The organism is Amycolatopsis sp., assembly GCF_025464955.1.
Lineage (GTDB): Bacteria > Actinomycetota > Actinomycetes > Mycobacteriales > Pseudonocardiaceae > Amycolatopsis.
Genome location: NZ_JAODNM010000119.1, coordinates 1 through 55,768, shown reverse-complemented (window position 1 = coordinate 55,768; position 55,768 = coordinate 1). Strand labels below are relative to the sequence as shown.

The 55,768-nt window shown below is 68.5% G+C and carries 59 protein-coding genes and 1 pseudogene (1 of these 60 cut by a window edge); 45 read left to right on the top strand and 15 right to left on the bottom strand.

Features of this window, described 5'->3' with window-relative positions; translation table 11 throughout:
- From JWQ81_RS29500 to JWQ81_RS29480, 5 genes are all read left to right on the top strand, one after another.
- Positions 1-329: the end of a lipid-transfer protein gene (locus tag JWQ81_RS29500; protein ID WP_297546698.1), read on the top strand. 865 nt of this gene lie to the left of the window's left edge; 329 of the gene's 1,194 nt are visible here — the last part of the coding sequence; its start codon lies beyond the left edge, outside the window; its stop codon occupies positions 327-329.
- 15 nt (positions 330-344) lie between these two features.
- Complete coding sequence (locus JWQ81_RS29495; RefSeq protein WP_297546696.1) at positions 345-776, top strand: SRPBCC family protein; 432 nt, start codon at positions 345-347, stop codon at positions 774-776.
- Between the two features lie 3 nt (positions 777-779).
- Positions 780-1,625: a MaoC/PaaZ C-terminal domain-containing protein gene (locus JWQ81_RS29490; protein ID WP_297546695.1), complete on the top strand. Its 846-nt coding sequence runs from the start codon at positions 780-782 to the stop codon at positions 1,623-1,625.
- Positions 1,626-1,721: 96 nt separating this feature from the next.
- Positions 1,722-2,600, top strand: a complete 879-nt coding sequence (locus JWQ81_RS29485) for an SDR family oxidoreductase (protein ID WP_297546694.1) — start codon at positions 1,722-1,724, stop codon at positions 2,598-2,600.
- 2 nt (positions 2,601-2,602) lie between these two features.
- Positions 2,603-3,814, top strand: a complete 1,212-nt coding sequence (locus tag JWQ81_RS29480) for an acyl-CoA dehydrogenase family protein (protein ID WP_297546693.1) — start codon at positions 2,603-2,605, stop codon at positions 3,812-3,814.
- Between the two features lie 54 nt (positions 3,815-3,868).
- On the opposite strand, the gene JWQ81_RS29475 is transcribed toward JWQ81_RS29480, so the two are convergent.
- Positions 3,869-5,860, bottom strand: coding sequence for an SDR family oxidoreductase (locus JWQ81_RS29475; protein ID WP_297546692.1), 1,992 nt, complete (start codon positions 5,858-5,860; stop codon positions 3,869-3,871).
- Positions 5,861-5,906: 46 nt separating this feature from the next.
- Positions 5,907-6,110 carry a hypothetical protein gene (locus JWQ81_RS29470; RefSeq protein ID WP_297546691.1) on the bottom strand — a complete coding sequence of 68 codons (204 nt, stop codon included), beginning with the start codon at positions 6,108-6,110 and terminating at the stop codon, positions 5,907-5,909.
- Positions 6,111-6,324: 214 nt separating this feature from the next.
- Here JWQ81_RS29470 and JWQ81_RS29465 point away from each other — a divergent pair, with 214 nt between their 5' ends.
- The gene (locus JWQ81_RS29465; RefSeq protein ID WP_297546690.1) at positions 6,325-7,551 is read left to right on the top strand and encodes an FAD/NAD(P)-binding oxidoreductase; all 1,227 of its coding nucleotides are present in this window, start codon (positions 6,325-6,327) and stop codon (positions 7,549-7,551) included.
- A gap of 81 nt (positions 7,552-7,632) precedes the next feature.
- Here the strand turns inward: JWQ81_RS29465 and JWQ81_RS29460 are convergent, their stop codons facing one another.
- Positions 7,633-9,339 (bottom strand): bifunctional 3'-5' exonuclease/DNA polymerase, encoded by a 1,707-nt coding sequence (locus tag JWQ81_RS29460; protein WP_297546688.1) that lies wholly within the window; start codon positions 9,337-9,339, stop codon positions 7,633-7,635.
- A gap of 149 nt (positions 9,340-9,488) precedes the next feature.
- Between JWQ81_RS29460 and JWQ81_RS29455 the strand changes: the two genes are divergently transcribed.
- The 4 genes from JWQ81_RS29455 to JWQ81_RS29440 are packed head-to-tail and all read left to right on the top strand — an operon-like array spanning position 9,489 to position 14,837.
- Positions 9,489-11,123, top strand: coding sequence for an acyl-CoA synthetase (locus JWQ81_RS29455; protein ID WP_297546686.1), 1,635 nt, complete (start codon positions 9,489-9,491; stop codon positions 11,121-11,123).
- A gap of 39 nt (positions 11,124-11,162) precedes the next feature.
- Complete coding sequence (locus tag JWQ81_RS29450) at positions 11,163-11,912, top strand: SDR family oxidoreductase (RefSeq protein ID WP_297546685.1); 750 nt, start codon at positions 11,163-11,165, stop codon at positions 11,910-11,912.
- Positions 11,912-12,571, top strand: a complete 660-nt coding sequence (locus tag JWQ81_RS29445) for a histidine phosphatase family protein (RefSeq protein WP_297546683.1) — start codon at positions 11,912-11,914, stop codon at positions 12,569-12,571. Before JWQ81_RS29450 ends, JWQ81_RS29445 begins: the two co-directional genes overlap by 1 nt.
- A gap of 46 nt (positions 12,572-12,617) precedes the next feature.
- The gene (locus JWQ81_RS29440; RefSeq protein ID WP_297546681.1) at positions 12,618-14,837 is read left to right on the top strand and encodes a cation-translocating P-type ATPase; all 2,220 of its coding nucleotides are present in this window, start codon (positions 12,618-12,620) and stop codon (positions 14,835-14,837) included.
- A 408-nt stretch (positions 14,838-15,245) separates the two neighbouring features.
- Here JWQ81_RS29440 and JWQ81_RS29435 read toward each other — a convergent pair whose 3' ends face one another.
- The 4 genes from JWQ81_RS29435 to JWQ81_RS29420 are packed head-to-tail and all read right to left on the bottom strand — an operon-like array spanning position 15,246 to position 19,022.
- Complete coding sequence (locus JWQ81_RS29435; protein ID WP_297546678.1) at positions 15,246-16,073, bottom strand: enoyl-CoA hydratase family protein; 828 nt, start codon at positions 16,071-16,073, stop codon at positions 15,246-15,248.
- Positions 16,070-16,762 carry an SDR family oxidoreductase gene (locus JWQ81_RS29430; protein WP_297546716.1) on the bottom strand — a complete coding sequence of 231 codons (693 nt, stop codon included), beginning with the start codon at positions 16,760-16,762 and terminating at the stop codon, positions 16,070-16,072. Before JWQ81_RS29430 ends, JWQ81_RS29435 begins: the two co-directional genes overlap by 4 nt.
- A complete protein-coding gene (locus JWQ81_RS29425; protein WP_297546676.1) occupies positions 16,759-18,270 on the bottom strand; it encodes a benzoate-CoA ligase family protein in 1,512 nt (503 codons plus the stop codon). The genes JWQ81_RS29430 and JWQ81_RS29425 overlap by 4 nt, the downstream gene beginning before the upstream one ends.
- Entirely contained in the window at positions 18,267-19,022 is a 756-nt protein-coding gene (locus JWQ81_RS29420) for a creatininase family protein (protein ID WP_297546675.1), read from the bottom strand. Before JWQ81_RS29420 ends, JWQ81_RS29425 begins: the two co-directional genes overlap by 4 nt.
- Before the next feature lie 48 nt (positions 19,023-19,070).
- Here JWQ81_RS29420 and JWQ81_RS29415 point away from each other — a divergent pair, with 48 nt between their 5' ends.
- The 3 genes from JWQ81_RS29415 to JWQ81_RS29405 are packed head-to-tail and all read left to right on the top strand — an operon-like array spanning position 19,071 to position 21,846.
- Positions 19,071-19,883, top strand: a complete 813-nt coding sequence (locus JWQ81_RS29415; protein WP_297546673.1) for a PaaX family transcriptional regulator C-terminal domain-containing protein — start codon at positions 19,071-19,073, stop codon at positions 19,881-19,883.
- Entirely contained in the window at positions 19,883-20,671 is a 789-nt protein-coding gene (locus tag JWQ81_RS29410) for a tryptophan 2,3-dioxygenase family protein (protein ID WP_297546671.1), read from the top strand. Before JWQ81_RS29415 ends, JWQ81_RS29410 begins: the two co-directional genes overlap by 1 nt.
- Positions 20,668-21,846: a kynureninase gene (locus JWQ81_RS29405; RefSeq protein ID WP_297546669.1), complete on the top strand. Its 1,179-nt coding sequence runs from the start codon at positions 20,668-20,670 to the stop codon at positions 21,844-21,846. Before JWQ81_RS29410 ends, JWQ81_RS29405 begins: the two co-directional genes overlap by 4 nt.
- 77 nt (positions 21,847-21,923) lie before the next feature.
- On the opposite strand, the gene JWQ81_RS29400 is transcribed toward JWQ81_RS29405, so the two are convergent.
- On the bottom strand, positions 21,924-23,147 hold the full coding sequence (locus tag JWQ81_RS29400) for a Bcr/CflA family multidrug efflux MFS transporter (RefSeq protein WP_297546667.1): 1,224 nt from the start codon (positions 23,145-23,147) through the stop codon (positions 21,924-21,926).
- Positions 23,148-23,341: 194 nt separating this feature from the next.
- Between JWQ81_RS29400 and JWQ81_RS29395 the strand changes: the two genes are divergently transcribed.
- From JWQ81_RS29395 to JWQ81_RS29370, 6 genes are read left to right on the top strand one after another with little or no spacing between them, the layout of a single operon-like run.
- The gene (locus JWQ81_RS29395; RefSeq protein WP_297546665.1) at positions 23,342-24,199 is read left to right on the top strand and encodes a fumarylacetoacetate hydrolase family protein; all 858 of its coding nucleotides are present in this window, start codon (positions 23,342-23,344) and stop codon (positions 24,197-24,199) included.
- A 1-nt stretch (position 24,200) separates the two neighbouring features.
- Positions 24,201-25,502 carry an enolase C-terminal domain-like protein gene (locus tag JWQ81_RS29390; RefSeq protein WP_297546663.1) on the top strand — a complete coding sequence of 434 codons (1,302 nt, stop codon included), beginning with the start codon at positions 24,201-24,203 and terminating at the stop codon, positions 25,500-25,502.
- Positions 25,499-26,260 carry an SDR family oxidoreductase gene (locus JWQ81_RS29385; RefSeq protein ID WP_297546661.1) on the top strand — a complete coding sequence of 254 codons (762 nt, stop codon included), beginning with the start codon at positions 25,499-25,501 and terminating at the stop codon, positions 26,258-26,260. The genes JWQ81_RS29390 and JWQ81_RS29385 overlap by 4 nt, the downstream gene beginning before the upstream one ends.
- Before the next feature lie 60 nt (positions 26,261-26,320).
- A complete protein-coding gene (locus JWQ81_RS29380) occupies positions 26,321-27,328 on the top strand; it encodes a sugar ABC transporter substrate-binding protein (RefSeq protein ID WP_297546714.1) in 1,008 nt (335 codons plus the stop codon).
- Positions 27,325-28,866, top strand: coding sequence for a sugar ABC transporter ATP-binding protein (locus JWQ81_RS29375; protein WP_297546659.1), 1,542 nt, complete (start codon positions 27,325-27,327; stop codon positions 28,864-28,866). The genes JWQ81_RS29380 and JWQ81_RS29375 overlap by 4 nt, the downstream gene beginning before the upstream one ends.
- Positions 28,859-29,878 carry an ABC transporter permease gene (locus JWQ81_RS29370; protein WP_297546657.1) on the top strand — a complete coding sequence of 340 codons (1,020 nt, stop codon included), beginning with the start codon at positions 28,859-28,861 and terminating at the stop codon, positions 29,876-29,878. The genes JWQ81_RS29375 and JWQ81_RS29370 overlap by 8 nt, the downstream gene beginning before the upstream one ends.
- Before the next feature lie 5 nt (positions 29,879-29,883).
- On the opposite strand, the gene JWQ81_RS29365 is transcribed toward JWQ81_RS29370, so the two are convergent.
- Complete coding sequence (locus JWQ81_RS29365; RefSeq protein ID WP_297546655.1) at positions 29,884-30,585, bottom strand: FadR/GntR family transcriptional regulator; 702 nt, start codon at positions 30,583-30,585, stop codon at positions 29,884-29,886.
- 105 nt (positions 30,586-30,690) lie between these two features.
- On the opposite strand from JWQ81_RS29365, the gene JWQ81_RS29360 reads away from it, so the two are divergent.
- Positions 30,691-31,662: an aldo/keto reductase gene (locus JWQ81_RS29360; protein ID WP_297546653.1), complete on the top strand. Its 972-nt coding sequence runs from the start codon at positions 30,691-30,693 to the stop codon at positions 31,660-31,662.
- Entirely contained in the window at positions 31,659-32,489 is an 831-nt protein-coding gene (locus tag JWQ81_RS29355; protein ID WP_297546651.1) for an amidohydrolase family protein, read from the top strand. Before JWQ81_RS29360 ends, JWQ81_RS29355 begins: the two co-directional genes overlap by 4 nt.
- 68 nt (positions 32,490-32,557) lie before the next feature.
- Here JWQ81_RS29355 and shbA read toward each other — a convergent pair whose 3' ends face one another.
- The 3 genes from shbA to JWQ81_RS29340 all read right to left on the bottom strand — a co-directional run bounded on the left by shbA (position 32,558) and on the right by JWQ81_RS29340 (position 34,890).
- The gene (gene shbA / locus JWQ81_RS29350) at positions 32,558-33,208 is read right to left on the bottom strand and encodes an RNA polymerase sigma factor ShbA (RefSeq protein WP_297546649.1); all 651 of its coding nucleotides are present in this window, start codon (positions 33,206-33,208) and stop codon (positions 32,558-32,560) included.
- Positions 33,209-33,436: 228 nt separating this feature from the next.
- Positions 33,437-33,877, bottom strand: a complete 441-nt coding sequence (locus JWQ81_RS29345; protein WP_297546647.1) for a GtrA family protein — start codon at positions 33,875-33,877, stop codon at positions 33,437-33,439.
- A 221-nt stretch (positions 33,878-34,098) separates the two neighbouring features.
- The gene (locus JWQ81_RS29340) at positions 34,099-34,890 is read right to left on the bottom strand and encodes an ANTAR domain-containing protein (protein ID WP_297546645.1); all 792 of its coding nucleotides are present in this window, start codon (positions 34,888-34,890) and stop codon (positions 34,099-34,101) included.
- A gap of 174 nt (positions 34,891-35,064) precedes the next feature.
- Between JWQ81_RS29340 and JWQ81_RS29335 the strand changes: the two genes are divergently transcribed.
- Positions 35,065-35,373, top strand: coding sequence for an iron-sulfur cluster biosynthesis family protein (locus tag JWQ81_RS29335; protein ID WP_297546643.1), 309 nt, complete (start codon positions 35,065-35,067; stop codon positions 35,371-35,373).
- A 9-nt stretch (positions 35,374-35,382) separates the two neighbouring features.
- On the opposite strand, the gene JWQ81_RS29330 is transcribed toward JWQ81_RS29335, so the two are convergent.
- Together JWQ81_RS29330 and JWQ81_RS29325 are read right to left on the bottom strand one after the other, a co-directional pair.
- Positions 35,383-36,507 carry a glycerate kinase gene (locus tag JWQ81_RS29330; protein ID WP_297546641.1) on the bottom strand — a complete coding sequence of 375 codons (1,125 nt, stop codon included), beginning with the start codon at positions 36,505-36,507 and terminating at the stop codon, positions 35,383-35,385.
- Positions 36,504-37,475 (bottom strand): D-glycerate dehydrogenase, encoded by a 972-nt coding sequence (locus JWQ81_RS29325; protein WP_297546639.1) that lies wholly within the window; start codon positions 37,473-37,475, stop codon positions 36,504-36,506. Before JWQ81_RS29325 ends, JWQ81_RS29330 begins: the two co-directional genes overlap by 4 nt.
- A 226-nt stretch (positions 37,476-37,701) precedes the next feature.
- Between JWQ81_RS29325 and JWQ81_RS29320 the strand changes: the two genes are divergently transcribed.
- Genes JWQ81_RS29320 through JWQ81_RS29270 form a run of 11 tightly spaced genes read left to right on the top strand, consistent with a single transcriptional unit; the run spans position 37,702 to position 46,572 of the window.
- Positions 37,702-38,502: a CoA transferase subunit A gene (locus JWQ81_RS29320; protein WP_297546637.1), complete on the top strand. Its 801-nt coding sequence runs from the start codon at positions 37,702-37,704 to the stop codon at positions 38,500-38,502.
- A complete protein-coding gene (locus tag JWQ81_RS29315; RefSeq protein WP_297546635.1) occupies positions 38,499-39,266 on the top strand; it encodes a CoA-transferase subunit beta in 768 nt (255 codons plus the stop codon). Before JWQ81_RS29320 ends, JWQ81_RS29315 begins: the two co-directional genes overlap by 4 nt.
- Positions 39,263-40,438 carry a thiolase family protein gene (locus JWQ81_RS29310; protein ID WP_297546633.1) on the top strand — a complete coding sequence of 392 codons (1,176 nt, stop codon included), beginning with the start codon at positions 39,263-39,265 and terminating at the stop codon, positions 40,436-40,438. Before JWQ81_RS29315 ends, JWQ81_RS29310 begins: the two co-directional genes overlap by 4 nt.
- 10 nt (positions 40,439-40,448) lie before the next feature.
- Positions 40,449-41,171 carry a protocatechuate 3,4-dioxygenase subunit beta gene (pcaH, locus tag JWQ81_RS29305; protein ID WP_297546631.1) on the top strand — a complete coding sequence of 241 codons (723 nt, stop codon included), beginning with the start codon at positions 40,449-40,451 and terminating at the stop codon, positions 41,169-41,171.
- Positions 41,168-41,713: a protocatechuate 3,4-dioxygenase subunit alpha gene (gene pcaG / locus JWQ81_RS29300; protein ID WP_297546629.1), complete on the top strand. Its 546-nt coding sequence runs from the start codon at positions 41,168-41,170 to the stop codon at positions 41,711-41,713. Before pcaH ends, pcaG begins: the two co-directional genes overlap by 4 nt.
- A gap of 28 nt (positions 41,714-41,741) precedes the next feature.
- Positions 41,742-43,070 carry a 3-carboxy-cis,cis-muconate cycloisomerase gene (gene pcaB, locus JWQ81_RS29295; protein ID WP_297546627.1) on the top strand — a complete coding sequence of 443 codons (1,329 nt, stop codon included), beginning with the start codon at positions 41,742-41,744 and terminating at the stop codon, positions 43,068-43,070.
- A complete protein-coding gene (gene pcaD, locus JWQ81_RS29290; RefSeq protein WP_297546625.1) occupies positions 43,067-43,840 on the top strand; it encodes a 3-oxoadipate enol-lactonase in 774 nt (257 codons plus the stop codon). Before pcaB ends, pcaD begins: the two co-directional genes overlap by 4 nt.
- Positions 43,837-44,268: a 4-carboxymuconolactone decarboxylase gene (gene pcaC / locus JWQ81_RS29285; RefSeq protein WP_297546623.1), complete on the top strand. Its 432-nt coding sequence runs from the start codon at positions 43,837-43,839 to the stop codon at positions 44,266-44,268. The genes pcaD and pcaC overlap by 4 nt, the downstream gene beginning before the upstream one ends.
- 11 nt (positions 44,269-44,279) lie before the next feature.
- Positions 44,280-45,086 (top strand): IclR family transcriptional regulator C-terminal domain-containing protein, encoded by an 807-nt coding sequence (locus tag JWQ81_RS29280; RefSeq protein WP_297546621.1) that lies wholly within the window; start codon positions 44,280-44,282, stop codon positions 45,084-45,086.
- Positions 45,079-45,648, top strand: a complete 570-nt coding sequence (locus JWQ81_RS29275) for a nucleotidyltransferase family protein (protein ID WP_297546619.1) — start codon at positions 45,079-45,081, stop codon at positions 45,646-45,648. Before JWQ81_RS29280 ends, JWQ81_RS29275 begins: the two co-directional genes overlap by 8 nt.
- Positions 45,649-45,675: 27 nt before the next feature.
- Positions 45,676-46,572 carry a MoxR family ATPase gene (locus tag JWQ81_RS29270; RefSeq protein ID WP_297546617.1) on the top strand — a complete coding sequence of 299 codons (897 nt, stop codon included), beginning with the start codon at positions 45,676-45,678 and terminating at the stop codon, positions 46,570-46,572.
- A 1-nt stretch (position 46,573) separates the two neighbouring features.
- On the opposite strand, the gene JWQ81_RS29265 is transcribed toward JWQ81_RS29270, so the two are convergent.
- A complete protein-coding gene (locus JWQ81_RS29265; protein WP_297546615.1) occupies positions 46,574-47,200 on the bottom strand; it encodes a TetR/AcrR family transcriptional regulator in 627 nt (208 codons plus the stop codon).
- Between the two features lie 259 nt (positions 47,201-47,459).
- Here JWQ81_RS29265 and JWQ81_RS29260 point away from each other — a divergent pair, with 259 nt between their 5' ends.
- The 12 genes and pseudogenes from JWQ81_RS29260 (at position 47,460) to truA (ending at position 55,588) form a co-directional block, all read left to right on the top strand.
- On the top strand, positions 47,460-48,524 hold the full coding sequence (locus JWQ81_RS29260; protein WP_297546713.1) for a VWA domain-containing protein: 1,065 nt from the start codon (positions 47,460-47,462) through the stop codon (positions 48,522-48,524).
- Entirely contained in the window at positions 48,517-49,680 is a 1,164-nt protein-coding gene (locus JWQ81_RS29255; RefSeq protein ID WP_297546613.1) for an XdhC family protein, read from the top strand. The genes JWQ81_RS29260 and JWQ81_RS29255 overlap by 8 nt, the downstream gene beginning before the upstream one ends.
- 59 nt (positions 49,681-49,739) lie before the next feature.
- Positions 49,740-50,126: a RidA family protein gene (locus JWQ81_RS29250; RefSeq protein ID WP_297546611.1), complete on the top strand. Its 387-nt coding sequence runs from the start codon at positions 49,740-49,742 to the stop codon at positions 50,124-50,126.
- 177 nt (positions 50,127-50,303) lie between these two features.
- Positions 50,304-50,777: a DUF1707 domain-containing protein gene (locus JWQ81_RS29245; RefSeq protein ID WP_297546609.1), complete on the top strand. Its 474-nt coding sequence runs from the start codon at positions 50,304-50,306 to the stop codon at positions 50,775-50,777.
- Positions 50,778-51,008: 231 nt separating this feature from the next.
- Positions 51,009-51,230 (top strand): translation initiation factor IF-1, encoded by a 222-nt coding sequence (infA, locus tag JWQ81_RS29240; RefSeq protein WP_010228514.1) that lies wholly within the window; start codon positions 51,009-51,011, stop codon positions 51,228-51,230.
- A 47-nt stretch (positions 51,231-51,277) separates the two neighbouring features.
- Entirely contained in the window at positions 51,278-51,391 is a 114-nt protein-coding gene (rpmJ, locus tag JWQ81_RS29235) for a 50S ribosomal protein L36 (protein WP_297546604.1), read from the top strand.
- 177 nt (positions 51,392-51,568) lie between these two features.
- A complete protein-coding gene (gene rpsM, locus JWQ81_RS29230) occupies positions 51,569-51,949 on the top strand; it encodes a 30S ribosomal protein S13 (RefSeq protein WP_297546603.1) in 381 nt (126 codons plus the stop codon).
- 41 nt (positions 51,950-51,990) lie between these two features.
- Positions 51,991-52,398 carry a 30S ribosomal protein S11 gene (gene rpsK, locus JWQ81_RS29225; protein ID WP_297546602.1) on the top strand — a complete coding sequence of 136 codons (408 nt, stop codon included), beginning with the start codon at positions 51,991-51,993 and terminating at the stop codon, positions 52,396-52,398.
- 22 nt (positions 52,399-52,420) lie between these two features.
- A pseudogene (rpsD, locus tag JWQ81_RS29220) lies at positions 52,421-53,026 on the top strand (30S ribosomal protein S4).
- A 42-nt stretch (positions 53,027-53,068) separates the two neighbouring features.
- Positions 53,069-54,127: a DNA-directed RNA polymerase subunit alpha gene (locus JWQ81_RS29215; protein WP_297546600.1), complete on the top strand. Its 1,059-nt coding sequence runs from the start codon at positions 53,069-53,071 to the stop codon at positions 54,125-54,127.
- An 82-nt stretch (positions 54,128-54,209) separates the two neighbouring features.
- Positions 54,210-54,719 (top strand): 50S ribosomal protein L17, encoded by a 510-nt coding sequence (gene rplQ / locus JWQ81_RS29210; RefSeq protein WP_366942349.1) that lies wholly within the window; start codon positions 54,210-54,212, stop codon positions 54,717-54,719.
- Positions 54,720-54,778: 59 nt separating this feature from the next.
- Positions 54,779-55,588, top strand: coding sequence for a tRNA pseudouridine(38-40) synthase TruA (gene truA / locus JWQ81_RS29205; protein ID WP_297546711.1), 810 nt, complete (start codon positions 54,779-54,781; stop codon positions 55,586-55,588).
- Positions 55,589-55,768 lie beyond the last annotated feature (180 nt).

Here is a 55,768-nt window from a genome sequence, read left to right as displayed (position 1 = left end):
AGGTCATCGAGCTGCACGACTGCTTCTCCGCCAACGAACTGCTCACCTACGAGGCGCTCGGACTCTGCCCCGAGGGCGAGGGCGGCAAGCTCGTCGACGGAGGCGAGACGACCTATGGCGGACGCTGGGTCGTCAACCCGTCCGGCGGCCTGATCTCCAAGGGCCACCCGCTGGGCGCGACCGGGCTCGCGCAGTGTGCCGAGCTGACCTGGCAGCTGCGCGGGACCGCGGACAAGCGCCAGGTCCCGAAGGTCACCGCTGCCCTGCAGCACAACATCGGTCTCGGCGGCGCCGCCGTCGTGACCGCCTACCAACGCGCCGACCGTTAGAAAGCGAGCATTCCCATGGGCAAGATCACCGCGTCCGTAGACCTTCCCGCCGCGCCGGACAAGGTGTGGGCGGAGTTCTCCAACCCCAGCAACTTCGAGAAGTGGCTGACCATCCACACCAAGTGGAAGGGCGAGGTGCCCGCTGAGTTCGTGCAGGGCGCCAAGGTGTCCGAGGTCGTCACCATGCTGGGCATGCCGAACACCATCGAATGGACGGTCGACGAGCTCGACGCCCCGTCGAAGCTGGCGATCTCCGGCACCGGGATGGCCGGGGTCAAGGTCGGGTTCGCGTTGTCGGTCGAGGCGGCCGACGGCGGCTCGACAGCGACGATCGACGCCGAGTTCACCGGTCAGATGATCGTTGGCGCGCTCGGCAAAGCCGTCGAGAAGGACGGCAAGAAGAACCTGGACGAGTCGCTGGCGAAGTTCGCCGAGCTGGTCGGCTGACCGGTGTCGGACCTGAAGTTCGACCACGCTGGACTCGGCCGGTGGACCGGCGAGAGCCGCTTCGAGGTCACCAGGGAACGGATCGCGGAGTACGCGCGGGCGACCAACGACCCGATCGAGGAGCACCTCGCGGGGGACATCGCGCCGCCGGTGTTCGCGATCGTGCCGGTGTTCGACTCGCTGCTGGAGCCGGCGGTGGAGACGATGCCGGTCGAGCTGATCCCGCGGGTTGTCCACGGGGAACAGGACTTCGTCTTCCACCGACCGATCCGTCCCGGCGACAAATTGGTGTCACGCGCCAAGATGATCGGCTGGGAGGGACTGCCGAACGGCACCCGCTCGGCGACGTACATCGAGTGCCGCACCGAGGCCGGGGACCTGGTCAACGAGCAGTACGTGACGACGTTCGTCCGCAAGTTCGACGTCGGCGAGACCGTCGGCGAGCTCTCGCCGGGCCACAAGTTCGACGAGACACTGCGCACCGACGCGCCGGTCGCGAAGATCGTCCAGCACGTCGACGACGATCAGACGTTCCGGTACTCGCCCGCCGCCGGCGACCCGATGCCCATCCATCTCGATGCCGAGATCGCCAGGTCGACGGGTCTGCCGGGGATCATCGCGCACGGGCTGTGCACGTTGGCGTTCACGTCGTGGGCCGTGCTCACCGAGGTCGCCGACTCGAGGACCGAGCGGCTCAAACGGCTCGCCGTGCGGTTCTCGAAGCCCGTGCTGCCGGGGCAGGACATCAGCACGCGGATCTGGCGGGCGAGCGCTGGGACGTATGCCTACGAGACCAGCGTCGGTGACGCAGTCGTTGTCAAAGACGGGCTCGCCGTCATCGCGGCCTGAGTGCCTTCGACTGGACGTGAAGGCCACCTTCATTGCGTAATCGGTTGTGAAGGTGGCCTTCACGTCCCGCGGAATTCTGACTAGGAGACAGCAGATATGGGTGTTTTGGACGGGCGGGTCGCGGTGGTCACCGGCGCCGGGCGCGGGATCGGGCGCGAGCACGCGTTGCTGTTCGCGGCCGAAGGCGCCAGCGTGGTCGTCAACGACCTGGGCGGCGGCAACGACGGCAGCGGATCGGACGCCGGACCCGCGCAAGATGTCGTCGATGAGATCGTTTCCGCAGGTGGGAAGGCCGTGGCCAACACCGACAACGTCGCCGACTGGACGGGCGCCGCCGGGCTCATCGACCAGGCCGTGGGTGAGTTCGGCGGCCTGGACGTCCTGGTCAACAACGCCGGAATCCTGCGTGACGGGTTCATCGCGAGCCTCGAAGAGTCGCAATGGGACTCCGTGATCGCGGTACACCTCAAGGGGCACATGGCAACCATGCGGCATGCCGCCGGCTACTGGAAGTCCCGTGCCAAGGCAGGCCGTGAGGTACGCGGCGCGATTGTGAACACGGCATCGGCGTCGGGCACGTTCATGCCCAATGCCGGGCAGGTCAACTACGGCGCGGCCAAGGCGGGTATCGCCGCGATGACGCTGGTCGCGGCGCAGGAATTGGAGCGCTACGGCGTGCGGGCCAACGCGATCGCGCCGATCGCGCGTACCCGGCTCACTCTGGCGACCCCGGGCATGGGCGCGATTTTCGCCCAGGAGGTCGAAGAAGGCGAGTTCGACGCGTTCAGTCCGGCCAACATCTCGCCGCTCGTCGCCTACCTTGCGAGTGAGAAGTGTCCGCACACCGGCAAGTTGTTCGCCGTGCAAGGTGGCGCGATCTCGCTGCTGGAGGGCTGGCACGAGGTCAAGACGACCGAGACCGACGGACCGTGGACGCTGGAAAACGTGGGCGAACGCCTCGACGAGTGGGTGTAGGCATGTACGAATGGTCCGAGACCGAGCTGTTGATTCGCGACGCCGTCCGGGAGTTCATCGACAAGGAGGTCCGGCCCCACGTCGACGCGCTCGAAAGCGGTGAGCTGCCGCCGTACGACATCATCCGGAAGATGTTGTCCGCCTTCGGCGTAGACGTCATGGCGGCCGAGGCCGTCAAGAAGCTCCTGAAGCCGGGTAAGGGTTCCGGGAGCGGCGGTTTCGGACTTGGCGGCCAGGAAGGTATGGCGCTCATCGTGATCAGCGAGCTCGCCGGGGTGAGTCTTGGGCTGGTCGCGTCGATCGGGGTCAGCATCGGCCTGACGGCGTCGACGATCCTGTCCCGGGGCACACTCGCGCAGAAGGAACGCTGGCTGCCCGCGCTCGCGACGTTCGAGAAGGTCGGTGCGTGGGCGATCACCGAACCGGATTCGGGCTCGGACGCGTTCGGCGGGATGAAGACTTACGTGCGCCGCGACGGCGATGAGTACGTCCTCAATGGACAGAAGACGTTCATCACCAACGGCCCGTACGCCGACACGATCGTGGTCTACGCGAAGCTCGACGAAGGTGACGGCGCGGACAAGCGCGACCGCAAGGTACTCACGTTCGTCCTCGACGCGGATTTACCTGGTCTGACCAGGTCGAAGCCGTTCAAGAAGATGGGCATGAACTCGTCGCCGACCGGGGAGTTGTTCTTCGACGACGTCCGGCTCGGCGGTGACAGGCTGCTGGGCGAAACCGAGGAGCAGAGCGACGGCAAGGACAGCGCGCGGGAGAGTTTCTCCTTTGAGCGCATGGGCGTCGCCGCGCTGGCACTCGGGATCATCAACGAATGCCACCGGCTGTGTGTCGACTACGCGAAGAACCGGCGGTTGTGGGGGCAGGAAATCGGCCGCTACCAGCTGATCCAGCTGAAGCTGGCGAAGATGGAGGTCGCGCGGATCAACGTGCAGAACATGGTGTTCCAGACCATCGAGAAGCTGCGCGCGGGCAAGTTGCCGTCGCTGGCCGAGGCCTCGGCGATGAAGCTGTACTCCTCCGAAGCTGCGACCGAGGTGGCGATGGAAGCCGTACAGTTGTTCGGTGGCAACGGATACATGGCGGAATACCGCGTCGAGCAGCTCGCGCGGGACGCGAAGTCGTTGATGATCTACGCGGGCAGCAACGAGATCCAGGTGACCCATATCGCGAAGGCCTTGCTGCGCCCAGTGTAGGGAAGTCGTGAGTGTTGCGGCCGCTTAGAACCGGCCGCAACGCTCACGACTTCCCTAGGCCCGGCGGCGCCAGACCAACCGCGTCACGGCTCCGGCGACGGAGGCCAGCGGGGCGGTTCGGGGTAGGCGGCGGGCCTCGGGCGCGGACTCGGGCATGGCCCGGTACACGAGGTGCGCCACGAACCGAGCGGTCTTCGGCGCGATGAGGGTCGCGAGCTCGGCGGCCTTGCCCTCGGGCAGGTTGAGGATCTCCGGCCGTTTCTCCAGCGCCTTGACCACCAGCGCGGCGGCGCGTTCCGGGCTGCTCGACGGCACCCCGCGATACGAACCGGTCGGCGCGATCATGTCGGTGCGGACCAGTGGCATCCGCACGGAGCTGAACGTGACGCCGTCGGACAGCGTCTCCCGGCCGGCGGTGAGCGCGAATTCCTCCAGCGCCGCCTTGGACGCGAGGTACGCGGTGAACCTCGGGGTGTCGGTCTGGAGGCCCTGCGTCGTCACGTTGACGATGTGCCCGAAACGCCGTTCCGCCATCGACGGCAGCAGCCCGAGGATCAGCCGGACCGGGCCGAAGTAGTTGATCGCCATCGTGCGTTCGTAGTCGTGGAAGCGTTCGGTGGACAGCCCCACGGACCGGCGGATCGACCGGCCGGCGTTGTTGACGAGCATGTCGACGGCGCCGTGCTCGGCCAGCACGTCCTTGACCAGCGCATCGATCGCGTCGCCGTCGGTCAGGTCGCAGGCGTACGCCGCTGCTTTCCCGCCCGCGCCGACGATCTCGGCGCGGACCTGTTCGAGTTCGTCGGTGCGGCGGGCCACGAGCAGGACCTCGGCGCCTTTCCGTGCCGTTGCCAGCGCAGACGCCCTGCCGATGCCGGAGGACGCGCCGGTGATCAGGATGACCTTGCCGCGCAATGGCTCCCGCGAGTCGCGGCGGCGTGCGCGGTCGACGTCGAGGTGCTCGGCCCAGTAGCGGTACAACGGGCCTGCGTACTCACGCAGCGTCGGCAGTTCGATGCCGCTGCCGGTCAGTGCCGCGGTGGTCGACGCGGTGTCGAAGTCGACTTCCATGCTGAGGTGCGGCAGGACTTCCAACGGGACGCCGAATTCGGAGAGGACGGCCGCGCGGGCAGACCGGCCGCCCGGGATCCGGTCCACCCCGGCCGCGGCGAACTTCGCGGCCCGTTTTCCGGCGTTCTTCAGCGCTTTCGACGGGCCCGCGGGCAGCGTCGTGCCGATGAGCGGCCCGCCGGCGGCCCGCGCGAACGCGTTGTAGACCTCGTTCAGCGGTTGCGGACGCGGCGACGCGAGGTGATAGGTGGTGCCGGTCGGCGCGGCAGTGTGCATGAGGTGGTCGAGCGCGTCGACGACGTACTCCACCGGGACGAGGTTGGTGGCGCCCAGGTCCGGCCCGGCCAGCGGGAGCCGCTTCGGCAGCGCGGACAACCGGGAGATCGCCGGGAGGAAGTAGTACGGCCCGTCGATCTTGTCCATCTCGCCGGTGCGGGAGTCGCCGACGACAGCGGACGGGCGGTAGACGGTGAACGGCACCCGCTGCTGCCGGACCAGCTTCTCGGCTTCGAACTTCGTCTGGTGGTACGGGGAATGGAAGCCCTGGCCGAGGTCGAAGTCGGCTTCGGTGAACTTGCCCGCGTAGTCGCCGGCCACCGCGATGGACGACACGTGGTGGAACCGGCCTGCCTGGGCCGCGGCGGCGAACGCGAGCGTGTTGCGCGTGCCGTCGACGTTGGCCACCTGGTTCGCCGCGTCGCTCGCGGTGAGGTCGTAGATCGCGCCCAAATGGACGACGTGGTCGATGGGGGAGAGGGCGGCGGCGTCGATGCCGAGCGCGTCCTCGGTCAGGTCACCGGTGACCCCGACCAGCTTGCGTGCCTCGGGCCAGCCGTCGGCGAGTGCCGCCAGTTTGCCCCTGGAAGTCTCTCTGACCAGCGCATATACCGTTTCCGTGCCGGGCCGCTGGAGCAGGCGCGCGACCAGGCGCCTGCCGATGAACCCGGTCGCACCCGTTACGAAGTAGTTGGTCATGCCTCGATGATGCCACTACCTACCCGCGAGTAGGAAGAGGGTGACGTCACTCGGCAGGGGTTTGCGCCACTACTACTACGGCGTCGCGCAGGGCCGCGCGCAGCCGTCCGACGTCGAGTGGACCGAGCACCGCGGCTTCGCCGGGTGGTGCGACGAGGACCACTTTGTCGCTGCTCACGAAGACGGTCACGTCTCTGCGCCTGCCGGCCAGATCGCGGCAGCTGATCGACCATTCGTCTCGAGACGCCACGGTAGTCGCCCTCCGATTCGTACTCGCGGACCTGCTTCCTGAGGCTGGGACGGGCCGTCCTCCAGCTCGTGACGCGGTTGTCCGCAAATTCCTACCGATGGGTTAGGCCGTGGGTTGACGGGTGGGTCGGCCGACGTCTGCCGCTGGGTCGGAACAGCGGTAACGTCCGGTGGTACTCGTGCTCGGGAGCCTGCTCGGAGTCAAGGAGACAGTGATGTCGGACGTCAAGCGAATCGTGATCATCGGCGCCGGACTGGCGGGCGCTTCCGCCGCCGCGGGGTTGCGTGAACGCGGCTATCAGGGCGAAATACTCCTCCTCGGCTCCGACCCGCATCGCCCGTACGAACTGCCGCCGCTGTCCAAACGAGTGTTGCTCGGTGAAGGCGACGACCCGGACTGGGTTCACGACGAGGGCTTCTATGCCGAACAGGACATCACCTTGCAGCGTGGCGTCACCGCGACTCGCATCGAACTCGGCGCCCGGCTGGTGCTCGACGACGCCGGCGGCGAGCACCGGTTCGACCGGCTGCTGCTGGCGACCGGGTCCAAGCCGCGCTCGCTGCCGGTGCCCGGCGGCGACCTGCCCGGGCTGCGGACGCTGCGCTCGCTGGACGACTCTCTCGCGCTGCGGTCGGCGTTCATCGACGCGGAACGCGTGGTGATCGTCGGCGCCGGCTGGATCGGCAGTGAAACGGCAGCCGCCGCCCGCAAGCACGGCGCCGACGTGACGGTGATCGAACCGAACTCCGCGCCGCTGGTTTCCGTGCTGGGCTCGGAGATCGCTGGGGTGTTCCGCGACCTGCACGCCGAACACGGCGTCAACTGGCGGTTCGGCGCCGGGGTCACCGAATTCACCGGCGGACCCGACGGTGTGCGGGGCGTGCGCCTGTCGAACGGCGACGAACTCGCTGCCGACGTCGTACTCGTCGCTGTCGGTGCCGCGCCACGCGTCGAACTCGCTCACGTCGCCGGGCTCGAACTGTCCGATGACGGCGGTGTGTGCGTCGACGCCGGTCTGCGCACCGCGGCCCCGGATGTCTACGCCGTCGGCGACATCGCCGCGCACTTCCACCCGCGCTACGGCAGGCGGGTGCGCGTCGAACACTGGTCCAACGCGAAGAACCAGGGCGCGCACGTGGCCGGCAACCTCATCGGCGAGAACGAGCCGTACCTCCAGACGCCGTACTTCTTCTCGGACCAGTACGACCTGGGCTGCGAATACCGGGGCCTCGCCAACCTCGACACGGACCGCCTGGTCGTCCGGGGTGACCTGGCCTCGCGGGAGTTCACCGCGTTCTGGGTGACTCCCGCAGGGGAGGTGAGCGCGGCAATGAACGTGAACATGTGGGACGACGGCGACGCCCTTCAACGCCTCGTCGACTCGCGTGTCAAGGTCACCGACGACGCGCTGACCTCCGCCGACCTCGCCACCCTCGCCTAGGAGACCGCAACTCGCCGTCGAGTTGCTGTAGTTGCGTACGCTAAGGATCGCAACTCGCCGTCGAGTTGCGGTGGTGGTGCGTTACTTCGCGTCGGCGTAGCAGTCGACGGACGCGATGTGCATGGGGAAGCGCACCGGGCACGAGGCCCCGAAGAGCAGGGACGCGGCTTCGGCGACGCTTTCCTCGATGTGCTTGGACACCTCGTCGGCCAACTCCGCCGGGGTGTGCACGAGGACTTCGTCGTGCTGGAAGAACACGAGGTGGGCCGGGGCGGGCAGGCGCTGGCGGAGGGTCGCGAGCAGGACGGCCGTCATGTCGGCGGCGGACGCCTGGACGACGAAGTTGCGCGTGAACCGGCCCCAGTTGCGGGCCGCCCGGCGGGCTTGGGTCTCGTCGGCGGCGCTGTCGGACGCCCCTCCGGTCAGTGCCCGCCAGGCCTCCGACGGTGCCGGGGACGTCCTGCCGAGCTTCGACCGCACCCGCTCGCCGCGTTCCCCGGCCTGCGCCGCGTGTTCCACATAGGACACTGCCTCCGGGAAACGGTTGCGCAGCAAGGCGAGCAGTGGACCCGCTTCGCCGGACGTACCGCCGTACATAGCCGACAGCATCGCGATCTTCGCGCGGGCGCGGTCATCGCGGTCGTCCCAGTGCTTGATCGCGATCTTGTGCCCGCCGGCGAACATCGCCTCGGCGAGGCTCGCGTAGAGGTCGGTGGACGACGCGACGTCCGCCAGCTTCCGGTCGCCCGACAGCGCCGTGAGCACCCTGGGCTCGAGCTGGGCCGCGTCGGCCACCACGAGCTTCCAGCCCTCGTCGGCGCGCACGCACGTCCGCAGGGTTTTCGGGATCTGCAGCGCGCCGCCGCCGCGGCTGGCCCACCGGCCGGACACCACCCCGCCGACGACGTAGATCGGCCGGAACCGGTCGTCGGACACCCAGTCCGCCAGCCACGACCAGCCGTTCGCCGCGTACAGCCTGGCGAGTTCCTTGTACTCCAGCAGCGGCGGGATCGCGGGGTGGTCGATGTCCCGCAGCAGATGAGCCCGGGCCGCCGGGACCTCGATACCCGCCCGCGACAGCGCCCTGACCACCTCCGGCGGCGAGTCCGGGTTCACCGGACGTCCGAACGCCGCGCTGACCTTCGCCGCGAGCTCCACCAGCCGCCGCGGCCGCTGCCCGGCCGGCAGCCGGGGGCCGAACAGCTCGGTGAGCAGCGCGGCGTGCAGATCCGCGCGCCACGGCAGGCCGTCGGCGGACATCTCGGCAGCCGCGAGGGCGCTGGCGGACTCGGCCGCGATCAACAGCCGCATCCGGTCGGGAAACGCCGTTTCCGCAATCCGCCGTTCCTGTTCGGCGAGGACGATCTCGGCGGCGTCGACCGCGTTGACCCCCGGCGGCAGCCCCGACCCCCGCGCGTCGAACAGCGTGGGATGCCGATCCTCGTCGGCGTAACCGACATCCGGCGGTGGTTCGGTGCCATTCGCCCGAGCGAGCGCCGCGGCCAACTCCCGTGGCTCGCCGTTGCGGCCTTCGTGGGCGAGCAGCAGGCCCTCGGCGAGAGTGAGGTCGTGACAGCGTCGGAGACGCACATCCGCACGCAGCAGCACGGGGTACACCGATTCGACGGCAGGGAAGACCCAGCGCGGCGAGTGCTCGCGCTCCAGCTCGGCCGCGTAGCGCGCGAGCTCGTCCGGCGCCAGCCCTCGCCGCCCGAGCGCGGGCTCACCCGGGACGAGCACGGCGTACGCGGCTTCCTGCGACGCCTCCGCTCCCACGATCACCAGCACGTGCCCATTCTGCGCGCCACCACCGACAGTTCTCACTCTCGCGCCCACCGGATGGTTCGGATACTGTCGGACGGCGGCCATACCGTCGGTACGTCGAGACCGGCGGTACGGCACGCGAGCGTTACGGCAGCAGCAATGGAGGTGCCCGTATGAAGAACCCGCCCAGCGTGTCCGAAATCCTCACCAAGGTGACGGAAACGGTCCGCAGCGTCGAAGTGATGCGCCAGGCGGGCCTGGTGCCCTTCCCCCGGCTCGACGAAGGCCTCCGGTCGATCGTCGCGATCCGCAGGTTCGGCCCGTTCGCCGGCGCGGCGCACATCGCCGCCCGCCGCGACTCCCGGGCGATCGGGCTCGTCGACGAGCTCGGCCCGCTCACCTTCAAGCAGCTCGACCTGAAGTCGAACGCGTTGGCCAGGGCCTGGGCTGCCCGCGGGATCACCCCGGGTTCGGTGATCGCCGCCCTCTGCCGCGACCACCGCGGCCTGGTCATCACCATGCTCGCGGCCGGCAAGCTCGGTGCCCGGTTGCTGCTGATGAACACCGGTTTCGCTAAGCCTCAACTGGCTGACGTCGCCGCGCGCGAAGGCGTCACCGCCCTGGTTTACGACGAGGAGTTCACCGGCCTGCTCGACGCGATCAGCGCCGACGTCGACCACTACCTGGCCTGGGTCGAGGGCGACACCCAGCTCGCCGACCGCACGATCCCGGTGCTGGACGAGCTGATCGCCAGCACCGACGACCGGCCGTGGCCCGCCCCCGCGAAGCCCGGCGGTTTTGTGCTGCTGACCAGCGGAACCACCGGTACGCCGAAGGGCGCGCCGCGGCCGCACACCTCGCCGCTGGCGTCCGCGCAGTTCCTCGACCGCATCCCCCTGCGCGCCGGCGAGAGCACCTATATGGGTGCCCCGATCTTCCACGGGACCGGGCTTTCGCAGTTCATCCTGTCGTTCGCGCTGGGCTCGACGGTCGTGCTGCGCCGCAAGTTCAATCCCGAGGAGACGCTGCGGGGCGTCGAAGAGCACAAGTGCACGACGCTGGTGCTGGTGCCGACGATGCTGCAGCGGATCGTCGACCTCCCGGCCGAGGTGCTCGCCAAGTACGACACCTCGTCGTTGCGGATCATCTTCGTCGCGGGTTCCGCGTTGTCCCCTGACCTGGGCAACCGCGCCACGGAGACGTTCGGCGAAGTCGTGCACAACCTGTACGGCTCGACCGAGGTCGCGGTCGCCACGGTGGCGACGCCGGAGGACTGGCGCAAGGCTCCCGGCACGGTCGGCCGCGCGCCGGTCGGCTGCAAGGTCGTGCTCTACGACCACAACGGCAAGCCGGTCACCGAGCCGAACGTCACCGGGCGCGTGTTCGTCGGCAGCGGCCTGAGCTTCGGCGGGTACACCGACGGCCGGCACAAGGAGATCATCGACGGCCTGCTCTCCAGCGGTGACGTCGGTCACTTCGACGAGGACGGGCTGCTCTTCATCGACGGCCGCGACGACGAGATGATCGTTTCCGGCGGTGAGAACGTGTTCCCGATCGAGGTCGAGAACCTGCTCGTCGAGCGGGATGACGTACTCGAGGCCGCGGTGATCGGCGTGCCGGACGACGACTTCGGCCAGCGGCTCAAGGCGTTCGTGGTGCGGGCCGACGGCTCCGACCTCGACGTCAAGACCGTGCGGGACTACGTGAAGAACAACCTCGCCCGCTACAAGGTGCCGCGCGACGTCGAATTCCTCGACGAGCTGCCGCGCAACGCCACCGGGAAGGTCCTGCGCTCCAAGCTCTCCTGATGGGGCGCGGGGAGGTTACTGGCGAGTATTGTCCGGGCCATGACCTTGCGGAAGAACATTGTGATCACCGGGGCGAGCGCGGGCCTCGGTGAAGGGATGGCCAGGCAGTTCGCCGCGAAGGGGCGCAACCTCGCGCTGTGCGCCCGCCGCACCGAGCGGCTCGACGAGTTGGCCGAGGAACTGCGGGAAGCGCACAGCGTCGAGGTCTTCACCAGCGCACTCGACGTCAACGACCACGACCGCGTCTTCACCGTGTTCAAGGAGTTCCGCGAGAAACTCGGCACGCTCGACAGGGTGGTCATCAACGCCGGTCTCGGTAAGGGACAACCGGTCGGAACCGGCCGCTTCGACGCCAACAAGCAGACACTCGAGACCAACTTCGTCGCGGCGCTGGCCCAGGCCGAGGCGGCTATGGAGATCTTCCGCGACCAGAACGCGGGACACCTGGTCGTGGTCTCGTCCGTGAGTGCGCTGCGCGGTATGCCGGGCAACCTCACGGCGTACGCGGCGTCGAAGGCCGGCGTCTCGACGCTCGCCGAGGGCATCCGGGCCGAGGTACTGGGCACGCCGATCAAGGTGACCACCCTGCTGCCGGGGTACATCGAGAGCGAGATGACCGCTCGCGCCGGCAAGACCCCGCTGATGAGCTCCGCGCTCAAGGGCGCTCAAGCCATGGTCAAGGCGATCGAAAGCGAGGGCGCGAAGGCGTACGTCCCGACTTTCCCGTGGCTGCCGCTCAGCCTGGTGATGAAGTACGCGCCGATGGGCTTCGTGAAGAGGTTCGGCTGATGGGCGCGATCTACCTGGTCCGCCACGGGCAGGCGTCGTTCGGCGCGGACGACTACGACAAGCTGTCCGAACGCGGGTTCGCACAGTCGAAGCTGGCGGGTGCCGAGCTGCGCCGACGCGGGGTCGCCTTCAGCCAGGTCCGCACGGGATCGCTGTCGCGGCAACGGGATACCGCGGTCACCGCGCTCGCCGAACTCGATGGCGGGCTGGTGGCGAGTGAGGATCCGCGCTGGAACGAGTACGACCACGTCGACATCGCGGCGAAGCACGCGGGCGGCGTCGCGCAGGGGGATGACTCTCGGGCGTACCAAGTGGCGTTGGACGCGGCGTTGTCCTCGTGGATCGAGGCCGGCGCGGACGGTCCGTGCGCGGAAACCTGGCCGGCGTTCCTCGACCGCGTCCGCGGCGCGCTGACGGACCTCGCGGCGAAGTTGGGCAAGGGCGAGCATGCGGTGGTGTTCACCTCGGGCGGGGTTATCGCGACCGTGTGCGGAGCGTTGCTCGGGACCCCCGAAGTCGGCCTGCTCAAGCTCAACCGGGTGACGGTCAACGGGGGGATCACCAAGCTCGTCTCCGGCCGCGGCGGGCTGACCTTGTTGTCGTTCAACGAACATCCGCACTTCGAGGGTGCGGACTCAGCGTTACTCACGTATCGCTAGCGTCGCTCGGTCGTGACCCCTACCCCCTAGGGGTATAGTCGCGGGCGTGACGCAGACGACGGACAGGATCACGGCCCAGCAGGTCGAGCTCATCGTCGGCGGGATGACGTGCGCTTCGTGCGCGTCCCGCATCGAACGGAAGCTGAACAAGCTCGACGGAGTGTCCGCGACGGTCAACTACGCGACCGAGAAGGCGACGGTTTCGGTGCCCGCCGGCACGGACCCGGCGGTGCTCATCGGCGCGGTCGAGAAGGCAGGCTACACCGCGGCCCTGCCCGATCCCGCCAAACCGGAAGACGTCGATTCCGAGTACGGCCTGGGCACCCGTCTGCTGGTGTCCGCGCAACTCGCGTGGCCGGTCATTCTGCTGTCGATGGTCCCCGCGTTGCAGTTCCCATACTGGCAATGGGCGTCGCTACTACTGGCGCTGCCGGTGATCACCTGGGGTGCCTGGCCGTTCCACCGCGCCGCGTGGCAGAACCTGCGCCACGGGTCGTCCACGATGGACACGCTGGTGTCGATGGGCACCCTCGCCGCGCTCGGGTGGTCGCTGTACGCGCTGTTCTTCGGCGAGGCCGGGATGATCGGCATGAAGCACGGGTTCAGCTTCACCGGCGGCGGTTCGGACGCGATCTACTTCGAGGTCGCCGCCGGCGTCACGACGTTCCTGCTGGCCGGGCGTTATTTCGAGGCGCGGTCGAAGCGACGCGCGGGGTCGGCGCTGCGGGCGCTGTTGTCGTTGGGCGCGAAGGACGTCGCGATCCTGCGGGACGGGGAAGAGGTCCGTGTCCCGATCGCCGAACTGGCCGTCGGCGCGGAGTTCGCCGTCCGGCCCGGCGAGAAGATCGCGACCGACGGGGTCGTCGAGCGGGGCCGGTCCGGGGTCGACACCAGCATGGTGACCGGCGAGTCCGTACCCAGCGAGGTCGGCGAGGGCGACGCGGTGGTCGGCGGCACGGTGAACGTCGGCGGCCGCCTGGTCGTCCGGGCCACCAAGGTCGGCGCGGACACGCAGCTGGCGCAGATGGCGAAGCTGGTCGAGCAGGCCCAGAACGGCAAAGCCGACGTCCAGCGGCTCGCGGACCGGGTGTCCGGGGTGTTCGTGCCCGTCGTGCTGGTGCTCGCGGCGTTGACGCTGGGCGCGTGGCTGGCCTTCGGTGATGGCGTCGAGCCGGCGTTCACTGCCGCCGTCGCCGTGCTGATCATCGCCTGCCCCTGCGCGCTCGGGCTCGCGACGCCGACAGCGCTGCTGGTCGGCACGGGTCGTGGGGCGCAGCTCGGGATCCTGATCAAGGGCCCGCAGGTGCTGGAGTCGACCAGGCGGATCGACACCGTCGTGCTCGACAAGACCGGCACGGTGACCACGGGCAAAATGGCGCTGCGGGCGATCCACGCTGACGCCGGGGTCGACCCGGGCAGGCTGCTGGAGCTGGCCGGGGCCGTCGAGGACGCGTCCGAACACCCGATCGCGCAAGCCATCGCTTCCGGCGCGCGGGAGAAGTTCGGTGCGGTGCCGGAGGTTTCCGAGTTCGTCAACGCCGAAGGCCTTGGCGCGGCTGGGATCGTCGATGGCACACAGGTCCTGATCGGACGCCCGCAGCTCTTCGCCGAGCGCGGGTTCGGAGTGTCGGAAGCACTGCGTGAACTGCGCGACGACGTCGAACGTGAGGGCAACACGGCTGTGCTGGTCGGTTGGGACGGTCGTGCGCAAGGGGTGCTCGGCGTCGGTGACACCGTGAAGCTGTCCGCTCGGGACGCGATCACGCGGCTGAAGGCGTTGGGGCTGCGGCCGATCCTGCTGACCGGGGACAACGAGACCGTTGCCCGGGCGGTCGCCGCCGAGGTCGGCATCGAGCCCGGCGACGTCGTCGCGGGAGTCCTGCCGGCGGGCAAGGTCGAGGTAGTGTCCCGGCTGCAGGCCGCGGGCCGGGTCGTCGCGATGGTCGGCGACGGCGTCAACGACGCCCCCGCGCTCGCGACGTCGAACCTCGGGATCGCCATGGGTACCGGCACGGACGTCGCCATCGAGGCGGGTGACCTGACCGTGGTCCGCAGCGACCTCGGCGCCGTCGCGGACGCCATCCGGCTCGCGCGGCGGACGTTCGCGACCATCCGCGGAAACCTGGTGTGGGCGTTCGGTTACAACGTCGCGGCGTTGCCGCTGGCGGCGGCCGGCCTGCTCAACCCGATGATCGCCGGTGCCGCGATGGCCCTGTCGTCGGTCTTCGTCGTCTCCAACTCGCTCCGCCTCCGCCGCTTCCACTGATCAGGCACTTTTGCGCTTTTGTGGGGTCTCCTGGCGTGACGTATCCACGCAACTCGCCGTCGAGTTGCGGTGCTGACCGTCTGCAACGATCGCAACTCGCCGTCGAGTTGCGGTGGTTGCACACGCTGGTTACCCGCGTTTGCAACGAGGGCACAAAAGTGGCTCTTCGGTCGCATGTGTGGGGCCGTGAGTGTGGGACTCAGTGCCGTGAGTGTGGGACTCGCCGAGTGCCCTCGTTGCAGTCGGCGAGTCCCACGTTCACCGCCGGCGAGTCCCACGGTGACGGGGCCGAGTCCCACATCCAGTGCGACTACTGGCCGTCGTGCACGACCATCACCGCAACTCGCCGTCGAGTTGCGCTCGCTAGAAACTAAGAGAGCCCACAAAAGCGCAAAAGTGGGATGGCGGTCAGCGGCCGGTCCAGTGGGGGGTGCGGCCGGCGGACCAGGCGGCGTAGAACTCGTGGTGGTCCTTGCTGGTCATCAGCAGGGCCTGGGTCATCGCCTCCAGCTCGATCGAGCTGCCGAGGTCCATGTCTTGTTCGCGGGTGAGCAGGACCTTCGTCGTCGAGTACGCCAGCGCCGGTCCATCGGCCAGCCGACGCGCGAGGGCGGTGGCCGTCGCGGGCAGGTCCGCGTCGTCGACGACCTGTGTCGCCAGCCCGATCGCCTCGGCGCGTGCGGAGTCCACTTTGTCACCCAGCATCAGCAACTCGGTCGCCCGGCCCAGGCCGACGAGCCGCGGCAGCAGATACGCCGAGCCCATATCGGCCCCCGCGAGCCCGACCTTCGTGAACAGGAACGCGAACTTCGCCGACCGCGCGAGCAGCCGGAAGTCGCTGGCGAGCGCGATCACCGAGCCCGCCCCGGCGGCGACGCCGTTGACCGCGGCGATCACCGGCAGCGGGCACTCGCGCAGCGCCTTCACCACGGCCCCGGTCATCCGCGTGAATTCCAGCAGCTCGCGCGTCTCCATCTTCTGCAGCTCGCCGATGATCTCCTCGACGTCGCCGCCGGAGCAGAACCCGCGGCCCTCGCCGGTGATCACCAGCACCCGCGCGTCCCCGCGATGTGGCAGCTCGGCGAGCAGGTCGCGCAGGTCGGCGTAGACCTCGAAGGTCAGCGCGTTGAGTTTCTCCGGCCGGTTCAGCGTGATCGTCGCGACGCCGTCGTCGACCGCGAAGTCGAAATGCTCCCACTCGCCGGTGATCCCGGGTGATGCGCGGAACGGGCTCATAGCTGGATTCCACCTCCGTCGAGGACAAGGGTCTGCCCGTTGATCGCGGCGGACTCCGCGGCCGCCAGGAATGTGACCGCGAACGCGACTTCGTCCGGTTCGAGCAGCCGGCCCAGCGGGGACGCGGCCGCGAGCGCGGCTTCGGCGTCCGCCTCACCGCGGCCGGTGCGCTCGCTGATCCGGGCCATCGACGTCGTCGTCATGTCGGTGCGCACGAACGCCGGGCAGACCGCGTTCGCGGTGACGCCGGTGCCGGCGACCTCCGCCGCGACCGCCCGCATCAGCCCGACAGCGGCGTGTTTGGACGCCGTATACCCGGCGGTGTAGCGGTAGCCGACGTGCCCGGCTGTCGACGCGACCGTGACGACGCGGCCGGTGCCGCGCTCACGCATCCCCGGCAGCACCGCGCGGGTGCACAGGAACGCGCCCGTCGCGTTGACCTCGAACTGCGCGTTCCAGTCGGCCAGCGTGCTGCGGGCGAGCGGTGCGCTCGTCGACACCCCGGCGTTGTTGACCAGCACGTCGATCGGCCCGAGCCCGCCGAAGAACGCCGACACGGCGGCCTCGTCGGTGACGTCGCAGTCGGCGCGGCCGGGCGCGATGACCTGGTCACCGGCCGCGCGGAACCGCTCGGCCACGGCGGCCCCGATGCCGCGGTTGCCGCCGGTCACCACCACGACCCGCATCAGCCGGCCTGCTCTCGCAGGGCGCGGCGGTCGAGCTTGCCGTTGGACGTGCGGGGGAGTTCGGGCACGAAGGTCACCTCTCGGGGGAATTTGTGGCCGGCCAGGTGCGCTTTCGCGAAGTCCTGCAAGGCTTTTGCGTCCGCGGTCGCGCCTTCGCGCAGGACGACGTACGCCCGCGGCAGCACGAGCCCGTCGACGGTGTGCCCGAGCACGACGCACTCCGTCACGTCCGGATGGCCGATCAGGCAATCCTCGATCTCGCTCGGCGCGACGAACACGCCGCCGACCTTGAGCAGGTCGTCCGCGCGGCCGTGGTGGTGGAAGAACCCCTCGGCGTCCCGGCTGAACAGGTCGCTCGAGCGAACGGTGTCCTGACGAAAAGTCCGCGCGGACTTTTCCGCGTCACCGTGGTACTCAAGTGCGACGGTCGGCCCGGTGATCTCCAACGTGCCGATCTCGCCATCCGGCAGTTCGTCATCGGACTCGTCGAGGACGCGCACGCCGTAGCCGGGTACGGCGGTCCCGAGGCTGCCCCGTCGAACCGCCCCCGGCCGGTTCGACAGGTAAATGTGGTACGCCTCGGACGATCCGATGCCGTCGACGACTTCGACGCCGAAAGTGTTGTCCCACTTGCGATGCAGCTCCGACGGGAGGGCCTCGCCTGCCGACGTGCACAGGCGCAGGGAGCTCAGGTCCTGCGCGGCGGCGTCCGGATGGGCGATCATCGCGCTCATCATCGTCGGCACGTTGACCAGGATCGTCGGGCGGAACCGCGCGACGAGCTCAAACATCAGCGCGGCCGTGCTGCGCTCGCCGAAGACGACCCCGGTGCCGCCGACGCCGAACGGGAACAACGCCACCAGATCCCGCGCATACCCGAAGAACAGCTTCGGCACGGCCAGCACCCGATCGTGCTCACCGAGATCGAGCACGCCGCGGGCGTACCGCTGGAAGCTCTCGATCGGGCTGCGCGCGGGGTGGACACAGGCTTTCGGTGAGCCGGTGCTGCCGGTGGTGAACTTCCAGATCGCGACGTCGTCAAGGCTCGTCGGAGCGGCTTCCAACTCGGGGGGCGCCTGCGCGACGAGTGTCTCGAATGGACGTTCGCCGTCGCGGAGTTCGCCTTCGGGGACGCCGATCACCAGCAGTTTCTTCGCGCCCGCCTCGCGCAGCGCCGGCAGCGTGGTCGCGTCGGCCACGACGAGCACGGCTTCGGTGTAGCCGAGGTAGTACGTGTAGTCCTTGGGCTGCAGGAAGGTGTAGACCTCGGCGGTGACGGCGCCGATCTTCTGCGCGGCGTACCAGGTCGCGACGAACTCGACACTGTCGTTCAGCGCGAGCAGGACGATCTGTCCACGTTGGACACCGAGTTCGCGCAGCACGTTGCCGACGCGGTTGACCTTGGCCGCAAGCTCGCTGTACATCGTCGGGCCGTCGCTGCTGAGCAGGGCAACGTTGTTTCCGCGGCCCTCGTCGAGGTTGCGGTCGACGAAGTACGACGCGAGGTTCATGCCGCGGCTTCCCGGATCGCCTCGACGAGCATGTCCGTCAGCGTCTCGAAAGTCGCCGAGCCTTCTTCGGCGGACGCGTCGGCGGGAGCGCCGCAGTACGCCTGGCTCATGCCCATCGCGACGAAGCCTGCCTGGCCTTCGCGCATCGCTGCGGGCATGTCGACGTCGATCGCGGGCAGCTCGCGCATGGTGTCGACGTCGACCAGCTCGGGACGGTCGGCGAGCACCAGCGACGTTTCATAACGACCGGCGTGGCAGGACCCGGACTTGAACTCCTCGGTGAGCCGCTGGGCGTGCCGCCGCCTGACGAGATCGAGGTAGCCGACTTTCTTGCCCCGCAACGATTCCACCGCGTTGACGACGCGGCGCAGGGTGGCCGTGTGCGCCGGTTCGAAGTGATTGTTGACGATCACCACGCGGGTCAGGCCCTGATCGATCGCGGCCGTGCACACGTCGACGACCAGTGCGTGCAGGGTCTCCTCGCCGACGTGCAGGCCGCCGGGGAAGCCCTCGGCGAACCGCGTCACGCCGTACGGGATCGCGGGCAGGATCAGCACCTGGACCTGCGCGTCCGCTTCGAGTCGGGCAGCCGCGCGCTCGCACATGCCCTGTGAGATCAGGGGGTCCGTACCCAGCGGGGCATGCGGGCCGTGCGGCTCGATCGCGCCGACCGGCAGCAGCAGCACGGGCACGCGCTCGCCTGCCAGCACAGCGGCGACCTGCGGCGAGCTGAGGTCCGCGAAGGAGGTCACAAGATTTAAGCTACACCGCACCGGGCTCGTGTGTATAGAGTTGTGCGAATGAGCGAAGGGTTCGAGCCGACACCGCAGGAGCTGGTGATGACCCTGCTCGGCAGCTATGTCCGCCCCCGCGACACGCGCCAGGTGTGGTCCGGCGGCCTCGTCGCGCTGCTGTCCGAACTCGGTTTCTCCGACGGCGCGGCCAGGATCGCGTTGGCCCGGCTTGCCCATCGGGACCTGCTCGCCCGTCACAAACAGGGCAGGCTCGTCCACTACACGCTGACCAGGCGTTCGATCGCGGTCCTCGAAGACGGCGACCGGCGGATCTTTTCGCTCGGCCGCGGGTCTCGGGGCCCCGGCGACTGGACGGTGCTGTGGCAGAACGTGCCGGAAAGCCGCCGGCAGGCGAGGGAGAGGCTGGTCCGGCGCCTGCGGTTCCTCGGCTTCGGCTCGATCCAGGACGGCACCTGGCTGACTCCGCACGACCGGGAGGCCGACGTCGTCGCGCTGCTGGACGAGCTGGGGATCACCGAGTACGCCGGGTTGATGCTCGGCAAGCCGTCGGCCGCGCTTGACGTGCGGGCGTTCGCGTCCCGCGCCTGGGACCTCGACGGGTTGGACCAACGCTACGACGCGTTCGTGGCCGAGTTCGGCGGGTACGCCGAGCACTGCCAACTCGACGATCCGGGCGCGTTCTGGCTGCGTACCAGGCTCGTCCACACCTTCCGGCAGTTTCCCTCGCTGGACCCTGAGCTCCCGCCGCGACTCGTGCCGCCACCGGCAGGCCGGGCGGCCGCGGTCGAGTTGTTCCATGCTCTCTACGCGGCGCTCGCACCGGCAGCGCAGCGCCACTTCGACGAGGTGACCCACTGATGACGAACTCCGACACCCAGATGGCCCTGAGCTACACCTCTTACCTCGCGCTCGACGACCTGCTCGACGCGCAGCATCCGCGGTCGGAAGAGCACGACGAGCTGCTGTTCATCGTGATCCACCAGGTGTACGAACTGTGGTTCAAGCAGATCCTGCACGAGGTGCTCTACCTGCAGGAACGTCTCGCCGCCGGCGCCACCGCGCACGCCATCCGCACGCTCCGGCGGATCCTGACCATCCTCAAGGTGGTGGTGGCGCAGATCGACGTCCTCGAGACGATGACGCCGAGCCAGTTCACCAGCTTCCGTGCCCGGCTCGACGCGTCGAGCGGCTTCCAGTCCGCTCAGTTCCGCGAGTTGGAAGCCGTGCTCGGGCGCCGCGACGAGCGGGTGTTCGCGCACTACCCCGAAGGCGGCGAAGCACGCGAGCGGATCGCCGGCGCGATGTCGCGGGACTCGCTGTTCGACTCCTTCGTCGCGTACCTCGCGGCGAGCGGTTACGCGGTGCCCACCGGACACGACGTGAGCACCTCGCGTCAGCCGTCGGAGGACCTGCAGAATGTGTTGTTGCGCGTGTATGAGGATGACGGCGGGCCGTCGATGGTCGCCGAACACCTCGTCGACTTCGACGAGGGTATGCAGGAATGGCGCTACCGGCACGTGAAAATGGTTGAGCGGACCATCGGTGACAAGACCGGGACCGGCGGTTCTTCGGGTGCGGCGTACCTGCGCGGCACCTTGTTCGCACCGATGTTCCCCGACCTCTGGGCAGTAAGGAGCAGGCTTTGACGGACTCTGCCGGTTTCGGGGGCCTCGCGGCGCACTACTCGCGCTTCCGGGTTTCCGAGCGGTTGTTGCTCTCGGGGCATTCCCACCAGGCCTGGCCGGATGTGGCCATGGACGGCTTGACCGAAGCCTTCGAGGACGCGGCTCGCGACGTCGACCGGAAGTGGGACGCGGCGTTTGCCAAAGCGGACGAGGTCAGGGCCGGGTTCCGCCGGTTCCTGCACGATCCGCGGGCGGACCTCGCGCTCGGGGCGAGCACGCACGACCTGGTGATCCGCCTGCTGTCGGCGTTCGACCTGCAGGCGCGGCCGAAGCTGGTGACGACCGATGGCGAGTTCCACACGCTGCGCCGTCAGCTCGCGCGGCTCGGCGAGGCCGGTGTCGAGATCGTCCGGGTGCCCGCTTCGCCGGTCGAGACCCTCGCCGAGCGGCTCGCCGCCGAAGTCGACGACAGGACGTCCGCGGTGTTCGTGTCGCACGTGCTGTTCGAGACCTCGCGGATCGTGCCGGGGCTGGAGTTCCTGGCGGACGCGTGCCTGAGGAGCCCCGCGGAACTCGTCGTCGACGCCTATCACGCGCTGGGCGTCGTGCCGTTCGCGGTGCACGACCTCGGTCTGACGAATGCGTGGGTACTCGGCGGCGGGTACAAGTACCTGCAGCTCGGCGAGGGCAACTGCTTCCTGCGCATGCCCGCGCACGCGCAGGAGATGCGTCCGGTGGTGACGGGCTGGTACGCGGAATTCGGCGAGCTCGCGGATGAACGACGTCCCGATGCCGTCGTCTACGCGCACGGCGCCGCCCGCTTCGCCGGAGCGACGTACGACCCGACGAGCAACTACCGCGGCGCCCGCGTTGTCCGCTTCTTCGAGGAGCACGATCTGACGCCGGATTCGTTGCGGCAGCAGTCGCTGCACCAGGTCGGCCTGCTGGCACGGAGCTTTGACGCGCTATCCCTGCCCGACGCCGTCGCCACCCGTGACCGGGACGCTGCGCCAGCGGAGTTCGGCGGCTTCCTTTCCTTGCGCTGCAAGGACGCGGCCGGTCTGCAGGCGGCGCTGTCCGCCCGCGGCGTCCAGACCGACAGCCGCGGGGAGTACCTCCGCTTCGGCCCCGCGCCCTACCTATCCGACGCCCAACTGGAAACCGCCATGGCCCACCTTGGCGAGGTGGCCGGGTAAGGGCTCGTGAGCGTTCCGGCTCGCCCGGGTGCGGGTGTCCCGCAGGGCACAGTAAGCGGCCGGAACGCTCACGAGTCCTAGGCGGCCTTCCTCGCCAGCGTGAGATACGCCCCCAGCGACGCCACGCCGAACCCGGCCATGACCACGGCCATCGGTATCGCTGCGCCGCTGGCCCCGCCGACGCCGACCAGCGGGGACGCGATGGCGCCGAAGGCGAACTGCAGTACGCCGAGCAGCGCGGACGCGGAGCCGGCGGACTTCGCGTGCTCGGCCATGGCCAGCGACGTCGAGTTCGGCGACACCATGCCGATGCTGCCGACCAGCACGAACAGCGGCACCAGCAGCGCGATCAGGCCGAGGTCGAGGGTGGCCGCCAGCAGCACCCCGACGCCGCCCGCCGCTGTCGCGACGAGGCCGACGGTGAGCAGCGTGCGTTCGGTGAAGTGGTCGATCAGCTTGCTGTTGAGCTGTCCGACCGCGACGATGCCGAGGCCGTTGATCCCGAACACCACGCTGAACCACTGGGGGTTCAGGCCGTAGACGCCTTGCAGCACGAACGACGATCCCGAAATGTAGGCGAACATCGCGGCGAAGCTGAGGCCGGCGGCCAGCGCGTAGCCCAGGAACATCCGGTCGGCGAAGAGGCCGGCGTAGGTGCGCAGCGTGTCCGGGATCCGGGAGCGCGTCCGCTGCTCGGCCGGAAGCGACTCGGGCAGTGCGAGGGCGACGGTTGCGAGCAGCAGGACGCCGACGACGGTCAGCACGACGAACACGCCGCGCCACGACGTCAGCCGCAGCAGTTGCGCGCCGATGACCGGCGCGAGCACCGGGGCGACGCCGTTGACGAGCATGAGCAGGGAGAAGAACTTCGTCATCGCGGTGCCGGAGAACAGGTCGCGCACGGCCGCCCTGGCGATCACGATTCCGGCCGCCGCGCCGATGGCCTGCACGAAGCGCGCGGTGATCAGCAGTTCGCTGCTCGGGCTGACCGCGCACAGGACCGAACCGACGGCGTACAGCACCAACCCGACAAGCAGCGGCTTGCGGCGCCCCAGCGAGTCGGACAGCGGGCCGATCACGATCTGCCCGATTGCGAGTCCGATGATGAAGGCGCTCAGCGTCAGCTGGATGGTCGAGTCGGTGCTGTGCAGGTCGCTGGTCATCGAGGGCAGCGACGGCAGGTACATGTCGATCGACAACGGCGCGAACGCGGACAAGCTGCCCAGGATGAGCGTGTAGCGCGCGACGCTTCGCCCGATCAGCGGCGCGCGTACGTCCTCGCTGGCGGTTCCCGTGCTCATCTGGCCCCTTCGTCGTGGTGACGTTGCGGGAACCCCGGTCGGTCGGAGTGTTATTCCGAGACCGTCGACACAGTCAAACTCATCGGACGAATAGGGGTAACAATGCGCGACCGACCCTAGCCTCGACTCGCCCGATGGGGTATACATCGGATGTCTTCTGTGGGTTCGATGCAAAAGTTAGGAAGGGAACATCCGTGCAGCTGTTGCGACTCGGGGAACCGGGCAGTGAGCGTCCCTTCGTGCGTGCCGATGACGGTACCCTGCGTGACCTCGCCCCGCTGGCTTCCGACATCGATGGCGCCTTCCTCGCCGGTGGCGGGATCGCCCAGGTCGCGGCCGCTTTGGAAAGCGGTGAACTGCCCGTCGCCGACGTGGCCGAAGGGGTCCGGACCGGCCCGCCGATCGCGCAGCCCGGCAAAATCGTCTGCATCGGCCTCAACTACCGCAAGCACGCCGAGGAGACCAACGCGCCGATCCCGGCCGAACCGGTCGTGTTCATGAAGGCACCGGACGTCGTCGTCGGCCCGAACGACCCGCTGCTGATCCCCCGCAAGTCCACGAGCACGGATTGGGAGGTGGAGCTGGGCGTGGTGATCGGCAAGACCGCCCGCTACCTCGACAGCCCCGACGATGCCCTCGACCACGTCGCCGGTTACGTGCTTTCCCACGACGTGTCCGAGCGTGAGTTCCAGATCCACCGCGGCGGCCAGTGGGACAAGGGCAAGTCGTGCGAGAACTTCAACCCGCTCGGCCCGTGGCTGCTGCCCGCGAGCGAGGTGGCCGACCCGCAGGACCTCGGCCTGCGGTTGTGGGTCAACGGCAAGCTGTGGCAGGACTCCACGACGAAGGACATGGTCTTCACCGTCGCCGAGATCATCCACTACCTGAGCCAGTTCATGGTCCTGCGCCCCGGCGACCTGATCAACACCGGCACCCCGCAGGGCGTCGCGCTCGGCCAGCCCGAACCGAAGCCGTACCTGCGTGACGGCGACGTCGTCGAGCTGGAGATAGACGGCCTCGGACGGCAGCGCCAAGCTGCGAAGCAGGCCTGACATGGCCACAATCACCGGCATGGAAGTACTGGACGTCCGGTTCCCCACTTCGCGGGTGCTGGATGGTTCGGACGCGATGAACCCCGACCCCGACTACTCGGCCGCGTACGTCGTCCTGCACACCGACGGCGGCCCGGACGGGTACGCGCTGGCCTTCACCATCGGACGGGGCAACGACGTGCAGGCCGCGGCCATCAAGGCGCTGGAGCACCACGTCGTCGGCAAGCCCGTGCCCGAGGACGCGAGCACGCTCGCCGCGTTGTCGGCCGAGCTCATCGGCGACTCCCAGTTCCGCTGGCTGGGACCGGAAAAGGGCGTCGCGCAGATGGCGATCGGCGCGGTGGTCAACGCCGCGTGGGACCTCGCCGCGCGCCGGGCCGACCGTCCACTGTGGAAGTTCCTGGCCGAGATGACGCCGGAAGAGCTGGTCAGCCTGGTCGACTTCCGATACCTCAGCGACGCGATCACCGAGCAGGAGGCGCTGGACATCCTGCGCGCAGCCGAGCCGGGGCGCGCCGAGCGTACGAAGAAGCTCGAGGAGAACGGCTACCAGGCGTACAGCACCGCGCCGGGTTGGCTTGGTTACAGCGACGAGAAGCTCGTACGGCTCGCGAAACAGGCCGTTTCGGACGGCTTCTCGATGATCAAGCTCAAGGTCGGTGGCAACCTCGACGACGACATCCGACGGCTGAAGCTGGCGCGGGAGACCGTCGGGCCGAAGATCCGCATCGCCGTCGACGCCAACCAGCGCTGGGATGTCACGCCGGCGATCGAATGGATGACGGCGCTGGCACCCTTCGACCCGTACTGGATCGAAGAGCCGACCTCGCCCGACGACGTGCTCGGGCACGCCGCCATCGCGAAGGCCCTCGACCCGATCAAGGTCGCCACCGGTGAGCACGTGCAGAACCGCGTGGTCTTCAAGCAGATGCTGCAGGCCGGATCGATGTCCGTGCTGCAGCTTGACGCCGCGCGCGTCGGCGGGGTCAACGAGAACGTCGCGATCTTGCTGCTGGCGGCGAAGTTCGGCGTCCCGGTCTGCCCGCACGCGGGCGGGGTCGGGCTGTGCGAGATGGTCCGGCACCTGTCGATGTTCGATTTCGTCGCGGTGTCCGGGACCGACGTCGACCGGTCCATCGAATGGGTCGACAACCTGCACGAGCACTTCGCCGATCCGGCGGTGGTGCGGGACGGCCGTTATCTGGCACCATCCGTGCCGGGCTTTTCCACCCGGATGCACGACGCCACCCTGCGGCGCTTCCTGTTCCCGAACGGTCCTGAGTGGACGGAGAACGAATCTTGAGTGAGTTCGAAGGCCTGGTGGCCGTGGTCACCGGCGGCGCGTCCGGGATCGGCCTGGCGACCGCGCGGCAGCTGACCGCGCGAGGCGCCACCGTGGCCGTCCTCGACCTGAAACCCGACGACCTCGCGGACGGCCTGACCGGCTTCCGGTGCGACGTCAGTTCGGCGGACGAGGTCACCTCAGCGATCGACGCCGTCGTCGAGCGCTTCGGCCGTATCGACGTCGTCGTCAACAACGCCGGCATCGGTGCGCAGGGCGACGTCTCGGCCAACGACGACGACGAGTGGCACCGCGTGTTCGACATCAACGTGGTCGGCATGGTCCGGATCGCGAGGGCCGCGTTGCCGCACCTGCGCAAGTCGCCGTCCGCCGCGATCGTCAACACCTGCTCGATCGCGGCCTGGGCCGGGCTCAACTCCCGCGCGCTGTACTCGGCGAGCAAGGGCGCGGTGTTTTCGCTGACCCTGGCGATGGCCACGGACCACCTCGTCGACCGCGTCCGCGTCAACTGCGTGTGCCCGGGCACGGCCGACACCCCCTGGGTCGGCAGGCTGCTCGACTCCGCAGGAGATCCCGAGGCCGAGCGGATCGCGCTCGCGGCCCGTCAGCCGATGGGCCGCCTGGTCACCGCCGAGGAGGTGGCGAACTCCATCGTCTACCTGGCCAGCCCGCTGGCCGCGTCGACCACCGGCACCGCACTCGCCGTCGATGGCGGCATGTACGGTCTGCGTCCGCGCGGGCCGGTTCGAAACCCCTAAGTTTTCCCGCCTGGCATCAAGGAGGATGCGGTGCGCAAGAACCTGATCAAGGCCGTCGGCATGGGTGCGGTACTGACGCTCGCCCTGACCGGCTGTGGCTCCACCAAAACGGCGGCACCGGCCGCGGGCAGCGGGGGCGGTGGCAAGGTCGGCACGACCGTGCCGCTGCTGACCTCGCCGTTCTGGCAGGCCTACAACAACTATCTGCCCCAGATGGCCAAGACCGAGGGGGTTGACGCGCTGGGATCGGTCAACGCCAACAGCGATCCGGCCGCGCTGATCACCGACATCAACAACCTGCTCAACCAGGGTGTCAAGGGGCTCGTCGTGACGCCGCTCGACTCCGCCGCGATCGTCGCCGGGCTGAACCAGGCCGCGAACAAGGGTGTGCCGGTGGTGGCGGTGGACGTCGCGCCGGACAGCGGCAAGGTGGCGATGGTCGTCCGCGCAGATAACAAGGCATACGGCACCAAGGCCTGCGATGCCATCGGCGAGAAGGTCAAGCAGGGCAAGGTCGTGCAGATCGAGGGCGACCTCGCGTCGGTCAACGGCCGCGAGCGCACCCAGGCGTTCGGCGACTGCATGAAGGCCAAGTACCCGGGGATCCAGGTGCTTGCGGTCCCCGCGGCTTGGGAAGCCGACAAGGCCGCTTCCGGGCTGGAGAGCCTCCTCACCGCGAACCCCGACATCAAGGCCGTCTACATGCAGGCGGGCGGGGTCTACCTCGCGCCGACCGAGCAGGCGCTCAAGCGGAAGAACATGTACTTCCCCATCGGTGATCCGCGCCATGTCGTGCTGGTCAGCAACGACGGCATCCCTGAGGAGCTCGCGGCCATCCGCGCGGGCGAGCTGGACGCGACGGTCTCCCAGCCCGCCGACGACTACGCGAAGTACGGCATGTACTGGATCAAGAAGGCCATGGCGGGCGAAACCTTCCACGCCGGGCCGACCGACCACGGCAGCGTCGTGGTGGAGACCAAGCCGGGGATCCTCGAGGACCAGCTCCCCGCGCCGCTGATCACGAAGGCGAACGTGGACGACAAGTCCTTGTGGGGTAACAACCTGTGAGCGCGCTGCCCATCGGCGACACCGCCGAACCGGTGGTCGGCGCGCGCGGGGTCGGCAAGCGGTACGGGCCGACCGTGGCTCTGCACGGCGTCGACCTGACGGTCCGCCCCGGCGAGTCGCACGCGCTCGTCGGGCGGAACGGGGCCGGCAAGTCCACCCTCGTCTCCATTCTCACTGGACTGTCCAAACCGGACACCGGAACGGTCGAGTTCGGCGGTGAACCCGCACCGGCGATCGCCGACCGCGAGGGCTGGCGCCGCCGGGTGGCCTGCGTTTACCAGTACTCCACGGTCATCCCCCAGCTGACCGTGGCCGAGAACCTGTTCCTCAACCGTCAAGCGTCACTGGCTAAGGGCAAGAAGTCCTTTGTCATCAGCTGGTCGCGGCTGCGACGGGAGGCTCGGGAGCTGCTGGGATCGTGGGGTGTCGATGTCGATGTCGACAGCCCGGCCGGCGAGCTCACGGTTGAAGACAGGCAGCTAGTCGAGATCGCGCGGGCGCTGTCGTACGGCGCCCGGTTCATCGTGCTTGACGAGCCGACAGCGCAGCTCGACAGCCAGGCGATCGACCGGCTCTTCGTACGGATGCGTGAGATGCAGGCGAACGGTGTGACGTTCCTGTTCATCTCGCACCATCTGAAGGAGGTCTACGAGGTCTGCCAGGCGGTCACTGTGCTGCGCGACGCTCGGCACATCCTCACCGCGCCGGTCGCCGACGTCGGGCGCGTCGAACTCATCGACGCGATGACGGGCGATACGGGCGGGCTGTCCGTCCGCGACGCGGCTGCACGCGAACCCTTGGGGGAAGAGGTTTCCGAGGCGCTCGCGGTCAAGGGGCTCTCCGGGGACGACTTCCGGGACGTTTCGTTCGCGCTCCGCCGTGGCGAAGTGCTCGGGTTGGCCGGCAGCAACGCCAGCGGGAAACACCAGGTCGCGGAGACGGTGTACGGCCTGCGTTCGCCGAGTGCCGGTACGGTGACCGTCGCCGGCCGGCCGTTGCGACCGGGATCGGTTCCCGCCGCGTTGAGCGCCGGGATTGGTTGCGTGCCGAGGGACCGGCATCACCAGGGCCTGGTGCTGGGGCTGTCCATTGCGGACAACACGACGATGACCGTGATGGACCGGCTCGGGCCGGGCGGGATCGCGCCGCCGCGTCGGCGCGACGCCCTCGCCGACCAGGCGCTCGTCGACTACGACGTCGTCGCGGCCGGTCCCTACCAGCCGGTGTCCGACCTGTCCGGCGGCAACCAGCAGAAGGTCGTGCTGGCCAGGGCGCTGGCCAGCAACCCGGACGTGCTGGTGCTCATCAACCCCACCGCCGGTGTGGACGTGAAGTCGAAAGAGGCGCTGCTCGCCGTCGTCGACCGCGTCCGTGCCGAAGGCAAGGGCGTGCTGATCGTCAGCGACGAACTGGACGACCTGCGCGTCGCCGACCGCGTGCTGGTGCTGCGCGCCGGGCGCGTCGTGACCGAACATCAGGCCGGCTGGTCGGACAGCGACCTGGTGGCCGACATTGAAGGAGTCGAGCTCGATGACTGAGACCGAGATGCTGCCGGCCACCAAGCCGGCGGTCTCCACGCCGCGCCGGTCGCGCCGCTTCAACTGGATGCGGGAGCTGGCACTGGTGCCCGCGCTCGTCGTCCTGTTGATCATCGGGGCGTTCGTCAGCGACACTTTCCTCAGCGTGGGGAACATCGTCAGCATCCTGACCGCGTCGGCCGCGCTGGCGCTGGTCGTGCTCGGCGAGTCGCTGGTGCTGATCACCGGGAAGTTCGACCTGTCGCTGGAGTCGACGATGGGCATTGCGCCCGCACTCGGCGTGATGTTGGTGATCCCGGCGACTTCGGCCGGGTTCGGTTTCGGCCTGCCCGCGTTCGTCGGACTGCTGGCCATCCCGGTGATCGGCGCCGTGATCGGGTTGATCAACGCGTTCCTCATCATCAAGCTTCAGCTCAACGCCTTCATCACGACGCTGGCAATGCTCACGCTGCTGCGCGGGATCCAGGTCGGTTCGACCGGCGGCAAGACCTTGTCGGACGGCCTCGATCCGTTCACCGCGCTGTCCACGACGACGTTCGCCGGGCTGCCGATGGCTGTTTGGCTGGCCGCGTTAGCGTTCGCCGTGGCGGGGTTCCTGCTGCGCTACCACCGGGCCGGGCGCGCGCTGTACGCGATCGGTGGAAACCGGGAAGCCGCTCGCGCCGCGGGCATCAGGGTCGACCGGATCTCGATGCTGGTGTTCGTCATCGCCGGTGTACTCGCCGCGCTCGGCGGCCTGGCGTACACGGGTTACGTCGGGGCTCTCGGCGCCAACCAGGGCAGCGGGTTGATCCTCAACGTGTTCGCCGCGGCCGTTATCGGCGGAGTCTCGCTCGATGGCGGCAAGGGCACCATGCTCGGCGCGCTCACCGGCGTGCTGCTGCTGTCCACAGTGCAGAACCTGCTCAACGCCGCACAGGTACCCGCTCCGTGGATCAGCGCCGTGTACGGCGGCATCATCCTGATCGCGCTGATCATCTCCCGCTTTGCCGGAGGGAAAGCCCAGACGTGACCCGCTTACTCGGTCGGGACGTCCTCGTCAGCGGAGCCGAGGGCGTTGCGCAGCCACTGTTCGACGCCGGCGACGTGCACGGTCGCCCACGAGCGCGCCACTTCCGGCTCGTGGGCGGCGATCGCGTCGTAGATCGCTTTGTGCTGCTCGCGAGTTTTGTCGACGGCGCCTTCCTGGGTGAGTCCGCGCCAGATACGGGCGCGGGCGGTCGGCCCGGAAAGGCTGTCCAGCAGCGAGCACAGCACCGGGTTGCCGGAGCCGTCCGCGATCTTGCGGTGGAACTGGAGATCGTTGGCCACCAGCGCTTCGACGGTCGGGGCGTCCTCGAGCTCGTCGAGCAGTTCGCGTAGCTCGGCGATGCCTTCCTCGCTCATGTGCAGCGCGGCCATTGCCGTGGCGGCCGGTTCGAGGATCCGGCGCACGGCGAGGAAGTCGAGCACGGTGTCGTCGCGGTGGAAATCGACGACGAACGTCATGGCGTCGAGCAGGAGGTGTGGCTCGAGGCTGGTGACGTATGTACCGTCACCCTGGCGGACGTCCAGCACCCGGATCAAGCAGAGTGCTTTGACCGCCTCGCGAAGGGAGCTGCGTGAGAGCCCCAGCCGCTGTGCCAGCTCGGCTTCCTTCGGCAGCCGGTCGCCCGGAGCCAGATCACCGGAGATGATCATGTCCTTGATCTTGTCGATCGCGACGTCGGTGACCGGCATGCGGACCGCCCTCCTGGTGTTGCCTGACCCGGCGAAACCTCGGATGTTTCAGTGTTCATTGTCAGACTGCCATGAGTTCACGCAAGGAGAAGCGGTGACCCGGTTGTGAAGGTGACTGTCACCCCGTTGGGCCTTGGCTGTGCCCAGCTGGGCAATCTGTACCAGGCCATGACGGACGAGAACGCCGCGCTGACCGTGGCACGGGCGTGGGACGAGGGCATCCGCTACTTCGACACCGCGCCGCACTACGGGCTGGGACTGTCGGAACGGCGCCTCGGGGCCGCGTTGGCGGCGTACCCGCGCGCGGACTACGTGCTGTCCACGAAGGTCGGTCGTGTGCTGGAACCGGACCCGGACGGCGCTTCGTTGCGTGACGCCGAGTTGTTCGACGTTCCGGCGGCTTATCGGCGTCGCTGGGACTTCAGCCGGGACGGGGTGTTGCGGTCGCTCGAGGACAGCCTGACCAGGCTCGGTCTCGACCGGATCGACATCGCCTACGTCCACGATCCGGACAACCACTTCGAGGAAGCGGCCTCCGGGGCGCTGCCCGCGTTGCTGGAACTGCGCGAACAAGGGGTGATCGGCGCGTTCGGCGTCGGGATGAACCAGACGCCGATGCTCACCGAGTTCATCCGCCGCAGCGACCTCGACGCGGTCATGGTCGCCGGCCGGTACACGCTGCTGTCTCAACCGGCGCTCGACGAGCTGCTCCCGCTGTGCGAGGAGCGCGGCATCGCCGTGATGGCGGCCGGGGTGTTCAACGGAGGCATCCTGGCGACCGCGTCACCCGGCATCAAGTACGACTACGTGGACGCGCCCGCCGACGTCGTCGCGAAGGCCGAGGCCATCGCCGCCGTCTGCGCGAAGCACGGCGTCGAGCTGCCGCAGGCCGCGATGGCGCTCCCGGCCGCGCATCCGGCCGTCGCGACCGTGGTCGTCGGCGCGCAGACGCCCGACCAGGTCAGCGCGAACGTCGCGCGGGCACGCGCGGAGGTGCCGCCGGGGCTGTGGAGCGACCTCATCGACGCGGGCCTCCTGCGCCCGGACACCGTGACCAGGGCGGGGGCGGACTCGTGATCGACGCGCACCACCACCTCTGGGACCCGGCCCGGCGCGAGTATCCGTGGATGGCGGGCGAAGTGCTGGACCCCATCCGGCGGCCCTACACCGTCGACGACCTTCGCGCGGTGACCAGCGCTGCCGGTGTCCGCTCGACGATCCTCGTGCAGACGGTGTCTTCCGTCGAGGAGACCGAAGAGTTCCTCGACGTCGCCGCGGGCGAGCCGGTGATCGCCGGGGTCGTCGGCTGGGTCGACCTCACCGCGGCCGACGTCGCCGACCAGCTGTCGGCCTTGGCCGCGCGCGGTCCGCTCGTCGGGATCCGGCACCAGGTCGAAGGCGAGTCCGATCCGGAGTGGCTGGCCCGCGGCGACGTGCTCAAGGGGCTGGCGGCGGTCGCGGCGGCGGGTCTGTCGTACGACCTGCTCATCAGCCCGGTGCAGTTCCCTGCCGCGGTCGCGGCGGCCGATGCCTTGCCGGAGTTGACGTTCGTGCTCGACCACGCGGGCAAGCCGCCGATCGTATCGGGGGAGTGGCAGCCGTGGGCCGCCAACCTGGCCGGGCTCGGCGAGCGGCCCAACGTGTTCTGCAAGCTGTCCGGCCTGGTCACCGAGGCGGATTGGGAAACATGGCGCGTCGGGCACCTGCGCCGGCACGCCGAGCACATCATCGACACCTTCGGCCCGGACAGGCTGATGTTCGGCTCGGACTGGCCGGTCTGCGAGCTCGCCGCGTCGTACGAGGTCGTCCTGGACGCCGCGATGTCGCTGACGGGGCCACTCACCGACCCCGAACGCGCGGACGTCTTCGAGCACAGCGCCCGCCGCGCCTACCACCTGCTCTAGCGGGCACTCTCGTACAAAAGTGCCCTGCTTGAGACTTCAACGAGGGCACAAAAGTACAAAAGTGCCCGCTAGAAGTCGTCGGCGCGGGTGACCATGGTGCGCAGTCGGGTCAGGGCCCGGTGCTGGGTGACGCGGACGTTGCCGGGGGAGATGCCCAGGGCTTCGGCGGTCTCGTTGGCGGACAGCCCGACCGCGATCCTGAGGGCGAGGATTTCCTGCTGCGTCTTGGGCAACTGGCTGAGCAGCTTGTTCAGCCGGTCGCCGAGATCGACGTGCAGGGCGTGGCGCTCGGGCTCGTTGTCGACGAGTGGGCGTTCCGGCAGCTCGGGAACCGGGTCGGACCGGTCGCGCGACACCGCGCGGTAGGCGTCGGCCACCTTGTTGGCGGCGATCGCGTGCACGAGGTAAAGGAAGGAACCGCCGCGATCCTGGTAGCCCGGCAGGGCTTTGAGGACCGCGAGGCAGACCTCTTGCGCGACATCGTCGGCCGAGAGGTAGGACAGGTCGCGACCACCCATCCGAGCCCGGCAGTACCGGGCGACGACGGGCCTGATCATGGCGATCAGCGCGTCGATCGCCGCCGGGTTGTGGTTCGCGGCGTCGCGAACCAGCGGGTCGAGTTCTTCCTTCGTCAACCGGCCGCCCGGGCGTGGCAGCGTCTCGGGTGTCGTGTAGCCCTCGACCGGCTTTTCGACAAGCCGTTCGGTCTCGCTAGGCATAACTCGCATGATCGTCTCCCCGGCCGACCGAGCGACGATTAATCGCGCTGGGCCCACGCTTAGTTACTTTCCGTCAGCGAGTGGTCCAAAATTTCTCAGTTCACCTGCTGTGGCTGCGACTCAGCGTAATCGTAGGGGGCAATGGCCCGGCCGTCCAGATTTCAACTAGAGATACCCCGGTTGCAGCAGTGCAACGGTGACGGCCCGTGTTGCTCCGATTGCGCGATCTCAGGATCGCGCGAAGACCCACCAGCGGAGCGCGGCGAACCGGACGACTCCGCCGACAAAACTCGCCACCAGCAAGACGATGGTCTGGAGCAGGGCAGACGGGTTATTGACGATTGCGTCCACAAATAGAAGGACGACTGAATTGTATCCGGCGTAGAAGGCGAACGTCAGCAAATCCTGCACATGCCGTTTCCCGGCGTTGCTCGGCCGGTCCGCAAATGTCACCCGTCGGTGGAACTCGGTATTGCCGATGGTCGTCAGCGCGATGGCGACGAGATTGGCCGGTTGGGCGCCGACGTCGGGCTGCAGGAAGAGGAAGAGTGCCGACTGAATCGCCGTGGTGATGGCGCCGGCAGCGAGGTACCAGGCGGCTTGGCTGCCCAGTTCGTGCTGCTTGGTCGTGGTGGCCGCCGGCGCGCCCGCCCACCCAATGGTGGTCATGGTCCCCAGAATACGCCGATTCACGAACTTGTGAACCTGTTGAACCAGCTGAAAAATTGTGATCAGTACGACAGCGCAAACCGGGGACCTGCGGGAATAGAAACAGTTTTGGCCGAGTTGGCGCTCGCTAAAGACCCCTCAGGGCCACGCTGATGGCGTTGGACGCCACAAGGGTGGCACTGAAGGGGCCTCGCACAGACGGCATCGGACGCAGAGCGCCGCTAGTCGCGCAGCGCGGCCCACATCCGCTGGGCCGCGTCCCTGGCGGCGCCATGCGGCGTCTCCACCGGATCGACACCCTTGACGCCGTCGCCGCCCGCGCTTTCGGCCGGCGCTTGGCCGACGAGTTCCACCGTGGCCGTCGCCAGTTCGCGGAGCTTGATGTTGAAGTGCTGGCTCGTGGTGACGAGGAGCCGGAACGCCGTGCCGCCGTCGCAGCCGCGCGCCGCCATGATCATGCCCTTGGCCTGTTCGATGATCCGCCGGTGCTCGACCATCGAGAGCAGCTGGTCGCTCCGGACGATCTCCTCGGAACAGAACTCGACGAGCGCCGCGGCCATCGCGAGGACCGGTTCGATCTCCTCGACCGCGCGCAGGTCGTTGCCGTTCGGCTGGTGGTCGAGGTAGACGCTGAGCACGATCGGTCCCTCGTCGTTCCAGCTGCCCGCGACGATCATGGTCGCGACCGGGCCGGAGACGAGCGCACTCGCCGCCATCGCGGCCGCCAGCCGTGGCCACTCCCGCTCGTCCGCGAGTTCGGCGGCCATCGTCGCTTCCTGCTCCATGGTGGCCAGCACGAGCGGGCCGTCGTTCACCTCCCACTGCAAGGCGTCGAGTTCGCGCGCGATCCCCACCGCGTACAGCGAGTGCGGTTCGGGCGCGGACGCGCTCAGGCCGACGCCGAGGCAGCCGTCGATGCGGGTGTGCAGGTGGTCCAGCAAGCGTTCGAGCAGTTCAGGCCCGAGCGCGTACTTCGTGGTGCGGTCGTCACGTTGGTTGCCTGACACGGTCACGTGACACGCCTCCCTGGGAACGCTGGACCAGCAGCATAGTTGTGACTCCGTCGACTTGGGTGCTTGAGCTGGGCGGGAGCGCCCCGACGCCGGTGTCAGCGCGCGGCCTGCCCGCTGCGCCCCTACGGTGGATGGTCAAGAGCGCGACGACCACGACCGAAGGGAAGGCCGAAGATGCTCGCCATGACCGAAGCCGCCGTAGCGGCGATCAGCGCACTCACCACCCAGGAGGGCGCGCCGGAACACGGCGGCCTCCGGTTCGCCGTCCAGGATCAGCAGGCCGACGGCGCGCAGCTCGCGCTGTCCGTGGCCCCCGAACCCGAGGCAGGCGACAAGGTCCTCGGGACCGACGCCGGCGCCCAGGTTTTCCTCGAACCCCGCGCGGCCGAGTTCCTCGACGACAAGGTCCTCGACCTCCAAGAGGACGACAAGGGCCAGCTCAACTTCGCCGTGATGACCCAGCCGGACCAGCCAGAGGCCTAGTACCGGACATCAACCCTCGGCCCAGGCCCGCATCAGTTCGGCAGCCTGTTCCCGCAGCATCTCCGCCGCGTGGGTTTGGGCATGGGCGAGCGAGGGCGCGTGGTCGATCAGCGCGCGGCTGCCGACGACGCCTAGGCCGGCGAGCTGGGCTTCGGTGAGTTGGATCCGGCCGGCGATCGCCAGCAGCGGGATCCCCCGGGCGGCCGCGCGTTTCGAAATGCCGGCGGGTGCCTTGCCGTCGAGGCTTTGGGTGTCGAGCGAGCCTTCGCCGGTGATCACGACGTCCGCGCGGTCCAGCGCCGCCTCGACGCCGGTCAGCCCGACGATCAGGTCGAAGCCGGAAGCGACCGTCGCACCGAGACCGGCGATGGCGCCGCCGGCGATCCCGCCGCCCGCACCGGCACCGGTCACCCCGGACACGTCCGGTGTGCCGGCCGCACGCAGGATGTCGACCCACGAGGTCAGCGCGCTTTCGAGCGTGGCGAGTTCGGCGGGGCCCGCGCCCTTCTGCGGGCCGAACACCGCGGCCGCTCCGCGCTCGCCGAGCAGCGGGTTGGTGACGTCGGTGGCGACGACTACCGGCACGCCGCCGAGCTTCGCGGTGACCGCGGTGAGGTCCGCTTTGGCGATCCGCGCCAGCGCGCCGCCGCCGAGTCCGAGCTGTTCGCCGGCGTCGTCGACCAGTTGAGCGCCGAGCGCCTGGAGCATTCCGGCACCGCCGTCGGTGCTGGCCGTGCCGCCGACCGTCAGCACGAGGCGTTCGGCTCCGCCTTCGAGTGCGTGCGCGAGCAGCTCCCCGACGCCGTAGGTGTGCGCCCGCAGCGCGACCTCGGCCGACGGCGTGACGAACTCGATGCCGCAGGCCCGCGCCGACTCTATATACGCAGTGCCGTCGAGCACGGCGTACGTCGCCTCGACCTGAGCGTCCAGCGGGCCGCGCACGGTCAGGTTCACCACCCGGGCGCCTGCCGCGGCGAGAACGTCGAGCGTGCCTTCGCCGCCGTCGGCGACCGGGCAGGTCTCGATCACCGCGTCCGGCAGCGCGTCACGGACCCCGAGGGCGATCGCGTCGGCGGCCTCGACCGCGGTCACACTGCCCTTGAACTTGTCCGGCGCGATCACTATGCGAATCATGCGCGCACCTCGTTCAACGGGCCGTTTCCGGCGAGTACCGACGCGACGTTGCGTGCGGCGAGCAGGGCCATCTCTGTCCTCGTCTCCACGGTGGCCGACCCCAGGTGCGGGGTCACCACGACGTTCTCCATGGTCAGCAAGCGGGGCTCGACCTCCGGTTCCTTTTCGAAGACATCCAGTGCGGCACCGGCGATGACGCCGCCGGCCAGCGCCTCGGCCAGCGCGGGCTCGTCCACGACCGGCCCCCTCGTGGTGTTGACGAGGAACGCGCCGGGCTTCATCGCGCGCAGCGTTTCGGCGTTGATCAAATGCCTGGTCGCCGGGGTCAGCGGGCAGTGCAGCGAGACGACATCGGCCTCTCGCAGCAGTTCGTCCATCGTCAGGTACGTCGTGTCCAGCGCCTTCTCGACGTCTTCGGTGACCCGTTTCCGGCCGGTGTAGGCGATCCGCATGCCGAACGCGAGGGCGCGACGCGCGACGGCCTGCCCGATCTGGCCGAGACCGACGATGCCCAGCGTTTTGTCCTGCAGACCGGTTCCGAGCATGAAACCCAGGTGGAACGACCACGGCGTGCCTGCCCGCAGCAGTCGTTCGGCTTCGCCGAGTCGCCGGGTGACCGCCAGCAGGAGTCCGAACGTGAGGTCCGCGGTGGCGTCGGTGAGGACGCCGGGAGTGTTCGTCACGACGACCTCGCGCGCACGGAGCGCGGGGACGTCGATGTTGTCGTACCCGACGGCTACGTTCGACACGACCCGCAGCCCGGGGCCGGCGGCTTCGGCGAAGGCGTTGTCAATCCGGTCGTGCAGCATCGTGACCACCGCGGAGGCGCCGGCGACGGCTTCGCGCAGCTCCTCGGGCCGCAGCGGACGGTCTTCGCCGGATACCCGGACGTCGCCGGCGTCGTGAAGGACTTTCAACGCCGCGTCGGGTACGTCCCTGGTGACCACGATCCTCGCCGGTGAGTGCACGTCGACACCCTAAGGGCCATCGGCCGCGACGGGGGTACGGGTGTGAGCACTTTGACGGTCCTGAAGTGGCCGCCGATCACCCGGATGACGGTAAGGGGTGCGCTCGACCCGGTGATGCGATAAGTTCACATGTAGAACGTTTGTGCGTGATGCGAACTAGTCGGCCTTGGCGGGGCAGTTACGCAGGGCAGTTCTCGGAGTAGCGGCTTAGCGGATGGAGTGGACAGTGGCGAAGGTGCTATCGCTGGCGCAGGGTGTCGCCGAGCTGGTGCACGATGGCGATGTGGTGGCGTTGGAGGGGTTCACGCACCTCATCCCGGTCGCCGCCGGGCACGAGATCATCCGCCAGGGCCGCAAGGACCTCACTCTGGTGCGGATGACCCCGGACATCGTCTACGACCAGCTCATCGGAGCCGGCTGCGCGAGCAAGCTGGTCTTCTCCTGGGGCGGTAACCCCGGAGTCGGCTCGCTGCATCGCTTTCGTGACGCTGTCCAGCACTCATGGCCGGTTTCGCTGGAGATCGAGGAACACAGCCACGCCGGCATGGCGAACCGCTACGTCGCCGGTGCGTCCGGGTTGCCCTTCGCCGTCCTGCGCGGGTACACCGGCACCGATCTGGCCGCCCAGACCGACACGATCAGGTCGATCACCTGCCCGTTCACCGGTGAGCAGCTCGCGGCCGTCCCCGCGCTGAACCCGGACGTGACGATCGTGCACGCCCAGCGGGCCGATCGCGCCGGGAATGTCCAGCTGTGGGGAATTGCCGGGGTCCAGAAGGAAGCTGTCCTGGCCGCGAAACGCGCGCTGGTCACGGTCGAGGAGATCGTCGACGAGCTGGAGCCGAAACCGGGTGCGGTGGTGCTGCCCGGCTGGGCCGTCACGGCGGTGGCGGAGGTCCCGTTCGGCGCACGGCCGTCCTACGCCGCGGGCTATTACGCTCGGGACAACGAGGCCTACGAGGCGTGGGACGCGATCAGCAGAGACCGCGAAGAGTTCGGAAAATGGCTCACCGGAGTTGCGGCATGACGACCACGGATATCGCGTATACATCCGATGAGATGATGAGCGTCGCCGCGTCCCGGGCCCTGCGCGACGGGATGTCGTGCTTCGTCGGGATCGGGCTGCCGAGCACCGCGGCGAACCTTGCCCGGCGCACGCACGCGCCTTCGCTGAACCTGATCTACGAGTCCGGGTGCCTGGGGGCCAAGCCCTCGCGACTGCCGCTGTCCATCGGGGACGGTGAGCTGGCCGACACCGCGGACGCCGTGGTCAGCGTGCCCGAGGTCTTCAACTACTGGTTGCAGCCCGGGCGGATCGACGTCGGTTTCCTCAGCGCCGCCCAGCTCGACAAGTTCGGCAACATCAACACCACCGTCATCGGCGCCGACTACCGCGAGCCGAAGGTTCGGCTGCCGGGCGCCGGCGGCGCGCCGGAGATCGCCGCCTCCTGCCGCGAGGTGTTCGTCGTACTGCGGCAGAGCAGCCGTTCGTTCGTCGACAAGGTCGACTTCATCACCTCGTTCGGCCATGGGACCGGCAAGGGCCACCGTGAGCGCCTCGGACTGCGGGGCGCGGGCCCGACCTTGGTGGTCACCGATCTGGGCCTCATGCGTCCTGATCCGGAAAGCCGCGAACTGACGCTGACAGAGCTGCACCCGGGGGTCAAGCTGGAGCAGGTCCGCCAGGCGACCGGCTGGCAGTTGCAGGTCGCCGAGGACCTCAGGACCACCACTGCACCGACCGAAGACGACCTGAGAATCCTGCGAGAGCTGAAGAAGGCGAGCCGATGAGCGACGTATTCATCCTGGACGCTGTCCGCACCCCGTTCGGCCGGTACGGCGGTGCGCTGTCCGGCGTCCGGCCCGACGACCTGGCCGCGGGCGTCCTGCGCAAGCTGGGCGAGCGCAACGACCTCGATCCGTCCCAAGTGGACGAAGTCATCTTCGGCGACGCGAACGCCGCCGGTGAGGACAACCGGAACGTGGCCCGCATGGCGTCGCTGCTCGCGGGTTGGCCGACGTCCGTCCCCGGCAGCACGGTGAACAGGCTGTGCGGGTCGAGCGTCGAATCGGCCATCCAGGCCAGCCGGATGATCGAGGTCGGTGATGCCGCGCTGGTGGTGGCCGGCGGTGTCGAGTCGATGAGCCGTGCGCCCTGGGTGCTGCTCAAGCCGGAGAAGGCGTTCCCCGCCACCCCGCAGACCCTGCACTCGACGACGCTCGGCTGGCGGATGGTCAACCCTCGGATGCCCGAGCAGTGGACGATTTCGCTGGGCGAGTCGACCGAAATCCTGGCCGAGCGGTACGGGATCGGTCGTGAGGCGCAGGACGCGTTTGCTGTCCGAAGCCATGTCAACGCCGCGAAAGCCTGGGACGCCGGCTTCTACGACGACCTTGTCGTGAGCGTCGACGGAGTGGATCTCGTCCGGGACGAAGGTATCCGGCCGGATTCGAGCATGGACAAGCTGGCGAAGCTGAAACCGGCCTTCCGTCCACAAGGGACCGTCACGGCCGGCAACGCGTCCCCGCTCAACGATGGCGCTTCGGCGCTGCTGCTCGGCGACTCCGTGACAGCCGAACGCTTGGGCAAGGCCCCGCTCGCGCGGATCGCCGGTCGCGGCTCGGCCGGGGTCGACCCGGACGTGTTCGGCATCGGGCCGGTCGAAGCCGCGGAGATAGCCTTGCGCCGCGCCGGGATCGGCTGGGACGACCTGGCCGCCGTCGAGCTCAACGAAGCATTCGCCGCGCAATCGCTTGCGTGCCTTGCCGCTTGGCCGAAGCTCGACCCGGAGATCGTCAACGTCAACGGTGGTGCGATCGCGATCGGGCACCCGCTCGGCGCCTCCGGCGGCCGCCTGCTCGGCTCACTCGCCCACGAGCTCCGCCGCCGAGGTGGCGGCTGGGGACTCGCCGCCATCTGTATCGGCGTTGGCCAAGGCCTCGCCGTCGTCTTGGAAGCCTGAGGAGCGACTGATGCGTTTGCCCGAGTACCGGCGTGATCCCGAAGGCACCCACGCGCCACCCGATTTCGAAGGCTATCGGTCCACCGCCTTGCGGCATCCGAAACAGCCGCTGGTGCTGTTGCCCCAGATGTTGACCGAGATCACCGGGCCGGTGCTCGGCCCGGGCAGGCTCGGCGACCTCGACAACGACCTGACCCGCCAGCACGTGGGCGAGCCGCAGGGCCAGCGCATCGTCGTCGGCGGCAGGCTGCTCGACGGCGACGGCAGTCCCGTGCGGAATTCGCTCATCGAGATCTGGCAGGCGAACGCGGGCGGCCGGTACCGGCACGTGCGGGACCAGTGGCCGTCGCCGCTCGACCCGAACTTCGACGGGCTCGGGCGCACCCTGACCGACGACGAGGGCCGGTACGAGTTCACCACGATCAAACCGGGTGCGTATCCATGGAAGAACCACCGGAACGCCTGGCGTCCGGCACATATCCACTTCTCGGTGTTCGGCAGCGCGTTCACCCAGCGTCTGGTCACCCAGATGTACTTCCCGGACGACCCGCTGTTCTTCCAGGACCCGATCTTCAACTCGATCCCGGACGAGAAGGCCCGGCAGCGGATGGTGTCGCGGTTCGACTTCGAGCGGACGAGCGAGGAATGGGCGCTGGGCTTCGAGTTCGACATCGTGCTGCGCGGTAAGGACGCGTCCGTGTTCGAGGACGAGGAAGACGAGGACGACGAATGAGCACGCCTTCGCAGACCGTCGGGCCTTACCTGACGATCGGGCTGATCTGGCCGGATGGGCCCAACGTCGTCCCGGACGGGACACCCGGTGCGGTGTGGATTCGCGGCACGGTGTTCGACGGTGCCGGCGAGATCGTGCCCGACGCGCTGATCGAGACCTGGCAAGCCGATCCCGACGGCCGTTTCGACCACCCGGACGACCCGCGCGGCGCGGTCACCGGCTTCCGGGGTTTCGGCCGGGCCCCGACCGATGAAGACGGGAACTACGCGATCCACACGGTGATTCCGGGCGCGCTGCCCGGCACCGGAAGCCAGGACGAGGCTCCGCACATCGACGTGTCGGTCTTCGCCCGGGGGATGCTCGGCCGGGTGGTGACCAGGATCTACTTCCCGGAGTACGCCGAAGCGAACGCCGCCGACCCGGTGCTGCTCACGGTTCCGGAGGACCGCCGGGCCACGGTGGTGGCGGTGCGCACCGACGACGGCTACCGCTTCGACGTGCGCTTGCAGGGCGAAGGGGAGACAGTCTTCTTCGACCTGTAAGTCCAACGTGGAAGGAAGGGTGGCGTCGGTGTCCGAGCTGTTCGACGGAGTGCTCGCGGCCGGTCCAGTGCGCGCCGAGACCGGCGATCCGGCCTGGTTGCGCGCGCTGCTGGACGTCGAGTCGGCGCTGGCCGGGGCCCAGGCCGACGTCGGTCTCATCCAACGCTCCTATGCGGACAGGATCGCCGAGGCCTGCCACCTCGAGTACTACGACATCGCGGAGTTGGGCGAACGGGCGAAGGCGATCGGCAACCCGGCCGCGCCGCTGATCCGGGCGCTGACCGCGGAGGTCCACGGGGACGCCGCCGGGTACGTGCATTTCGGCGCCACCAGCCAGGATGTCATGGACTCGGCGGCGATGCTCGTCGTGGCCAGGGCGCGCACCGTCCTGCTCGAAGACCTGGACGCCTGTGCCGAGCTGCTGGCCGAGCTCGCCAGGGAGCACATCAGTACTGTCCAGGTGGGACGGACGTTGCTCCAGCAGGCGCTGCCGACGACGTTCGGCCTGACCGCGGCGGGCTGGCTGTCCGGTGTGGATACCGCGGCCGCCGCGCTTCGGGACCTGAGGCCGACGGCGCAACTCGGCGGGGCCGTGGGCACCTTGGCCTCGCTCGGTGATCCGGGGACGGCCGTACTCAAGGCATTCAGCGAACGGCTGGGGCTCGCCGAGCCGGTGTTGCCCTGGCATACCGAACGCACCAGGATCGCCGAGGTCGCTTCGGCGCTCGGCCAGGTGTCCGGCGCGGTCGCCACCATCGCCCGCACGGTCACGCTCCTCGCGCAGACCGAGGTCGGCGAACTCGCCGAGCAGGGGCCGCCCGGCAGCGGCGGGTCGTCCACCATGCCGCACAAGCGGAATCCGGTCGCGGCGGTGTCCGCGCTGGCGTGCGCCCGGCAGGCGCCCGGCCTGGTGGCTACGCTGTTCGGGGCGATGGAACAGGAGTACCAGCGTGCGGCCGGCGCCTGGCACAGCGAGTGGCGGCCGTTCACCGAACTGTTGCGGGCCACCGGGTCGGCCGTGCACTGGTTGCGCACGAGCCTTGAGCGGCTCCGGGTCGATCCGGCTCGAATGCGCGTGAACCTCGATCTCACGGAAGGTGCGTTGCTCGCCGAGCGGGTCACGGCCGCGCTTGTTCCGCACACCGGGCGACTCGCCGCGCACGACGCCGTCGGCAGATGCTGCGCGCAAGGCGGTGACCTCGTCGAGCTGATGATGGCCGATCCTCTGGTGGGAAAACACTTGAACCGCGGGCAACTCGCCGAACTGCTCGACCCGGAGTCCTACTTGGGCAGTGCGCGGGTGTTCGTCGAGCGCGCGCTGTCCGCTCATCAGGCTCGGCGGAAGGAGAATTCGTGACGGTCGAAGTCCATCGCGTGGTCGAGGGTCAGCCCGGCGGTGAGGCGGTCGTGCTCAGCGGTTCGCTGGGCAGCGACCTGCGGATGTGGGACTCGCAGGCCAAAGCCTTGTCGGACCACGGGTTCCGCGTGATCCGCTACGACCATCGCGGGCATGGCGACTCGCCGGTTCCGCCCGGTCCCTATTCGCTCGGTGAGCTGGCAGGCGACCTGTTCGCGCTACTCGATTCACTCGACGTCGCGCGGGCGCACATCGTCGGGCTGTCGTTGGGCGGCATGACCGGTATGTGGGCGGGCGCGCATTCGCCGGACCGGGTGGCGTCGCTCGTGCTGTGTTGCACGTCGGCGAAGCTGGGGCCGGCCGAGATGTGGGCCGACCGGGCCCTGACCGTCCGTGCCCGCGGTACCGGGTCGATCGCCGAAGCCGTCGTCGCGCGTTGGCTCACGCCGGCTTACGCGGAGGCGAATCCCGACCGTGTCTCCTACTTCCAGGAGATGGTCACGGCGACGCCCGACGATGGTTACGCCGAGTGCTGCGGCGCGATCGAGCGGATGGACCTGACCGCTGACCTGGCTGCCATCACCGCTCCGACACTGGTCATCGCCGGAGCGGAAGATCGGGCGACCCCGCCGGAGCACGGCCGGCGGATAGCCGCCGGGATCCCCGACGCCCGGCTGGAGATCGTCGACGGCGCTGCCCACCTGGGCAACGTCGAGCAGCCCAGCGCGTTCATCGACCTCATCCTCGGCCACCTGAAGAGCTCGTCATGACCGACAACGTCAATGACACCGACAACGCCTACGAGGCCGGGATGCGAGTGCGCCGCGAAGTGCTCGGCGACGAGCACGTCGACCGAGCCATCGAGCGGACTACGGAGTTCTCGCAGCCGTTCCAGGACTACATCACACGCGGTGCCTGGGGTTCGGTGTGGAGCCGGGACGAGCTGGACCGGCGGACGCGCAGTGTCATCACGCTGGCAGCACTGACCGCGTTGAAGTGTCACGACGAACTGCCCATGCACGTGCGGGCTGCCGTCCACAATGGATTGACCGCCGCCGAGATCGGCGAGGTGCTCCTGCACACCTCGGTGTACGCAGGCGCTCCGGCCGGTAACTCGGCCTTCGTCATCGCCCAGCGCACCCTTGCCGACCTGGGTGAACCGACCGCCCGTCCACCAGCGGACGGCGACGGTTACTAATGTTGCCGGGTATGGACGAAGGTGAAGTGGTCGAGCGCGGCACGTACCACGTGCAGTCGCTGGAGCGCGGGCTCGCGGTGATCAAGGCGTTCCACGCCGGGGCACAGGAGCTCACGCTGAGCGATGTCGCGCGGTCGACCGGGCTCACCAGGGCCGCCGCCCGCCGCTTCCTGCTGACCCTTGCCGACCTCGGTTACGTTCGCACGGACGGCAAGTACTTCACCCTGACCGCCCGCGTACTGGAACTCGGCTACGCCTACCTGTCGAGCCTGTCACTGGCTGAGGTCGCCCAGCCGCACCTGGAAAGCCTGTCCGCCGCCGTCCACGAGTCGAGCTCGGTGTCGGTGCTGGAAGACACGGACATCGTCTACGTCGCGCGGGTCGGGGTGTCGCGGATCATGAGCGTCAGGATCAACATCGGCACCCGGTTCCCGGCCTACGCCACGTCGATGGGACACGTCCTGCTCGCTGGGTTGCCGCCGGAAAGCCTCGATCGCTATCTCTACCGCGCCGAGCTCGAAAAGCTCACTGCCCGCACCCTGACCTCGTCCGATGCGGTACTGGCCGAGCTGGCCAAGGTCGTCCGCCAGGGCTGGGCCATGGTCGACCAGGAGCTTGAAGAGGGGCTGCGCTCGGTCGCCGCCCCGATCCGGGACCGCAGCGGGCAGGTGGTCGCGGCGGTCAACCTGTCCACCCATGCCAGCCGCACCACGACGGAATCCGTCCGCGAGGAGCTGGTACCGCCGCTGCTGGCGGCCGCCGCCGGCATCGAAGCCGACCTCGCCGCCGTGCCACGGGTGCGAGCCGCGCGTGGCTGACACCGCGGGTCTCCTGCTGGCCGCCGGCGCCGGACGCCGGATGGGGAAGCCGAAGGCGCTGGTCCAGTTCGACGACGAGCCGTTGCTGCTGCGGGCCTTGCGGGTCCTCACCGCGAGCGGGTGCGCCCCGCTACGCGTGGTGCTGGGTGCGGACGCCGAAACCGCAAGGTCGCTGCTGCCCGATCCGGCCCTTGCCGTCTACGCCGAGGACTGGGCCCAAGGGATGGGCATGTCGCTGCGGGCGGGCCTCGAAGCCATCGCGGGCCTTGACGCCGATGCCGTTCTCATCCACCTCGTCGACCTTCCCTGGGTCGTACCTGAAGTGCTGCGGAGGGTGTGCGCGTCCGCCGCGCCGGACGTCGTGGCGCGGGCGAGTTACGACGGCGTCCCCGGCCACCCGGTCCTGCTCGGCCGCCGCTGGTGGGCCGAAGTCGCCGCCGGCGCGAGCGGCGACCGCGGAGCACGGGACTGGCTGGCGAACCGGGAGGATCTCCGCCTGGTCGAGTGTGGTGACCTCGGGCGTGGCCACGACGTCGATACCCCGGCCGATCTGACGCGCTGACCGCCGCGGAGAGCTACGCTGCGAGCTGTGACGGGTGCGACGACGGGTGCGACGACGGATTCGATAGGTTCGCCCGACGAGCTGGCCCAAACCCTCGACGGGATCGGCTACTTGGCCGACGAGGGTGTTGCCACGGCGGCGTTTCTCGCGGTCCGCATGCAGCGGCCGTTGTTCTGCGAAGGCGAACCAGGCACCGGGAAGACGTCGTTGGCCCTCGCGCTGTCCGAGGCGTTCGGGCTGCCGCTGATCAGGTTGCAGTGTCACGAAGGCATCGACGCCGCGCAGGCCCTGTATGAGTGGGACTTCCCGCGCCAGCTGTTGCACCTGAGGGCGCTGGAGGCAGTCGGCACGCTCGACGTCGAAGCCGCCGAGCAGTCGCTCTACACCGAGCGGTTTCTGCTGGCCAGGCCACTGCTGCGCGCGTTGACCGAAGCGCCGTGCGTGCTGCTCGTCGACGAGATCGACCGCGCGGACGACGAGTTCGAAGCGTTCCTGCTGCAGCTTCTCGACGAAAACGCCGTCACCATCCCGGAGTATGGGGAGGTGCGAGCGGCCACGCCGCCGCTGGTCGTGCTGACCTCGAACCGGACCCGAGAGGTGCACGACGCGCTCAAGCGCCGCTGTCTCTACCACTGGCTCGAACATCCCGACCTGGCGCGTGAGATCGCGATTCTCCGCCGCAAGGTGCCGGGGCTGGGCGAGCGGCTCGCGACACAGGTGGCCGGCGCGGTGCGGCGGCTGCGTGAGATGGAACTGCTGAAGCCGCCGGGCGTCGCCGAGTCGATGGACTGGGCGAGGGCGCTGCAGACGCTCGGCCGCGAGGAACTGGACGCGGAGTCGGCGGCCAGGACGCTGGGCGCGGTGCTGAAGTACAGCGAGGACCTCGACCGCGTCCGCGCGAAGCTGGACACCCTGCTGTCGTGAGTCACTTCTTGCCGTAGTCCCCGATTCCGTCCTCCAGCATGGCGAACGCCGAGTCGATCACGCCGACCTGGTCGCGCCGGACGTCTTCGAGCGCGTCACCACGCAGCATCCGGTCCACGGCGATCATGTAGATCGTGTCGAGTGCGGAGCCGATCGCCGCACCGATAAGCCTGGCTTGCGCGTTGTCAGCGACTTCCTCGGCGAGGACGGACGCGATCCGGTCCTGCATCTCGCTGCCCATCTCGCGCCAGCGGGCGGTCAGCGAGAGGCTTTGGCGGACTACTCGGAAGAACGGTTCGATGGCCTGGATGGCTCCCGACAGCGGGTGACCGGTCTCGAGGAGTTCGTGCTGATAGCTGCGCATGACCGCGAGCACCGACTCACCGTCCGCCCGCGAACGGATCCTGGTCTCCAGCTCGACCAGCCGATCCTCCTGCCGGTCGAGGAACATGTCCTCCTTCCGGGGAAAGTAGTTGGTGACCGTCTTCTTCGAGACGTCCGCGGCCTCCGCCACGTCCGCGATGGTCACGTTCTCGAAGCCGTGTTCGAAGAACAACCCCGAGGCCACGTCCGCGATCCAACCTCGGGTAGTGCGCTTCTTGCGCTCGCGGAGCCCTTCGTTTTCCATGGTGCGAACTTTACCACGATACTAACTATTGACTGAGTAAACACTCTGTGCGCATCATGGAAACCATGAGCGAAGGGGTAGATATGACTTACGACGTGGTCATCGCCGGGGGCGGACCGGTGGGCTTGATGCTGGCCAGTGAGCCGACTGCCCACGGACGCGCGTCCGTGGGCAGTCGTGTGCACGGGGAGCGCACAATGCTCGGGTGTCCGTGTCCGTGTCCGTGTCCGACCCGCTGCCGGGGTTCGCCGGCTTCGCCATGGCGTTGCGCGAAGCCGGCTTGCCGTGTGACGCCCATCGGGTCCAGGCCTATCTCGGGGCCGTCGAACGTCTCGATGTCGCGATGCCGACGCAGCTGTACTGGGCCGGTCGACTGACGCTGTGCGCCGATCCCGACGACCTCCCACGGTACGACGAGGCCTTTGAACGGTGGTTCGACGCGACGCCGCCGAAGGCCGGCCAGACGCGTTTACGGGAGCCCAAACGGGCGAGGATCGCCTCCCTGACCGCGTCCCGGGGGAGCGGCGAGTCGGAGGGCGATCCGGACGAGGTCAAGACCGCAGCCAGCGAGACCGAGGTCCTCCGGCATCGCGACCTCGGCGAATTGACCCTGGCCGAGCGCGAACACCTCCGTGAGCTGTTCGCCGTGCTGCGACCCGCACCGCCGCGTCGTCGATCCTTGCGTCGCAGGCCTGCCCGCCGGGGCCGGCTCGACCCGGCGAGGACCTTGCGCGCGATGTTGGCCGGCGGGGGTGAGCCCGTGCGGCTGGCCTACCGACAGCGGACCATGCGGCCGCGGCGGGTCGTGCTGCTCATCGACGTTTCGGGCTCGATGAGTCCGTACGCCGACGCCCTTCTGCGGTTCGCGCACGTCTTGGTCCGCGCGGCGCCGACCACGACCGAGGTGTTCACCCTCGGCACGAGGCTCACCAGGGTGTCGCGTCAGCTGCGGCAGCGCGACCCTGAGCGCGCGATGCTGGCAGCCGGCAGCGCGGTGCCGGATTTCGCCGGCGGGACGAGGCTCGGCGAGACCGTCCGGATCTTCCTCGACCGGTGGGGCCAACGGGGTCTGGCCAGGCAATCCGTGGTCGTGGTGTGCTCCGACGGGTGGGAGCGTGGCGATCCCGGGCTGCTCGGCGAACAGCTGGCCAGACTGCGACGGCTGGCGCACGCCGTACTCTGGGTGAATCCCCATGCGGGCAGGGACGGATACGCTCCGGTGCAGTCCGGTATCGCGGCCGCTCTCCCGCACCTCGATCGGCTGCTGGCCGGGCACAGCCTGGCCACCCTGGAAGATCTGCTCGTGGAGATTCGTGATGCGTGACGTACTGGACGAGTTGTACCGCCGTTGGTCCGCCGGCGAGACCGTGGGCCTGGGCACCGTCGTGGCGACGTTCTCCTCGGCGCCGCGGGAGCCGGGGGCGGCGATGCTCGTGGCCGCCGACGGCACCGTGACCGGAAGTGTCTCCGGTGGCTGTGTCGAGGGCGCTGTCTACGAGCTCGCGCAGCAGGTGGTGGAGGAGCGCACGCCGGTCCTGCAGCGGTACGGGATCACCGACGACGACGCCTTTGCCGTGGGCCTGACCTGCGGTGGGATCATCGACGTCTACGTGGAGCAGGTCGACAGCGAGTCGATGCCGGAGCTCGGCGAGGTTGCCGAGTCCGTCCAAAAAGGACTCCCGGTCGCGGTGGTCACCGTGGTCGAGCACGTCGAGCCGGGATTCCTCGGCAGGCACCTGATCGTCTGGTCCGACAAGGTCTCGGGCACGCTCGGCTCGACGCGGATGAACGACGCCGTCGCCGATGACGCCCGCGGGCTGCTGGCCACCGGACGCACCGGCGTCCTGCATTACGGCCCGGACGGGCAGCGCCGCGGCGAGGGGATGACGGTGTTCGTCAACTCGTTCGAGCCGCCGCCCCGGATGCTGGTGTTCGGCGCGATCGACTTCGCTGCTGCGATGGCCCGGGTCGGAGTGCTCCTGGGGTACCACACGACGGTGTGTGATGCGCGTCCGGTGTTCGCCACCAAGAGCCGCTTCCCCGATGCTCACGAGGTCGTCGTCAACTGGCCGCACCGGTATCTCAAGGAAGAGGCCGAGGCCGGACGGATCGACCAGCGGACCGTTGTCACCGTCCTCACCCACGACCCGAAATTCGACGTGCCGGTGCTGGTGGAAGCACTGAAGTTGGACCTCGCCTACCTCGGCGCGATGGGATCGCGCAAAACCCACAAGGACCGGGAAGCCCGGCTGCGCGAGGCGGGCGTGACCGACGAGGAGCTCAAGAAGATCGCCTCGCCGATCGGGCTTGACCTGGGCGCCCGGACCCCCGAGGAGACCGCGATCTCCATCGCCGCCGAGATAATCTCGCTGCGTTGGGGCGGTGGCGCCACCGGGGGCGGCGCGACCCGGCTGGCCAATGCCGAGGGGCCCATCCACGGCGCAAATCCCATCGCCGAACCGGAGCCGGTCAAGGCGTAGCGCCACTCGCCCTTGGTCGCGCAGCAGCACCCAAACCCTGATCATGCTTTGATGGGTCAGTGGTGTCGCGCCAGCCGGTGACGTCCGGATCGCCATTCGAACAGACAATCGGGTTCTCGCGGGCCGTCCGCGTTGGCGACCGGGTGCTGGTATCGGGCACTGCGCCGGTATGGCCCGACGGCTCGTGCCCAGATGACGCGGCGGTCCAGGCCTGGCGCTGCTTCGAGATCATCGCTGAAGCGCTGGCCGATGCCGGCGCGAGCCTGACTGACGTGGTGCGTACCCGAATGTTCCTCGTCGACCCGTCCGCCGCTCATGCGGTCGGTGCAGTACACGGTGAGCTGTTCGCCGAGGTCCGTCCGGCGGCCACCATGGTGATCGTCGCAGGGCTGCTCGACCCGCGCTGGAAAGTCGAGATCGAGGCGGAGGCCGTGATCGCCAGCTGAGGGGAAAGCTCGGCTCCGCTGAGCGCGAACGGCCGGGACTCGGCCCCTGGCGGTCGCTTGTCAGCGCAAGGTGATGAGGACTCGCAGCCGGCTCCGCGGCGCGCTGATGTGGTGATGCAGAGTTTTTGTAACAGTGTTACGATAGGTGGACATGAAGGGCCCGTTGGAGGTATGTCGATGGATCCGGCAAATGACACGATGTCGATCGTGGACGGCCAGTCGTCACGAAACGGGATGCGCGCGGCGGACGCCGATCGGGAACGCGTTGCAGAGCAGCTGCGATCAGCGCACGCCGACGGCCGCTTGGACCTCACTGAGTACGACGAGCGGGTTCAGCAGGCCTGGGCGGCCCGAACCTATGGCGACCTGGACGCACTGACCGTCGATCTGCCTCAGGCGCGGCCGTCGACCCCGACGGTTAGTTCCGAGGTGCGACGGTCCCACCAACGGCGCCGGCAGAGCCCTGGGCGGGTCACGGTCACCGCCTGGGCCGGCGCGAGCCTGATCAACCTGGTGATCTGGGCGGTGGTGTGCCTGTCCACTATGAGCTGGATCTATCCTTGGTGGATCTGGGTCGCGGGTCCTTGGGGTGCGGTGCTCTTGGCCCGTTGGGTAGGCGAACGGGGCAGCGCTTCCGGCGTTCCGCGGTGACCGATCCGGGGCCGGTTTGGACCGACGGCTGACCTGGACGTAAACTGTGCTGTCGGCGCGAGCAGCGCGCCGGTTCTAGCGTGTCTGCAGGTATCTGCGCAGGCTTCCTGCTCAGCAGTGCGTCCCCGCACTTCTTGTGATGCCTCCCCACGTCGTGGAACTGGCGGGCGCCTGTGTCGCGGCAAGGCCGCTACCTGGCGGCACGGCGAAGTGAGCAGGAACGCGGAGGACATGGCCAAGAAGGACGGGGCGATTGAGGTCGAGGGTCGGGTGGTCGAACCACTCCCCAACGCGATGTTTCGAGTCGAGTTGGAGAACGGTCACCGGGTTCTCGCGCACATCAGCGGCAAGATGCGCCAGCACTATATCCGCATCCTGCCCGAGGATCGGGTGGTCGTGGAGCTGTCGCCCTACGATCTGTCCCGGGGCCGCATCGTCTACCGCTATAAGTGAGGGCACCAACTGCTTGACCACCTACTACGACACAACTGAGAGATGACGTGAAGGTAAAGCCGAGCGTCAAGAGGATCTGCGACAAGTGCAAGGTGATCCGCCGCCACGGCGTGGTCATGGTGATCTGCGAGAACCTGCGTCACAAGCAGCGCCAGGGTTAAGCAGGGCACGACACCGCTGGTCCACACGGCGCGAGAAGACCTCCCCGCGCCAGCCGATTCAAGAGGGATCGGTCCACCCCCGGACGCCAGGCCGGGGCCCGCGGATGACCAACACGGTCGTCATACGGGGCGGACGGGGAGCAGACCTGGGACGACGAGACAGGAGACACGCCTCGCATGGCTCGACTCGCCGGCGTTGACCTACCCCGCGACAAGCGGATGGAGATCGCGCTGACTTATATCTACGGCGTTGGCCGTACCCGCTCGCACGAGATCCTCAGCGCCACCGGGGTGAGCCCGGAACTGCGCACCAAGGATCTGACTGACGAGGACCTCGTCCGGCTGCGGGAGTACATCGAAGAGAACTACAAGGTCGAGGGCGACCTCCGTCGCGAGGTCCAGGCCGACATCCGCCGGAAGATCGAGATCGGCTGCTACGAGGGCCTGCGGTGGCGCCGCGGGTTGCCGGTGCGTGGTCAGCGAACCAAGACCAATGCCCGCACCCGCAAGGGTCCGAAGAAGACGGTCGCCGGCAAGAAGAAGGCCGGGAAGAAGTAGCGACCCATTAGCCACCCAGACCTTTGTAGGAGCGCAATCGAATGCCACCCAGAGCACGTGCAGGTGCCGGCACCAAGAAGGTTCGGCGCAAGGAAAAGAAGAACGTTGCGCATGGTCATGCGCACATCAAGTCGACGTTCAATAACACGATCGTCTCGATCACCGACCCCACCGGTGCGGTGATCGCGTGGGCATCCGCGGGTCACGTGGGGTTCAAGGGCTCTCGTAAGTCCACCCCGTTCGCTGCGCAGATGGCCGCCGAAAGCGCCGCCCGTAAGGCCGCTGAGCACGGGATGAAGAAGGTCGATGTCTTCGTCAAGGGCCCGGGTTCAGGCCGCGAGACGGCGATCCGGTCGCTACAGGCCGCCGGCCTTGAGGTCGGCACTATCCAGGACGTGACCCCGCAGCCGCACAATGGCTGCCGGCCACCGAAGCGGCGCCGGGTCTAGGGCGCGGGGAGGAACAGCAGAGATGGCTCGATACACCGGACCTGTCACCCGCAAGTCCCGTCGGCTCAAGACCGACTTGGTCGGCGGCGACCAGGCCTTCGAACGTCGGCCGTATCCGCCCGGCCAGCACGGCCGTGCGCGGATCAAGGAGAGCGAATATCTCCTGCAGCAGCAGGAGACGCAGAAGGCGCGCTTCACCTACGGCGTCATGTAAAAGCAGTTCCGCGGGTACTACGAGGAGGCCAACCGGCGCGCTGGCAAGACCGGCGACACGCTGCTGCAGATCCTCGAATCCCGGCTGGACAACGTTGTCTACCGCGCTGGCCTAGCCCGCACCCGGCGCCAGGCGCGCCAGTTGGTGACCCACGGGCACTTTCTCGTCAACGGCGGCAAGGTCAACGTGCCCAGCCTGCGAGTGTCGAAGTTCGACATCATCGATGTCAAGCCCAAGTCGGTTCCGACGCTACCGTTCGTGGTGGCCAAGGAGAGCTTGGGGGACCGCCCGGTGCCGGGATGGCTGCAAGTGATTCCCGCAACGATGCGGATTCTGGTGCACCGGTTACCCGAAAGGGCCCAGATCGACGTACCACTTCAGGAGCAGCTCATCGTCGAGCTGTACTCCAAGTAACACGACGGCGTCAAATAGCGGGCGCCAGAGGAGGAACAAATCATGCTGATCACTCAGCGACCCAACCTCAGCGAGGAGCCGGTCGACTACACCCGCTCTCGGTTCATCATCGAGCCGCTGGAGCCGGGATTCGGATACACGTTGGGCAACTCGCTGCGGAGGACCTTGCTCTCGTCCATCCCCGGGGCGGCAGTCACCAGTATCCGTATCGACGGTGTGCTGCACGAGTTCACCACCGTGCCGGGCGTCAAGGAGGACGTCACCGACATCATCCTCAACCTCAAGGAACTGGTGGTCGGTTCTGAGGAGGATGAGCCGGTGACGATGTACCTGCGCAAGCAGGGACCGGGTGACGTCACCGCGGGCGACATCGTGCCACCGGCCGGTGTCACCGTGCACAACCCCGACTTGCACATCGCCACCCTCAACGGCAAGGGCAAGCTCGAGATCGAACTGATCGTAGAGCGGGGTCGCGGCTATGTACCCGCGGTGCAGAACAAGGCATCCGGCGCCGAGATCGGCCGGATCCCGGTGGACTCCATCTACTCACCGGTGCTGAAGGTGACCTATAAGGTCGAAGCCACCCGCGTCGAGCAGCGGACCGACTTCGACAAGCTGGTCTTGGACGTGGAAACCAAGCCGTCACTGACCCCACGGGACGCGCTGGCCTCGGCCGGACGCACCCTGGTGGAGTTGTTCGGCCTGGCCCGCGAGCTCAACGTCGAGGCGGAGGGAATCGAAATCGGTCCCTCACCGGCCGAGGCGGACACGATCGCGGCATTCGCCATGCCGATCGAGGACCTGGACCTCACGGTCCGGTCGTACAACTGTCTCAAGCGCGAGGGTATCCACACCGTTGGCGAGCTGGTCAGCCGCAGCGAGGCCGACCTGCTGGACATCCGCAATTTCGGTGCCAAGTCGATCGACGAAGTGAAGCTGAAGCTGGCTGGTCTGGGTCTGCAGCTCAAGGACAGCCCGCCGGGATTCGATCCCTCGGCGGTGGCGGCAGAATACTCCATCGACGGGTGGGGCGAGGCCAGCGAGAACGGTGTTGAAAACGGCCCCGATTACGGTCCCGACGACGGCCACGACTACGCCTAAACCGAACAGCTCTACCCCTCGTGAGTGCGTAACAGTGTTAGAACACTGTTACGCACTCACGAGGCGACCGAAGGGAACCAGAATGCCAACGCCGACCAAGGGTGCCCGGCTCGGCGGGTCGCCGGCCCATCAACGGCTGATGCTGGCCAACTTGGCGACATCGCTGTTCACCCACGGCAGGATCACCACTACCGAGGCCAAGGCGAAACGGCTGCGCCCGTTCGCCGAGCGGTTGATCAGCAAGGCTCGAATAGGGGACCTGCACAACCGCCGTGAGATCATGCGAGTGATCCGCGACAAGGACGTGGTGCACAAGCTGGTCGCGGAGATCGGCCCGCAGTTCGTGACCCGGCCGGGTGGCTACACCAGGATCCTTAAGACGCTGCCGCGCAAGGGTGACAACGCGCCGATGGCGATCATCGCGCTGGTCACCGAGCGCACCGCGGCCGAGGTCGAGGAAGTCCAGCGCAGAGCCTTCAAGGCCCGGCCGAAGGCGAACCAGCCAACCGACAAGGCCGCAGATTCCACCCCTGAGGCGAGCCCGGCTGGAGAGGCGACGCCGTCGCCTGCTCAGCCTGAAGACGAGGACTAATCCTGAGTCCGAGCGACGCATTGCCGGAGCCCGCTGTCCCCACTGGGGATGGCGGGCTCCTGCGCTACCGGCTGGATATCAGTTACGACGGGTCTGACTTCTCGGGATGGGCTCGGCAGCCGGAGCGACGCACCGTTCAGGGCGTTGTCGAGCGCGCTGTGGCGACCGTGGCGCGGATCGAGGCCAACCTCACTGTTGCGGGGCGCACCGACGCCGGTGTGCACGCCACCGCGCAGGTCGCGCATATCGACGTGCCGCCCGAGACGCTGTCGCCCGACCAGCTCGCCCACCGGTTGGCTCGCCTGCTGCCACCGGACGTTCGGGTGCTCTCGGTGCGGCAGGTGCCGCGCACCTTCGACGCTCGCTTCTCCGCGTTGCGGCGGCACTACCGGTACCGGATCTGCGACGCGCCGTGGGGCGTTGAGCCGCTGCGCCGGTACGACACGCTGAGCCACCCTAGACAGCTCAACGACTCTGTGATGAACGATGCGAGCAGTCTGCTGCTCGGCGAACATGACTTCGCCGCGTTCTGCCGCCGCCGGGACGGCGCGACCACGGTGCGCTCACTGGAGCGGTTCGAGTGGAGCCGCGACGAACCGCACCTGCTGGTCGCGCATGTCGCCGCGGACGCGTTCTGCCACTCGATGGTGCGCAGCCTGGTGGGCGCGTTGCTAGCGGTGGGGCAGGGCCGGCGCCCACCGGACTGGCCCGCTGGCCTGCTGCGCCGCAGTGCCAGGGTCAGTGACGTGGCGGTGGCACCCGCGCACGGCCTCGCCCTCGTCGGTGTGGACTATCCCGACGACGACCAGCTCGCCGCCCGCGCCGAGCAAACCCGCGCGTTGCGGTTAGTTCCGGGCTTGGCCCAATAAAGGAGCTTGGCGACGCTGCCGACGCGCTAGTCAGGTTCGTGTCGGCCGAGACTGTCAGACCCGGCTTGTAGCGTTTCGGCTGTGATGGTGCGGCAGTTAATTCCCGAAGGTCTGGTGGACATGGTGCCGGGTCCAGAGTTGGGTGCGCTGCTGGCCGGAATCGATATTCATGCATTAACC

Bases quoted from the DNA above. Each gene is read 5' to 3' on its own strand.
- JWQ81_RS29265 (WP_297546615.1), bottom strand. From the start codon at position 47,200: ATGGAAAACGAAGGGCTCCGCGAGCGCAAGAAGCGCACTACCCGAGGT.
- JWQ81_RS29400 (WP_297546667.1), bottom strand. From the start codon at position 23,147: ATGAGCACGGGAACCGCCAGCGAGGACGTACGCGCGCCGCTGATCGGG.
- JWQ81_RS29215 (WP_297546600.1), top strand. From the start codon at position 53,069: ATGCTGATCACTCAGCGACCCAACCTCAGCGAGGAGCCGGTCGACTAC.
- JWQ81_RS29330 (WP_297546641.1), bottom strand. From the start codon at position 36,507: ATGATTCGCATAGTGATCGCGCCGGACAAGTTCAAGGGCAGTGTGACC.
- pcaH (WP_297546631.1), top strand. From the start codon at position 40,449: ATGCGTTTGCCCGAGTACCGGCGTGATCCCGAAGGCACCCACGCGCCA.
- JWQ81_RS29455 (WP_297546686.1), top strand. From the start codon at position 9,489: ATGAAGAACCCGCCCAGCGTGTCCGAAATCCTCACCAAGGTGACGGAA.
- JWQ81_RS29465 (WP_297546690.1), top strand. From the start codon at position 6,325: ATGTCGGACGTCAAGCGAATCGTGATCATCGGCGCCGGACTGGCGGGC.
- JWQ81_RS29410 (WP_297546671.1), top strand. From the start codon at position 19,883: ATGACGAACTCCGACACCCAGATGGCCCTGAGCTACACCTCTTACCTC.
- JWQ81_RS29445 (WP_297546683.1), top strand. From the start codon at position 11,912: ATGGGCGCGATCTACCTGGTCCGCCACGGGCAGGCGTCGTTCGGCGCG.
- JWQ81_RS29315 (WP_297546635.1), top strand. From the start codon at position 38,499: ATGACGACCACGGATATCGCGTATACATCCGATGAGATGATGAGCGTC.
- infA (WP_010228514.1), top strand. From the start codon at position 51,009: ATGGCCAAGAAGGACGGGGCGATTGAGGTCGAGGGTCGGGTGGTCGAA.
- JWQ81_RS29335 (WP_297546643.1), top strand. From the start codon at position 35,065: ATGCTCGCCATGACCGAAGCCGCCGTAGCGGCGATCAGCGCACTCACC.
- JWQ81_RS29415 (WP_297546673.1), top strand. From the start codon at position 19,071: ATGAGCGAAGGGTTCGAGCCGACACCGCAGGAGCTGGTGATGACCCTG.
- JWQ81_RS29370 (WP_297546657.1), top strand. From the start codon at position 28,859: ATGACTGAGACCGAGATGCTGCCGGCCACCAAGCCGGCGGTCTCCACG.
- JWQ81_RS29475 (WP_297546692.1), bottom strand. From the start codon at position 5,860: ATGACCAACTACTTCGTAACGGGTGCGACCGGGTTCATCGGCAGGCGC.
- JWQ81_RS29245 (WP_297546609.1), top strand. From the start codon at position 50,304: ATGGATCCGGCAAATGACACGATGTCGATCGTGGACGGCCAGTCGTCA.
- JWQ81_RS29480 (WP_297546693.1), top strand. From the start codon at position 2,603: ATGTACGAATGGTCCGAGACCGAGCTGTTGATTCGCGACGCCGTCCGG.
- JWQ81_RS29435 (WP_297546678.1), bottom strand. From the start codon at position 16,073: ATGAGCCCGTTCCGCGCATCACCCGGGATCACCGGCGAGTGGGAGCAT.
- rpsM (WP_297546603.1), top strand. From the start codon at position 51,569: ATGGCTCGACTCGCCGGCGTTGACCTACCCCGCGACAAGCGGATGGAG.
- JWQ81_RS29450 (WP_297546685.1), top strand. From the start codon at position 11,163: ATGACCTTGCGGAAGAACATTGTGATCACCGGGGCGAGCGCGGGCCTC.
- JWQ81_RS29365 (WP_297546655.1), bottom strand. From the start codon at position 30,585: ATGCCGGTCACCGACGTCGCGATCGACAAGATCAAGGACATGATCATC.
- rpsK (WP_297546602.1), top strand. From the start codon at position 51,991: ATGCCACCCAGAGCACGTGCAGGTGCCGGCACCAAGAAGGTTCGGCGC.
- JWQ81_RS29345 (WP_297546647.1), bottom strand. From the start codon at position 33,877: ATGACCACCATTGGGTGGGCGGGCGCGCCGGCGGCCACCACGACCAAG.
- JWQ81_RS29380 (WP_297546714.1), top strand. From the start codon at position 26,321: ATGGGTGCGGTACTGACGCTCGCCCTGACCGGCTGTGGCTCCACCAAA.
- JWQ81_RS29390 (WP_297546663.1), top strand. From the start codon at position 24,201: ATGGCCACAATCACCGGCATGGAAGTACTGGACGTCCGGTTCCCCACT.
- JWQ81_RS29495 (WP_297546696.1), top strand. From the start codon at position 345: ATGGGCAAGATCACCGCGTCCGTAGACCTTCCCGCCGCGCCGGACAAG.
- pcaG (WP_297546629.1), top strand. From the start codon at position 41,168: ATGAGCACGCCTTCGCAGACCGTCGGGCCTTACCTGACGATCGGGCTG.
- JWQ81_RS29255 (WP_297546613.1), top strand. From the start codon at position 48,517: ATGCGTGACGTACTGGACGAGTTGTACCGCCGTTGGTCCGCCGGCGAG.
- JWQ81_RS29485 (WP_297546694.1), top strand. From the start codon at position 1,722: ATGGGTGTTTTGGACGGGCGGGTCGCGGTGGTCACCGGCGCCGGGCGC.
- shbA (WP_297546649.1), bottom strand. From the start codon at position 33,208: ATGCCTAGCGAGACCGAACGGCTTGTCGAAAAGCCGGTCGAGGGCTAC.
- JWQ81_RS29425 (WP_297546676.1), bottom strand. From the start codon at position 18,270: ATGAACCTCGCGTCGTACTTCGTCGACCGCAACCTCGACGAGGGCCGC.
- pcaC (WP_297546623.1), top strand. From the start codon at position 43,837: ATGACCGACAACGTCAATGACACCGACAACGCCTACGAGGCCGGGATG.
- rplQ (WP_366942349.1), top strand. From the start codon at position 54,210: ATGCCAACGCCGACCAAGGGTGCCCGGCTCGGCGGGTCGCCGGCCCAT.
- JWQ81_RS29280 (WP_297546621.1), top strand. From the start codon at position 44,280: ATGGACGAAGGTGAAGTGGTCGAGCGCGGCACGTACCACGTGCAGTCG.
- JWQ81_RS29260 (WP_297546713.1), top strand. From the start codon at position 47,460: ATGGCGTTGCGCGAAGCCGGCTTGCCGTGTGACGCCCATCGGGTCCAG.
- JWQ81_RS29310 (WP_297546633.1), top strand. From the start codon at position 39,263: ATGAGCGACGTATTCATCCTGGACGCTGTCCGCACCCCGTTCGGCCGG.